We start from the raw sequence: 56,634 nt of genomic DNA on the forward strand, positions 1-56,634 counted from the left end.
TGCAGTGACAGCCGAAACCGTCTTTCAGAGTTCCTTCATGCGAAGGAACTGATTATTCGGTATTAGCCCCGGTTTCCCGGAGTTATCCCCATCTGCAGGGCAGGTTGCCCACGTGTTACTCACCCGTCCGCCGCTAATCAAAAGGAGCAAGCTCCAATTGATTCGCTCGACTTGCATGTATTAGGCATGCCGCCAGCGTTCGTCCTGAGCCAGGATCAAACTCTCCATAGTTCTGAGCGGCGATGCAAGGCACATCACGTCGTCAGCTTCACTCCCTCAGTCGGTCACGTACCTGAGTACGCTCCCTTCCTCGATCGTTCGCTTCCTAGCGCTGCACCTTACCTCACCACTCAGACAATCACTCATCAAATGAATGATTGTAGTAGAGAATTGATTGCTCAATTCGTACTGGCATCATTTAAGATGTCTATCAGATCGATTAAGATCTGTTGTGTTTGTTCCACCGGCAGAACCGGTTTCTCAAACGATAATTCGTTGACATTTTGCTGTTCAGTTTTCAAGGTTCATGTTGTCGTCCTCTCGAAGCGACTTGATTATCTTAACATGTCTGAGAAACTCAGTCAAGTTATTTTTGAAAAACTTTTTTCGTTCATCTCAGCGGTTTTTGTAGGCTAGTTAGTTACCTCCGCGGCGACAAGATTTATAATAACATCGAATGCAATTGTACGTCAACACTTTTTCGAAAAAAGTTTTAAAACCTCATAGCAACGGGGCTGAGTAATAGAAAAACAGCCGTCGAGTACGGCTGTCAGTCGAGTACACTATACATTCTATGATAAAGAAACTCATTTTTGGAGTCGACAGACTTAACTTGAATAATGTTTTTCTCTATTAAGAATTCTATAAGCATTTCAAGATCAACTGAGTACATCCTCAATTCATCATGTTCATGAAGTTCCTGTATCGTCCACGTCTCTTTTCGGGACATGACCTCCAGTATATGACGCGCACCATATTCGGTACGATTATGAATAAAGAATTCACTCGCTAAGAACATAAGCTCCAGCCGTTTCTCAATAGGCTCATCACTCATAATCAGTTCTTCGTAAAGTTTATATATAGAAGGATCGATTTTTTTAACTTGAGACCATACAGTTACTTCAGGAAGAATTCCTTTTTCAATCACTGACAATCTCGCTAAATGATGAAGGGATTGTACCGCATGATGGTAAGCGTCCATATAATGATGCTGTTCAAAAAACGTCTTTCCTTCCATATAACGGCGAACCAGTTTTGCAAGTTCGATTCCCATCTTTAAATCTCTTCCGAAGAAAGGGTATTCTTGCAGTTCCGTTTTCAAGTCTTCTATATATTCGTTGCGATCGAAGAAGACTTTTCCGTAGAAGAGCCAATCTACAACTTTCCGTTTTGTGCCAAGAAGCAGCCATTTCTTCAGCTGGTTCTCACTGATGATGTGCAGCGCTGCCTTCTCTTCACCGTCTGTATAGTGTTTTGTTTGAATGGGAATCGTATTTGATGAGGATATAATCAGCAGGATTTCATCAAAAGTATCAGTCAGGGGATCTCCTTCCCACCGTTTGCTTACGAGCAGTACACCGAGTGTGTCCGGAAAACTTGCCCGTTCTTGATAGATTGGTCTGAGTGTTTGTTCCATTGTAATTCCTCCCTAGATGATATATAAATTCGCCAGAGGTTCCGCAAATCCTCCTTCAAGAGACTCCTATGTTGCTCTACTAGAATATGTGCTATATTAAGGGAGCGAATCACAAGGAGGTAAAGCAATGAAACCTTATAAAAATAAAATCAATCGCATTCGGTCATTTGCTCTTTCACTCATCTTTATCGGAGTGATTGTTATGTATATCGGGCTGTTCTTCAGAAAGTATGAAATCATCATGTTGCTATTTATGGTTCTTGGTGTATTAGCTATTCTAGCAAGCGTCGTCGTTTATGCTTGGATTGGCACCCTTTCAACACGAGCCGTTCAGATTGTTTGCCCGAATTGCGGCAAGGAAACAAAGATGCTTGGACGTGTAGACATGTGCGGTCACTGCAGAGAGCCGCTGACAATGGATCCTGCACTAGAAGGAAAAGACTTTGATGAAATTTATAATAAACCGAATAAACGAAAAAGCTAATGCAAAAAACACGTACTCCTCTTTTATACCATAAGAGAAGTACGTGTTTTTAGTTAGCTTTAGAAACTTTTTCCTCACATGATGGACAAACTCCATATACTTCTAAACGGTGAGAATTCACTTTAAAGCCGGTCACATGGGAAGCCAAACGTTCCACCTCTTCAAGCCCCGGATGATGAAAATCGACAATACTTCCACATTGATCGCAAATAATGTGATAGTGGTCATGTGTTACAAAATCAAATCTGCTGGATGCGTCCCCGTACGTCAACTCCTTAACAAGCCCGGAATTTCTGAACACACGCAGATTATTGTAAACTGTCGCTACACTCATATTTGGAAAATCCTTTTCGAGTGCTTTGTAAATTTCATCCGCCGTTGGATGGGATTCAGAAGAAATGAGGAATTCTAAAATGGCATGTCGCTGCGGAGTGATCCGAACACCACTTTCCTTCAATGTGACTAGCGCATCTTTAAGCATGGCACCAGACATAACGAACACCTCTATTCCATAAGGATTACTTCTTTATAATCATTATAATTAGTTTACTGAATTCGTTGTCTGGTGTCAACCATTCTGGGTTTCCAAGAAAGTGTGCAGGCGGTCAATAGCCTCTTTCTGTCTCAATTACATTTTTAAATTCTTTATTATCCGATAGCCAAACCTGAAGATTCTCATTAAAGATTTCAAGAGCACGCTCCACATATTTCGCTGACAGCGCTGAAACATGCGGTGACACTGTACAGTTTTCCATTTCCCATAAAGGACTTTCTAACGGCAGCGGTTCCTGTTGAAATACATCTAGCACTGCATGAGCAATTTCGCCTTGTTGAAGTGCTTCTACTATAACTTGTTCTTTTACCAAGTCTCCCCGGCCAAAGTTCATAAACACCGCGCTCTTTTTCATGAGCTGGAAATGTGAGCGTTCTAAAATCCATCTTGTCTCCTGGGTACTGGGCAATACAGAGATGATATAATCCGCTTCTGGCAGGTATTCCTGAATATGAGCGAACGAAATGTCCTCGTCCATTCCGTTATGCACACCGCCAGATCGGCTGCAGCCAATTGTATATACCCCGAATGCCTGAAGCAGCCGGCCAATTTCTCCGCCTATTGCACCCGGACCAAGAATAAGCGCTTTAGATCCCCGCAGTTCACTGGACTTCATCTTTTCCCAAACCTTTTGTTTCTGCTGTGCCTGAATAATCGGAAGTGCTCGATTGAGGGATAGAATATGCGCAAGCACCGATTCTGCCATCGGAGTCTTGTGAATCCCGCTCACGTTCGTTACAAGAATTCCCCGCTCCCCCAGTTTTTCAAGCGGCATTTTATCCACTCCTGCTGATGCCACCATGACCCATTTCAAATCCGTGAGCTGATCCAAAATCTCTTCAGTCAAGTCACTGCCGTATGTTACAAGAATTGTAACTTCCTTGCCGCCAGCATCTTCGATGGTATTTGCAAAATCGAAGTGAATTTGCGGGAACTGTTCGCTCAAGCTTTGCCTAAATTGTTCTTTAATGGGAAATGTTACTAATGCATTCGTCATTGCGAATCACCATTCCCTTCATTAGATAACTGCAGTAATGTTTGATACACAGTATCTATATGACCATCCACTTTAACCTTGCGCCACTCTTTAATAACAGTGCCTGTCGGATCAATGAGGAATGTGGAACGCTCAATGCCCATATACTCTTTTCCAAATGTCTTTTTCAGTTTCCATACACCATACAGCTCAGATACTGTATGTTCTGTATCTGCAAGAAGAGAAAATGGAAGTCCATGTTTGTCACTGAATTTGAGATGGGAAGCTTCTCCGTCAGGACTCACACCTAAAATTACTGCATCGAGTGCGTTAAATTCTGCATGATTCTCTTTAAATGTTTGTGCTTCTAATGTACATCCTGGCGTTGCATCCTTAGGGTAGAAGTAAAGAATTACATACTTCTTCCCAGCATATTCAGAAAGTGTTATTGAATTTCCGTTTTCATTTTGTAAGGTAAAATCAGGTGCATGCAACCCTTCAAGCGTCGACATTTCTCATTCCCCCTATCAGATTCTTTCTTATTATAGTATCGGACTACTCCGTCTTTTTCAATTCCTTTGGTGTTTCGCTCATTATTAGGTAAAATAGAAAAGAAGTGATTTGAACGGAGGAATAACAATGGAACGAACTAATTCAGAAGCAATCTATGCAGAAGCGTGCGAACATATTGTAGGCGGGGTTAACAGCCCATCCCGAGGCTACAAAGCTGTAGGCGGAGGAGCACCGACTGTTATGGAACGCGCAGAAGGTCCTTATTTCTGGGACGTTGATGGAAATAAGTTTATTGACTACTTAGGTGCATATGGTCCAATCATTACCGGGCATGCCCATCCTCATATAACAGCAGCTGTCACAAAAGCTGCCGAAAACGGCCTGCTCTACGGAACACCTACTAAACATGAAGTGAAGTTCGCAAAAATGATTAAAGAAGCAATTCCTGGTTTGGATAAAGTCCGATTCGTCAATTCAGGAACTGAAGCTGTCATGACAACAATCCGGGTTTCAAGAGCCTTTACAGGACGCACAAAAATCATGAAATTCGCCGGTTGTTATCACGGACACTCGGATCTAGTTCTAGTGGCAGCTGGTTCAGGACCTGCTACTCTTGGAACTCCGGACTCAGCGGGTGTCCCAAAAACAATTGCAGAAGAAGTCATTACGATTCCATTTAACAATCCTGAAGCATTTAAAGCTGCTATGGACAAATGGGGAGATCAGATTGCTTGCATCTTAGTCGAACCAATCGTCGGGAACTTTGGAATCGTTGAACCTCAAGAAGGTTTCCTTCCACTTGTACACGAGATTGCAAAAGAAAAAGGTGCATTAATCGTATACGATGAAGTCATTACTGCATTCCGTTTCCATTACGGTTCAGCAGCTGAGCTCCTTGGACTACAGCCGGATTTAATGGCACTTGGGAAAATTATCGGCGGCGGACTGCCAATCGGTGCATATGGCGGTAAATCTGAAATCATGGATACAGTCGCACCGCTCGGACCTGCTTATCAGGCAGGAACAATGGCAGGCAATCCAGCATCTATGCTATCAGGGATTGCATGTCTGGAAGTGCTTCAAACTCCTGATCTTTACACAGAACTGGATCGTCTGGGTGCCATGCTGGAAGAAGGAATTCTGCAAGCAGCAAAGAAACACCATGTCCCGATTACCATCAATCGGAAATGCGGCGCCTTAACGGTTTTCTTTACAGAAGAAACAATTGTAAACTACGATCAGGCAGAAGCGACAGACGGAGAACGATTCGGTAAGTTCTTTAAACTGCTGCTAAAGAATGGTGTCAACTTGGCTCCTTCTAAATACGAAGCTTGGTTTATCACCTCTGCACATACAGAGAAAGACATCCAGGATACTTTGGTCGCTGTAGATCTCGCATTTGCAGAACTACTTTAATAATGGCCTGTTGACCAGCTCCGGAATTTATTGTAAAGTAGCGCAAAAGAGACCGTTAAAGAGAGGAATACATTCATGAAACTTGGTGCCCGAAGTTTGAAAACGGGTATTGCGATTGTCTTCGCTTTGTTCGTTGCGCAATTGCTCGATTTGCCCAATCCTGTGTTTGCAGGGATTGCTGCGATATTCGCAATTCAGCCCACCATTTACAGGTCATATTTGCAAGTTATTGAACGAATTCAAGGTAACTTAATCGGTGCTACAATAGGCGTATTCTTTATTCTTATTTTCGGCCATCAGTTGGTCATCATCGGATTGGGAGCCGTAATTGTTATTTTAGTCATGTTAAAACTCGGTCTGGAGAAATCCATTGGTCTTGCACTGGTCACGACGGTTGCTGTTATGGAAATTCAGGGTGACGACTTTCTTTTACTTGCATCCCTTCGTGTATTAACCATTACAATTGGAGTGTTGGCAGCATTTTTAGTTAATCTGCTATTCATACCTCCCAAGTACGAAGTGAAGCTTTTTCAATCCATTCACCAAGTACAAGACGAAATCATACGTTGGATCCGTCTCACTGGGCGGCAAGCATCAGACTTCATTGCAACGAAAAATGTAATTGTGAACTCTAAGGAACAACTGACAAATATTGATCAGCTCTATTTGCTGTATAAGGAAGAACGCTACTATTTAAAAAAGAACCAATATGCAAAAGCTCGAAAGCTCGTCATTTACCGGCAGATGATTGTTGCGTCGAACGCAAGTCTTCAAGTGCTGAAGAAACTTCACTTGTATGAAAGTGAGCTGGCCGTATTGCCTGATCACTTTAAGATGATGATTCAAGAACGACTGGATGCAATCCTCACATATCATGAACAATTGCATTTGAAGTTTGTCGGTAAGTTAAAAGCAGATCAGTTAAGCACAGGGCTTCATGATGAGTATATCCAGCGGCATGAGGTTATGGAAATCTTCGTGAAAGAGATTGTTCTTTCAAAAGAAGAGGATGAAGAGTTCTCCACTTACTATTTGCTTCACATTCTTTCTTCTATTCTTAACTATGAAGAACAGCTGGAACATTTGGATAGTCTCGTCGTCACCTACCAGCGCAGATATGACAGTGAAGCCAATACTAAATTTGATGATGAAATCTATTAAAAAAACCTAGAGGCTAGTAGCAGCCTCTAGGTTTTTCAGCTTTTCATTTTAGGATCGAGTGCATCCCGCAACCCGTCTCCCATTAAGTTAAATCCTAATACCGTCAACATAATCGCGAGTCCGGGGAATATCATCGTCCATGGTGCTGACTGCAAGTAATCTTTGGAATCCGCCAGCATTTTGCCCCATTCCGGCTGAGGTGCTTGGGCTCCCAATCCAAGGAATCCCAGTGCAGCTGCTTCAAGAATTGCAGTTGCAATGGCAAGAGTTCCTTGTACAATCACCGGCGCCATGGAATTCGGTAAAATATGTGAAAACAATATCCGAGCGTCTTTCATCCCGATTGCTTTCGCAGAAGTGATGTACTCATCTTCCTTAATACTAAGCACTTTCGAACGAATCAGCCTTCCGAAGTTCGGAACGTTAATGGTAGCAATGGCAATGAGTGCGTTGCGTAAACTCGGTCCGAGTACAGCTACAATCGCAATCGCAAGCAAAATAGATGGAAACGCAAGCATGATATCAAAGATACGTGAAATAATGATATCTACCCAACGGCCATAATATCCTGCAATAATTCCAAGAATACTCCCCACCACTACGGATCCGATTACTGAGAAGAAGCCGACCGCTAACGAAATACGAGCGCCGTGTATAATTCTTGAAAGAATATCCCGGCCAAAATCATCCGTTCCAAACCAATATTCGGCAGAAGGCGGATGGAGTCGGTCTGCCATATTCTGATCGTTAATTCCTTGGGATGCGATCCATGGTGCTAAAAGAGCGATAACGACAAAGAATACGACGACTGCCATCCCTACAACTGCCACTTTACTTTTCCTAAAGCCGTACCAGGCATCCCGCCAAGGTCCGGACTCTTTCTCAATTTGAGCTTCTGCAATCCCATCAATCTTTGGTGTCAGTTCAGACATGGTGCCAACCTCCTTCCTCAATCATATTTTATCCTCGGATCAATCACGCCATAGAGTAAGTCAACGATGAGATTGATCATTACAAAGAAGAATGCAACAATCAAAATCCCTGATTGGATTACTGGGTAATCTCTATAGTTAATAGCATCATAGATGTAGCGTCCGATACCTGGCCATGCGAAGATTGTTTCTGTAAGAATCGCACCGCCGAGGAGCATCCCCATTTGCAGACCGACAATCGTCAAAACCGGAATAATTGCATTTTTCAACGCGTGCTTATAAACAACCCAAAACATTTTTTGACCTTTTGCCCGTGCTGTTCGAATATAATCTGCACGCATAACTTCGAGCATACTGGATCTAGTCATTCTAGCGATAATCGCCATCGGAATTGTTGCTAGAGCAAGTCCCGGAAGTATTAAGTGCTTGAACACTTCCCACAGCTGATCAAATCTGCCGTTGATCATCGCGTCAATCATATACAAGTTCGTGACCGCCGAAACTGGATCTCGCACTTGCTCACGGCCTGTCGTTGGAAGCCATTGAAGTTCAATCGCAAATGCCCATTGGCCAAGCAAACCGAGCCAGAAGATCGGCATCGATACACCAACAAGAGCCAAAATCATTGCCGTATAGTCGAACCATGAATTTTGGAACCAAGCAGAAATGATACCTGCGTTGATGCCGATGACAACTGCGATAATCATCGCGAACAATGCTAGCTCAAGTGTCGCTGCAAGGTACGGCCAGATTTCGTCCGCAACTGGCAATCTCGTTCTCATTGACTCTCCAAGATCACCTGTAAAGAGTCCTTTTAAATAACTGAAGAATTGAATATACCATGGCTGGTCCAGCCCTAATTTCGCATTGAGCGCAGCAACCGCCTCAGGTGTTGCTTGCTGGCCTAATATGACTTGTGCAGGATTTCCAGGAATCGCGCGGATCATCATAAATACAACAAATGTCATTCCTAGTAAAACAGGAATTAGTTGAAATAATCGTTTTCCTATGTAACTGAGCATTCGGTTCACCTCTCATGGCTCTTTTTTCCTTTAGCGCAGAACAGTGCTTTTTAAAACATGAAAGGGGGTATGGCTTAGCGCCTCCCCCTCTTCATACAGTCATGTGGACTTCAGGCTTACTTAAAATCTACATTTGAAAGCAAGTCAGAACCTGTAGGATGCGGTACAAATCCAGTAAGATCCGCTGCTCCGCCAAGTAATGGCGTTGAGTGAGCAAGTGGTACCCATGGAGCTTCTTCATGAAGAATTTCTTGAGCTTTCATGTAAAGCTCGTTACGCTTATCTTCATCAACTTCAGTTTGTGCTTCAAGGAATAACTTGTGTGTTTCATCATTCTTGAAGTATGTGTAGTTGTTACTAGCAATATTGTCTTCATCAAGCAGCACGTATAGGAAGTTATCAGCGTCGCCGTTATCTCCTGTCCATCCAAGCATGAAGGCATCTGCTTCACCTTTACTAGCTTTGTCAAGATACGTTGCCCACTCATATGAAACGATTTTTGCTTTAATGCCTACGTCAGCCAAGTTGCTTTGAATAACTTCAGCAACTTTTGTGCCATCTGGCATGTATGGACGCGGAACTGGCATTGCCCATAGTTCCATTTCGAATCCATCTTCAAGTCCTGCTGCCTTTAGTAATTCTTTTGCTTTTTCAGGGTCGTATGCATATTCTTCAATCTCATCATTGTAACCGGAGATAGACGAAGGCATTGGGTTTTTCGCAGATTCTGCGCGGCCTTCAAAGAACGAATCAATGATTGTTTGCTTGTCGATCGCATAGTTCATCGCCTGACGTACTTCTTTCTTATCGAATGGAGGACGAGTTACTGTAAGACCTAAGTAACCAACGTTCATAGATGGGCGTTCGAACAATTGAAGTTTGCTGTCTCCTTCAATTTTCGCTCCATCTGCAGGGTTGATGCCATCTGCCAAATCGATTTCTCCTGAAGTCAATGCATTCAAACGTGCCGCATTATCAGGAATTGCACGGAATACTACTTTATCAAGCTTAGGAAGTCCTTCTTGCCAGTAATCTGCGTTCTTTTCAATTGTGATAGAATCATTTGGTTTCCATTCAACAAATTTGAACGGACCTGTTCCTACTGGGTTACGTTCGTATTCATCGTCACCTTTAGCAAATGCTTCAGGGCTTGAAATTGCAAACATGCTCATTGCCAGGTTTTTCAAGAATGGTGCTTGTGGACGCTTAAGTGTGAACACGACTGTGTTTTCATCTTCAGCCATTACAGACTCGATGACTGCATCTTCGTCTCCGTCGAATCCACCGAACATTGAGCTATAATATGGGAACATTTCAGCATCCCCAGCTGCCCAGCGCGCAAAGTTCGCAACAACTGCATCTGCGTTAAAATCTGTTCCATCATGGAACTTAACGCCTTCTTCAAGGTTGAATGTATACGTCAATCCGTCATCAGATGTCGTCCAGTCTTTTGCAAGACCCGGCTTAATCGTCGTATCTTGCTCACCGAAGTTCACAAGTGTTTCGAATAGATTGACTGTCACTTTAAATGTTTCTCCTTCAGTAACACGAGACGGATCGAGAGAAGTTGAATCGCCCCCGCGTCCAAATACTAACGTTTTTTCTTTCCCGCTAGCTTTCCCACCGTCTTTCTCTGCGCCTTCTTCTTTGTCGTCACTTCCACAAGCAGCAAGTGCTGTAGAAAGAACGAGAAGCATTACAAGCGCAAGTGACCATAATTTCCCTTTCCTCATAAAGACCCCTCCATCTCTTTTTCTTTCATTTCTATGTCAGTGTCTGCTTGTTCACTATAAAGGTGACAAGCGACAGATTGACCATTCTCATGTTCTGTCAGCTTTGGAGAGACTTTCGTACAGATATCCATTTTAAAAGGACAGCGTGTATGGAACGTGCACCCGGAAGGCGGATTCGCCGGACTCGGGATATCTCCATCAATCATCACTTGTTCTTTTACGAAGTCAGGATCCGGTACAGGTACCGCTGACAAAAGCGCTTTCGTATATGGATGAAGCGGATTTGCGTATAGCTGCTCGCTTGGAGCAAGTTCTACCATCTTTCCTAAATACATCACTCCGACTCGATCGCTGATGTGGCGTACCACTCCAAGATCATGGGCGATGAAGATGTAGGTTAAGTCAAACTCTTTCTGAAGATCCTGCATCAAGTTCAATACTTGGGCTTGTATCGATACATCAAGCGCAGACACAGGTTCATCTGCAATGATCAGTTTCGGATTAGTCATAAGTGCACGCGCAATTCCGATACGCTGCCGCTGTCCCCCGCTGAATTGGTGAGGATAGCGCTTCGCATGGAATGCACTCAAGCCCACAATCTCTAAAAATTTAATAACGGACTTTCTCCGTTCCTTAGCATCGGAAATCCCATGCACAAGAAGCGGCTCTTCTAGTATCTTTCCAATTGTATGCCGCGGATTAAGTGAAGCATACGGATCTTGGAACACCATTTGAATGTCGCGCCGCATCTTTCTCATTTCGTTCGTTGACAAAGACGTTAACTCTTTCCCGTCAAACTCGACAGTTCCTTCGGTCGGCTCCAAAAGTCTCATAAGCACGCGGCCAGTTGTCGACTTTCCGCAACCGCTTTCCCCTACGATGCCAAGCGTTTCACCTTTGTTTACATAAAACGATATATCATCTACTGCCTTCACATGGCCTACTGTTTTTCCTAGAAGACCTTTTTTAATAGGGAAGTACTTTTTAAGACCTTCAACTTTCAACAAAGGCTTTTGGTCCATCTTCCATCACTCCTTCCTCGCTATATAAGAAGCATCTCGTCTGATGACCTGTTTCTGTGTGAATCAGTGCTGGATCTTCAACTAAACATCTGTCAAATGCAAATTCACATCGAGCGGCAAACTTACATCCGCTTTTAATGGAACCTGGTTTCGGGACATTCCCCGGGATTGAGTAAAGCCGGTCTTTTTTGTAACGCATATCCGGCACCGATTGGATGAGTCCTTTGGTGTATGGATGCTGGGGATCTTCAAAAATTTTCTTAACGGGCGCCTCTTCGATTACTTGACCGGCATACATGACAATCACTCGCTCGCACGTCTCAGCCACTACACCGAGGTCGTGGGTGATTAACATAATCGCTGTATCGAGCCGCGTATTCAATTCTTTCATCAGCTTCAAAATTTGAGCTTGAATTGTTACATCCAGCGCGGTAGTGGGTTCATCTGCAATGAGAAGCTTCGGGTCACAAACGAGTGCCATCGCAATCATTACCCGCTGTCGCATTCCGCCAGATAACTGATGAGGATATTCGTCGATTAACTCATCCGCACGCGGCAAACCAACTAGCTTCAACATTTCAACAGCCCGGGCGCGTGCTCGTTTTTTAGACCACTTTTTTTCATGAATCAAAATCGCTTCGGACATCTGATTTCCAATTGTGAAAAGAGGATTCAACGAGGTCATTGGTTCTTGGAAAATCATCGCGATGTCGTTCCCGCGTATGTATCGCATTTCTTTCTCGCTTTTTTTCAGTAAGTCATTACCTTGAAATAGTATTTCGCCACCCGTAATTTTCCCTGGAGGTTTCGGCACTAGACCCATCACTGAAAGCGAGGTTACGCTTTTTCCACATCCTGATTCCCCCACTATACCAAGCACTTCCCCTTCTCTCACAAAGAAATCTACGTGATCGACTGCTGGAATTGCTCCTGAATCAGTAAAGAAAGTGGTCTGCAAGTCTTTAACTTCTAAGACCTTTTTTCGTTCGCTCATGGTACCGCCCTCTCTCAATACTATTTTTCTAAAAATAACTTCTATTCAGTATTATACGTTTTTTTAAACGTAAATCAAGACAATTTTCAATGCAATCAAAAAAAGCAGACAATTAAGGTTTACCCTTTTGATTGTCTGCTTTAGGTTATATAGTTTGAACTTGAAATAAATCGTAATAGATTCCTTGCTTCTCGATAAGTTCAGCATGAGTCCCTTGCTCTTTCAATTCCCCATGGTCAATCACCAGGATTTTGTCCGCATGCGTAATGGTCGACAGCCTATGTGCGACAATTACAGTTGTCCGATCATGAGCAAGCCGGCTCAAAGAATCTTGGATAAGTGCTTCACTCTCTAGATCCAGTGCTGAAGTGGCTTCATCCAAGATGAGCATTGGCGGATTCTTCAAAAATACACGCGCGATTGAGAGCCGCTGTTTCTGGCCGCCCGATAGTTTCACTCCGCGTTCCCCGACTTTTGTCTCATAGCCTTCCGGCAGCTCCATGATGAAGTCATGAGCATTGGCAGCTTTCGCAGCAGAAATAACCTCTTCTTCCGAAGCGTCTGGCTTACCCATCAGAATATTGCTGCGTACCGAATCGCTGAATAGGATACTATCCTGCAGCACCATACCGATCTGATCCCGCAGCGTTTTTGCCTGTATATCACGCAAGTCGTGACCATCGATAAGAATAGCCCCGCCTGTGACATCGTAGAAACGCGGAATCAGGCTGACGATCGTAGACTTTCCGCCGCCGCTCATCCCGACAAGCGCGACTGTTTCACCTGGTTTCACAGTGAAATTCATATCCTTTAAAACTGGAAACCCTTCCTTTTCATAAGCGAATTCTACGTGATCGAATTCAATTTCACCTTGAATGGCCGGCAATGCACCCGCATCTTTTTTATCCGTCACTTCATACGGTTCCTGCATCAATTCAAATACACGGTCCATCGATGCAAACGATTGAGTTAAAGAAGTTGACGCATTGACGAGTCTGCGCAGCGGACTGTATAACCGTTCAATATAGGCAATGAATGCGACCATCGTTCCGACAGACAAAGAACCATTGATAACTTGATACCCCGCATATGTAATGACCAGCAGCGGAGCAACATCAGTTATGGTGTTCACAACTGCAAATGCCTTCGCATTCCATTTCGTATGTTCAATCGCTTTGTCGAGAAACTTTCCATTCGTCTCATCAAAACGATCTTGTTCAATTGCTTCCAGCGAAAAACTCTTAATGACACTTACCCCTGCAACACGTTCATGCAAATAGCTTTGAACGTTTGCCAGTGCCTGCGATCGTTCACCTGTCAGCTGACGGAGCTTGCCAAAAAAGTGTTTCACGCTGAATGCATAGAACGGGAACGCCAGCAGTGTTACAAGTGTCAATGGCACGTCCATGGAGAGCATAATCCCAATCGCGATAAGAATTGTCGCAAGATCCAGCCAAACGTTCATTAAACCGATCATAACGAAGTTTTTCGTTTGCTCCACGTCATTGATAATCCGGGAAATCACTTCCCCGGCGCGCGTTTCCGTGTAAAAACGCAAGCTGAGCTTTTGCAAGTGTCCGTACAAATTTTGCCGTATATCATATAGTATTTTATTACTGACTAACTGAGCGTAATATTGGCGGTAGTATTCAACTGGCGGCCGGATGATAAAAAACACAAGGGCCGTTCCGCCAAGCCAGTAGAAAAGTTGTGCAGTTTTTTCATCTGCTGTCATCGTTGGTGATCCAATGACGTCATCAATTACAATTTTTATGAGAAACGGGATGAATAGCGGAATCGCAAACTTGATGATTCCAATGATTACAGTTAATACAATCTGCCAGGTATAGGGTTTAACAAATTTCAAATATCGTTTAGTACTTTCTCCCATTTCATACCTCCTATCTAAAAAAGCCTGCCGCAAAGATCGCAGCCCGGCTTATCATTCTTCACTTTTCATATTCTTATTAAACTCATAACGGGATGTCCAGACATTTATGAAATCTGGAGCAAACGGACCCTTGCGCTGCTTGATCCAGCTAAGAAGTGTCTCAAGATTACGACGTAAGATTTTATCAATCACTTCGGGATAGCCCATTTTCTTTTTATGATCTGCATATTCATCTTCATCCAAGATGAGGTAGCTCATATCAGGAAAAACCTTGACATCCAAATCGTAGTCAATGTATTTAATGGAGTTATTATCGAACACGAACGGTGAACTGATGTTGACATAGTAATATACACCATCTTCCCGAAGCATGCAGATGATGTTAAACCAGCGTTCCGCATGGAAATAGCAGATTGACGGTTCGCGTGTAATCCACGTTCTGCCATCCGATTCCGTGACGAGCGTTCGATCGTTTGCTCCGATAATAATATTGCGGGTACCTTTCAGAACCATTGTCTCTTGCCAAACTCTGTGGATATGGCCATCGTGCTTATAACTATGTACTTGTACTGTTTCCCCTTCTTTTGGAATATCCATCCTTAAAACCACCTTTTTATGACCGGGAAATTTACCGCTCCATTCTTATCACAACATTATACCAACCGTACCTGAAAATAGAAAATGTTTGACCCTGTTGTGAATTGAAAAACCGGCAAGGAGTCAATTGCTCCTGCCGGCCGGTGGTGTCCATCCAATTATTTTGTCTGGTCTTCGTAACTGTTTGCACGTGCTCCTGAAGCTTTTCGTTTGTTCGCTTCAGCTTTTTGGTTTTGTTGTTTCACGTGCTGTACATCAGTTTCGGCTCCAAACTCTTCGTTCATGAGCGGATTGTTTTGTTGGTTTTGTTGGTTGTATTGCTGTTGCTGGTTGTTTTTCTGATTCCGCTGGTTGTTTGTTGTCATGGATATTCACCTCCGTAACAACTAGCATATCCAGCCGTTCGTAAATTATCCTGTTCTTATCTATTTATTTTTTCAATTGCTCCAGAAGTTTGCTCATCGGTTTCGATTTTGGGAGAAGCTCCAATTCTTCCTCAGAGAAAAAACGGTATCCTTCAGGAATCGGTGAAGCATCAAGGAGCACTGCATGAACCCCTTCAACCAGCCAGGTGACATGCGAAAAGATATGCTTAAACTGCGTGTAGGCTTGTCTTTGTTCAATAAGCAGGCCCGTTTCGTTCTTCAACGACTCGGAGATTTCCAGTGCAGGACTGTCTTCAATTTGCGGGAACTCCCAAAAATCTCCGAGGAGCCCATTTGAGGGTCTTTTTCTTAATAACCACTTTCCTCCAGGTTCAGAAATTGCAAAGGATCGGATCGTCACGACTTTCTTCTTCATCTTTTTCGTTTTAACTGGAAGTTCATCTTGTTTTCCTTCTTCAAAGGCTGCACAAAATTCTCTAACCGGACAGAGCAGACAGCGCGGATTAGGTGTACAAATAGTTGCTCCCAGTTCCATAATAGCCTGATTGAAAGAGGACGGGTCTGTTTCATCAATCACTTCCATCACTCGCTGCTCAAATACCTTTTTCGTTTTTGGAATTGCAATATCTTCTTCAATTAAAAAAAGTCTTGAGAACACACGCATGACATTTCCATCCACTGCATGTTCAGGAACCCCGTAGGCTATACTTAAAACGGCCCCGGCAGTATAGGGTCCAATTCCTTTCAATTTCAAAATCTCATTGCGGGTTTGAGGAATTTTACTATCATAACTCTCTACAACTTCTTTAACGCCTGCCTGTAAATTCCGGACACGAGAATAGTATCCTAACCCTTCCCAATGTTTAAGAACATGTTCTTCCTCAGCTTCAGCCAGGGATTCCATTGTAGGAAAGGATTCAATGAATCGTTCATAATACGGGATGACCGTATCGACTCTCGTTTGCTGCAGCATGACTTCCGAAACCCATATATAGTAGGGATTCGATGTTCTCCTCCATGGCAAGTCTCTTTTTTCCTGATGATACCAAGAAAGAAGTCTTTCGTTAAACTCTTCCTTCTGCGAAATTTTCATGGACAAACCCCTTCTAACGGATAATACTTTTAGGTTATTCAAATTTGGGTATATAATTAAGTAACTGTTGAATTCGTTTCAATGGATACGTCAATTTAAAGGAGTGATGGAGTGGACACGGGAACACATATTGCAATGGGCATTGCTATAAGCGGACTTGCAATGGCAGATCCGATCGTTGCCTCACACTCAGCAACAATGGGTCCGGTTTTCGCGGGTATTATGCTAGGTTCGCTTGCACCGGATACGGATACCGTTCTAAAACTGCGTAATAATGCTGTTTATATACGGAATCATAGAGGAATCACGCACTCCATACCAGCTGTCCTTTTATGGCCGATTGTTATTTCCATCGTATTATCATTTTTTGTACCTGAAACAAATTACATTCATTTATGGGCGTGGACATTTCTCGCTGTTTTCATCCATGTGTTTGTTGACATCTTTAATTCATACGGGACGCAGGCACTCAGGCCTTTTTCACATAGATGGGTCGCTTTAAGCGTCATCAATACGTTTGATCCGATTATTTTCGCTTTACATGCAATCGCGATCGCAGCGTGGATATTCGGGGCACCGCCTGTTCTAACGATGAGTATATTGTATGGCGTCGTCTTCATCTATTATTTACTGCGATTCGCAGTACGCGGAGCAGTTAAAAGAGCTGTTAACAATACGATTCCAAATGCAACTGACATATACATCGCTCCGACGATGCGGTTCTTCCAATGGAGAATTGCTGCTTCAACTGAAAAAGATCATTACGTGGGACGTGCATACGGCCGGTCTGTAAACATTTACGATCACTTCGATCGAAAACCTTTACCGGAATCTCCGTATGTGAAAGCAGCTTTGACAGACAGAAACGTAAAGGCATTCGTCTCATTCTCTCCTATTTATCGCTGGGAAATCTCACAAGTCGATGTACTGACTGAAGTTCGCCTGATCGACTTGCGTTATCGAAGTAAAACGTTTTATCCCTTTGTCGCAGTTGCACATATTGACGAAGACTTCAACGTGGTGAACTCCTATACAGGATGGATCTTCTCGGAAGACAAATTGCGTAAGAAATTGAACTTCCTAGAAGAATCGTAACGTCTTTAAATCATTTTCCGGATTTGACGGATGTAAGCATGGCGAGCGGAAGCGCTTCTTCAGCGTATTCGCCGCCCATGCGGTATCCCCAGGCAAAATGTCCTTTTAAGTAATCCACTTTAAAGAAGTATCCTTCATCTCCTTGGATTTTATAGATTTCTCCAGGTACTATTGAAGCCGGATCGACTAGGAAAGATTGGGCCATTACTGCTTTACGCTGGTAAACTGCGTATTCGTTCAAAATCCCGAGCTGTTCGGCTTTTCTTGCTTTCTCCATAAGCCGTGCAATTTCTGTACGCAATTCTTGTTCAGTCATTTGACTGTATTTTTTTTCATTCAGCATCTTCTTCAAGCTCCTTTTTTTCAATGAACGCATCAATTCGATCAAACGGAATTCCTTTTTGATACATCGCTTGTTTTACACGTCTTTTTCGGTCGTACCCCTTGTACTTTATGCTGACACGACGCCAAGCTTTTTCTCCAGTTGTTTCGGTTATAGAAGTCCATTCATCTTCATCCGGTTCAAATTCAACTGCATTAATCGCTTCTTTAATGATGTCAAACGAAAATCCTTTGCGTTGAAGTGCGTTTTGAATCCGTTGTTTGAGTTGAGCGGGTGCAATTGTATGATGTTTGCGTGCTGCTTTTTCTGCTAGTTTAGTTGCAGTCTCTAACTGTTCTTTCGGATCATATTCTTCCAGTACAGACTCTTGTATGGACGGGTCAATTCCTTTATTCTTCATTTCCTGTTTGATAGCATTCGGTCCCTTCGAAGATGTATTTTTTTGAGTACTGAGCAGAGCTTTTGAAAAAGCCTGATCATCCAGGAAACCTAGCTTTTTCAACTTTATAATGGCTTCTTTAATGACCGATTCTCCGAACTCGGCCTGCAGAAGCTTTTGTTTCACTTCATGTTCACTTCGCATTCTGAAACCAAGAAAATGAAGGGCTCTGTTAAAGGCACGTTGAATCTCTTCTTCATAGACAAGGTCTTCTTTTTCCCAGTTATCCAGCTGCATTCCTTTTGTTAAGCCGAATTTAACGAGATTCGCTTCATGTACGCTGAACGCGTAAATTTCGTCTAAAAAGATATTGTAACGTTCTTTATCACGCGTTTGCTGCGTAATTTTTGTTATGACCGGCACGTCCATCACCTCCCGTTACTAATAGTATACCTGTTCTCATTATGCGGGTCAGCTGTTTCGTTTATCATTTTCGAAAGGAGCAATTTCATGAATATCTTAATTACTGGCGGGACTGGATTCATCGGTTCCAAACTCATTGAATTACTTAAAACTGACGGACATTCCATTACAGTACTATCAAGAAGTGAGTCGAAAATAGAAAATGGTGTTCATTTTGTGCAATGGATGCATAACGATAAAAAACCTGAGCAAGACCTGACTCCGCCAGATGCTGTCGTAAATTTAGCTGGAGTTTCCATCAATGAGGGGAACTGGTCGGAAGAACATCAAAAAAAGATTTATGACAGCCGAATGGAAGCAACAGATGAATTGCTGAGAATACTCAGTACGCTGCGTCAGAAACCAGACGTATTCGTAAACGCCAGCGCTGTCGGAATCTATCCGACTTCAGAAACTCACGTGTACACAGAAAGCTCACCTGAAATTGCTCATGATTTCCTTGGAAAGACAGTTCATGATTGGGAGCGGAAAGCATCCAAGATGAAAGAATATGGGACCCGGGTTGTTTACACCCGATTTGGTACGGTATTCGGGAAAGGCGGCGGTGCTTTGCCTCTTATTGCACTTCCGTACAAGTTATTTGCTGGCGGTCCAATAGGTTCCGGACAACAATGGATATCATGGGTTCACGTTGAAGATGTCGCACGTGCAATTTACTTTGCAATCACGACACCTTCTATAGAAGGTCCTGTTAATGTAACCGCCCCTGCGCCTGTAAGGATGTCTGATTTAGGAAAAGCAATCGGGTCCGTCATGCATCGTCCCCACTGGCTGCCCGTTCCGAGTATTGCCATGAAGCTCGCATTAGGCAAGAAGAGTAAATTGGTTCTAGAAGGACAGCATGTTTTACCTGAAAAACTTAACGAAAGCGAATTTAATTTTAAGCATCCCGCAATTCGTCCTGCACTTGCAACTATTCTGGAATAGGCGATGTATAGAACGACTGCAACAGCACACGCTATGTAAAAAGGAGTGTGCTCGATATGATGGAACACCATGGCCCTGGTATATTAATGGCGGCATTCGTGATAGTCGTAGGACTCGCTTTCAATCCATTTGCCGCTCATGCTGACGAATTTCATTGGGGTTTTAAGAAAGCGATGAACGGAGAACCTCCAAATGCTGGATCCGCTCTTGAATCGATGTTAAATGAGTACGGTGCAATTTATAAAGGCAAGCCCGATGAAAAGATTGTCTACTTAACCTTTGATAATGGGTATGAGAATGGTGAAACGGAAAGTATATTGGACACGCTGAAGAAAGAGGATGCTCCCGCCACCTTCTTCCTCACAGGGCATTACTTGAAAAGTGCTGAACCACTTGTAAAACGGATGGTCAAAGATGGACATGGAATCGGAAATCATTCTTTTGATCACCCCAATATGGCAAAACTAAGCCCTCACCAGATGGAAGAAGAGTGGAAAAAATTCGATACTCTTCTTGAAGAGATTACGGGTATCGATCGTACTGTGTATGCGAGACCGCCAGAAGGTATCTTTAATGAGGAATTACTCGCTGTTGGGAATTCGCTGGGATATCGACATATTTTCTGGTCAATCGCTTTTATCGACTGGTATGCGGATAAGCCGAAAGGAAAAGAATTCGCTTATAACGAGCTTATGAATCAGTTGCACCCTGGCGCGGTCATTCTAATGCACACCGTTTCTTCTGATAACTCGGGAGCACTCCCGGATTTCATCAGAGATGCCAAGAAAAAAGGGTACACGTTTGGTTCACTGGACGAACTTGTGATGGAATATGAGGATATCCAATTAGGAAGCCTGCAGTAAAATGATTTCAAAAAACAGAGACCCGATCTCCAATTTCGGCGTCTCTGTTTTTCTTTTCGTTATGTGAGTTCCCGCTTTACCGTTCTCTTTCCCATCAACGTTAGCAAAAATAAAGTTCCGAGGAAGGCACCAAACAAGTATAAGTAATTTTGCTGGGATACTTCCAGCACGTATCCACCAAGTATGGGACCCGTCAAGCTGCCAAAGCTGAAGAATATGCCGCAAAGTAAATTTCCTGTTGGCAGTAAATGCTTTGGGGTAAGATCTGACATATACGCAACACCCAGGGAAAAGAGAGATCCTGAAAATATGCCCCCGATGAAAAACATGACCATAATTCCGAATGCATAAGCACTGAACAGCGCTGCACCTGTAAACGCAAGTGTCCCACCGCCTAACGCGATCAGTAAAACCGGACGGCGGCCAATTCGGTCAGATATAATTCCAAGAGGCACTTGAGATAGAATGCCCCCAAAAGCAAAGGCAGGAATGATAATGGCTACCATACCTAAAGTAATTCCATTTCGAAGTGCAAATACAGGAAACATTGCATTCAATGAAGACTCCAGAAAGCCATAACCAAATGGTCCAAGGAATGCAATCCAAGCAACAATCACTGTCGCTTTTACACGGTTTCCAAAATGACCGGCAGTTGCCGTTCCTGCCATTACTTCCGGCAAGTCATTTCTTAACGTAAATACGAGTCCCCATGCACACATTGTGAGTAATGCGGAGACGATGAAAGGCAGCCCTTCATTTATTGAAACGAGCGGTACAAACATCGGACCAATTGCAAATCCCACTCCTACAGATAGCCCATAGATGGAAATACTTCTTCCTAAACGGTCAGGTGAAACAGTGCTCGTTATCCAAGTTTGTGTGGCAAAATGGAGAGCATGATCTCCGATTCCTATAAATAAACGGAGAACGAACCAAAACACGACACTTTTCCATAAAGGAAACGATAGAAGCGAAATCATAACGATTAAACCACCCGCAATAATGACTGGTTTATAACCGAACTTTCGCAACGGTGCCTCCATGAATGGAGAAACTAACAATGTTCCTATGTATAATCCAGTGGCATTCAATCCATTTAACGTGCCTGAAATGCCATCTTGCTCAAAAATAGCTGAAATTAGCGGGAGCAGCATCCCTTGAGAAAAACCAGAAATTGAAACGATCACGACTAGCACCCAAAACCGGTGCTGTTGCGAGTCTTTTATGATAGCCATTCGTCAAACACCCCTTATTCAACAAAAACCTATATAATGATAGCATACAAAGGAGGGAATTTTAATGAAATTCGAAATGACAGAATACGGCTTTGAAACTGAAACAGAATTTGGTAAGCTCGAAATCTCTTCTAATGAAGAAAAAGGATTCCGTCCTTACCAGTTAATGGTTTCTTCTATTGCTGCGTGTACGGGCGGAGTCATGCGGAAGATATTAGAAAAAAAAAGAATGCCTGCTCAATCCATTAACATCGAAGTGAAGGAAGTAGTCCGATCACAAGATGATGCCAGCCGTCTTGAAAAAATTCACTTCCACATTACGGTCCAAGCAGATGGTCTTACGGATGAAAAGATGCCTAAAATTCTTGAGTTAACAGATAAAAACTGTTCGATGTACCAATCTGTTGCCGATTGCATCGATATTAAAAAGACATACGAACTTGTGAACTGATTTTTTGCGCATTAAAAGACCCGGCCTCTTGTTTTTCACTAAGGGCCGGGCTTTATGTTGTAATTAAATTGTTCATAAATTTACTGCGAATTCGCCAATAGAATTTCCCTTTCCAGACGTCTTCGAATCGCCTCCTTCTCAATGGTTAAATTTTTGCATCTGCCCTCCTTTTTGTGATTAGAAGTATCATAACACATTAACTTTTAATTGTGAATAGTTAAAACAAAATTTATTTTCAGCTAATTGAACTGATCGCCCACTTCCGTTAAAATAAGTGTATAGAAAGAGGTGACCACTATGCAAAACTCACCATCTAATCAAGTTGATGATTTAAAAGTCCGGCTTAATCAGTTTTTGGAAACGCTTGATACGATTGAACCTGAAACCGCAGATATTGAAGAGATCGATCGTCTCATTAGCCTCGTTGACGATTTAGAAGTACGAATGGGCAAGATGAAATAACAATTTTAAATTTAATAATGCATTGAACAGCAGGGGTTTTTCACAGCCCTTGCTTTTTTTGTATATAAAAAATTCAGGTTCCCGCACAAAAAACATAGTGTGACACTTTTTTCTCAACTATGGTATACTACTATTAATAGTCATTATAAAGTAGTAACTGATATTATTTAAGTCGGATTCCCCTTACGAAATGCGACTTTGTGATTTTTATAAGGTAAATGAAAGTGAAATTCATTCTCAATTAGGAGTGGTGTTATGACAACCCATGTAAATACCGAGCCACCGAAATCGATCACCTGGAAAGAACATATTGAGCTGGTTTTAGCTATTCTATCAGGGGTACTCATTATAGCGGCTTGGTTAAGCGGAAAAAACGGAGCAGAACTTTTTTCCATAGCTCTTTATGTAACTGCTTTTTTGATCGGCGGTTATGCGAAAGCCAAAGAAGGAATTGAAGAAACGATCAAAAATAAGGAACTTAATGTTGAAATGTTAATGGTCCTGGCAGCAGTTGGTTCAGCGATCATTGGATATTGGGCCGAAGGTGCGGTTCTGATTTTCATCTTTGCGTTAAGCGGAGCGCTGGAAACTTACACGTTGAACAAAAGTCACAAGGAAATTTCTTCACTTATGGAATTACAGCCTGAAGAAGCTTGGCTTATACAAGATGATGGCACAGAAATAAGTGTTTCAACAGATTCCCTTGCGGTTGGCGCTAGACTGCTGGTCAAGGCTGGTGAGAGAATCCCTGCAGATGGCATCATTTTAACAGGCAGTACTTCTATTGATATGTCAGCGATTAATGGTGAATCCGTTCCAGCTGATAAGCGTTCCGGTGATGAATTATTTGCAGGAACAGTAAATATTAGCGGCGTAATTGAAATGGAAATGACTAAACCAAGCAGTGAATCCTTATTCCAAAAAATTATTACAATGGTACAGAATGCACAAAGTGAAAAATCTCCTTCTCAGCAGTTCATCGAACGGTTTGAAGGAAGTTATGTCAAAGTTGTGCTTCTCACAGTTGCTCTTATGCTGTTCTTACCGCATTTCTTGTTCGGATGGGATTGGACTACGACGTTCTATCGAGCGATTGTTCTTCTCGTGGTTGCCTCCCCATGTGCGCTAGTCGCTTCAATCATGCCTGCAACGCTTGCAGCTGTTTCTAACGGTGCAAAACGAGGTGTCTTATTTAAAGGCGGAATTCACCTCGAACATTTAAGCTCATTACGTGCAATTGTATTCGATAAAACAGGGACGCTTACGACTGGCAAGCCCGTTGTTACGGACTTCATCGTCCGTGAAGGTACTTCCGCTGAGGATGCGTTGTCACTCTTAGCTGGCATAGAATCCCGCTCGAATCACCCGCTCGCAACAGCTGTTACGGCTTACGCACTCACTAAAGAAGTACCAATGCGACGCAACTTTGACATTGAAGAAGTTCCTGGTAACGGCTTGCGTGCATTTCCTCCCGAAGGAGAAGTACTCGTTGGAAGCCCCCGTTTTGTTGGGATCGACAAAGCGAAAGCATTTCATAATGGAGATGCATTTGCACTTGCAGATGAGGGTAAAACTGTACTATTTATAAAAGATAAGGAAGGCATTCTAGCAGCTGCTGCACTGCAAGACGTGCTCCGGCCGGAAGCAATTGAAGCAATTCGTGAACTCAAGAAAGCTGGTTTGAAAACGATTATGCTGACGGGAGATAACGAAAAAACCGCAAAAGCCATTGCTTCACAAGCTGGGATTGACTCTTATACAGCAGACTGTCTTCCCGATATGAAAGTTAAAAAAGTCAAAGAATTAATGAATGAATACGGTGCAGTCGGAATGGTTGGGGATGGGATTAACGACGCTCCAGCACTGGCTACTGCAACTAGCGGAATTTCAATGGGAGAAGGCACTGACGTGGCATTGGAAACAGCAGACGTCGTTCTGATGAAAAATGATTTAACGAAACTGCCATACACGATAAAGCTTTCAAGGAAGATGCAGCGGATTGTCAAACAGAATGTATTCTTTTCTATTCTCGTCATCGTCATGCTAATCATTTCCAACTTTATGCAAGTTGTCGATCTGCCGCTTGGAGTAATTGGGCATGAAGGTAGTACGATTCTTGTCATTCTAAATGGTTTGCGAATGCTAAATACAACAAAGTAAAAAGCAATGCAGCGGTTTTACACCGCGGCATTGCTTTTTATTTCTTTTAGTCGTTCTGTCCGTTCTTTTGAAACTGCATTTATTTGTCCGCCAATCATAAGAATAATTGCGGAGAAATAGAGCCAGAGCATTAATATGATAATGGTACCGATACTGCCATACGTATTTGCATAGCTTCCAAAATTGGACACATAAAATGAGAATCCGAGAGTCGTAATAATCCAGCCGATTGTTGCAAACAAAGCTCCCGGGAGTACTGTTTTAAATGGAAGCTTCACATCAGGCACTAACCAATAGATAAGTGTGAAGACAACAGCGATCAGTACCGGCGGCAGTATGAATCTCAACTGATTCCATAATGTATTAAACCCACCTTCAAATCCTAAGTACGAAAAGATCACTGAGCCGATCTGTTCTCCAAAGACAGGTAAAGCGAGTGCCACTACGACTACAAGTACAAGCATAATTGTAAAGACAATCGACATTCCGCGCTGAACCACGAATGACCGTGAGTCCTCTTTGAAATAAGAGCGGTTCAGAGCTTTCGTAAGTGCATTCATCCCTTTGGATGCCGACCAAAGTGTCGCCAAAATACCAATAGACAGCAGTCCTCCGTTTTTGTTAGCCAGCACTTGCTCAAGAATATCGCTAATCATCGTTGCTACCTCTGGCGGTGCATAGTCCCTTATGAAAAGCATGACTTCTGACTGGTCCAGATTTAAATACGGCAGCAGTGTGAAAAGAAAAATAAGCATAGGAAACATTGAAAATAAGAAGAAGTAAGAGAGCTCGGCACCAAGTCCGGATACATCAACGGTTTTAATACGCAAGATTAACTCTTTCATGAACCCGTCTTTTGTCGTGACATCAAAAGTATGTAGTTCGCCTTCTTGGATATCGGAGACAAAACCGCCTATTTTCGAATCAGAAAATTTATGCCCCTCATCGTTAGAACGATGAGATACTTCGTTTATGTATGGTTTGTCCTGATGGGCCTTTTTAAGTGAAGGCGACCCATCGGACAACTTGTTGTTTTTATCTTCTTTCAAAGCGGTTCACTCCTTTCGCTTCGGAATTTAAGAGGTTGCTGCTGGTGAATCCTTCATAATTGTTTCGTATTCTTCTTTTGAATCGACAAATGTTTCCTTCGTATCTGTAACCAATTCTTTCACTTGAGGTGTCAATGCTTTAAGTTCTTCCACTTGTTCCTTAATATACGAAACATCTCCAGATAATTGTTCATAAGCCGCTTGGAATTTGTCTTTCTGATCTGCCAATTTCTGCTTCAAGGTATCAGGATTTTTAGCATAATACGAAATTTCATTTGCCGCTTTTTTCGAAGTGCCCATTACAGAATTACGTGTCGCACGATCGAGCAAAGCAGCTGCCCCGCCAAGTAATGCGCCTAATAAGATGAATTTGCCAAGTTTACTATTTCCCATAAGAATTACCTCCAAATAGATTACTTAATTGCTTACCGTATTATACCCCAGTCAGTAAAAAACAAACAAATCCGCTCAAGCTTTTAAAAAAGTACTTGACGTATGCACTGAAGTTTCGCAATATTAGTACTTAATAACAACAACTAATTATATTAGTTGGAATATTCGATTATTTATGGAGGTGTGTACTTCTTTCTTCGTATTTATAAACATATAGTTGGTCAAACAACAAGGGGGGAATTGGGATGGATCAAGCACAAGCATTTTTAGGAAAGTTAAGTGACATAATTTGGGGACCGCCACTGCTCATTTTACTTGTTGGAACGGGGATATTTTTAACGTTCCGGCTCACATTCATTCAGTTTCGATTATTACCGTACTCATTGAAACAAGTGTTTTCTAGAAATCACGACAAAAAAGCAGACGGCGATATCACTCAATTCCAAGCGTTGATGACTGCCATGGCTGCGACGGTCGGTGTAGGTAACATCGTAGGTGTTGCCAGTGCTGTTGCAACTGGAGGACCCGGAGCAATCTTTTGGATGTGGATCGCGGGACTATTCGGAATGGCAACTAAATATGGAGAAGCAGTACTCGCAGTTAAATATCGCGTGAAAGATGCAAATGGTCAAATGGCCGGAGGACCGATGTATTACTTAGAACATGGTCTTAAACAGAAATGGCTAGGTGTTTTATTTGCCATCTTCGGTGCATTTGCTGCATTTGGAATTGGTAACGGAACACAATCTAAAGCGGTTGCAGATGCGATGAATAATGCGTTTAACGTACCTTTCTGGGTAACTGGAATTGCACTCGTCATTTTCGGGGCACTTGTAATTTTAGGCGGCATCAAGTCAATCGGTAAAGTAACAGCATTCTTTGTTCCGATTATGGCACTTTTCTATTTCATTGCAGGAGCAATTATTATTATCTTAAATTTCGACTTGGTTCCAGCTGCATTCGGCTTGATTTTCAGCGATGCATTTTCTGGTCAAGCACTTGCCGGCGGAGCGATTGGTACAGTCATTCGTTTCGGAGTTGCTCGCGGACTCTTCTCAAACGAAGCTGGTCTCGGATCTGCTCCAATCGCTGCAGCAGCAGCAAAGACCGACATGCCTGGACGTCAGGCACTAATTTCAATGACACAAGTTTTGTTTGATACACTGATCATCTGTTCAATCACCGGCGTAACAATCGTTATGTCTGGGCAGTGGAAGAACGGTATCGATAAAGGAGCATTAACTGGTGCAGCATTCGGTGAGTTCCTTGGCGGAGCCGGACCCATGATTGTAACTATCGGACTTATCTTCTTTGCATCGTCTACGATTCTTGGATGGAGTTATTATGGTGAGAAGTGCTTCCAGTACTTGTTCCCGAATCCAAAAGCTGTTTTCGCTTATCGCATTGTCTTTGTCCTCTTCATCTTCGTAGGTGCTACAGCTACTCTAGATGTTGTATGGACACTCGCAGATGTTCTAAACGGTCTGATGGCGATTCCAAACCTTATCGGCCTTCTCGGCTTGTCTGGTGTCATTGTAATGGAGTCTAAACGTTTCCAAGCTAAAATCAAAGAAGAGAAAGAACAAAAAGAGAATATGCAGGTTGACAGTGACTTAAATTAATGGAATGATTAAGTCCATAGATAGCGAAAGGCGGAAAAAAACTATGGACTTAACTCAACCCACTCCTGAAAATGTCTCTTATATGATTACTGAAATTAAAGAAAAGCTTCGTATGGTCAATGTAGATGCAATGAAGGCAGAGAACTTCAGTACATCTAAATACGAAGATCTTCATTACATTTACAAAATGGTAATGAAACGCGAGACCATTACACCGAACGAGATGCAGGCAATTGTTGCCGAACTCGGTTCACTTCGCGGTTAATTTTCAATACGTTTTACAGCAAAAAGCAGCAGCTCCCATTCCGCGGAGCTGCTGCTTTTTATTTAGCGGTTATTCATATGCCGTCCCGTCTTTTAATACGAGCGGTTGAATTAAAACTTCAACCCGTCTGTTCTTTGCACGATTGGACTCTGTATCGTTTGCTGCAATAGGACGAAATTCTCCATAGCCTTTAGCACTGAATGCCATTGGATCCACTTGGTCATTTTCAGCAATAATTGACAAGAAATTAACTGCACGCATAACGCTGAGCTCCCAGTTCGATTTATACTGACCGCTAACCATCGGCACATTATCCGTATGACCAGCAATCACGATTTGACGGGGCTTTTCAAATACCAGTAATTTTGCAATGTCCGATGCAATCGAACGATATTGTGTGTCGATTTCGGCACTGCCAGTTTTGAACAACACACTGTCACGTATCGTGACCAGCAGCCCCTCTTCCGTAAGCTTTGTATCAAACTGTCCTTCTAACTCATTTTCAGCAATATAGTCTTCTAGATTTTCTTGGATTTCTCCAAGTGAACGCTGGTCCTCTAAATAGGAAGAATTATCGTTTTCAGCACCTAAGTCATCCTTCGGAACAGGTACTGTAGTTGGAGAAGAACTCTCCATAACCCCTTTACCCCCGTCAAAAATTTCATTAAACACCGATGAAATTTGACTGAACTTCGCTTCATCCACAGAACTGGATGCAAACAATACGATGAACAAAGCCAGGAGCAATGTTAACAAGTCTGAATAAGGCAGAAGCCAGGATTCATCAACGTGGCCATCATCTTTTTTGCGCTTACGCTTCTTCGGCAACTTCTCCCGCCTCCTTGCCTTTCGGGCTTTCGTTAGCAAGCTTACGACGTTCCTCCATAGATAGATATGAAGATAACTTTTGTTCAATTACGCGTGGAGCTTCTCCTTCTAAAACAGAAAGGATTCCTTCAATCATCATGTTCTTCTGACGCACTTCTTCTGCTGACTTCCGCTTTAGTTTGTTAGCAAATGGATGCCAGAGGACATACCCTGTAAAAATCCCCAGTAATGTCGCGATAAAAGCTGCGGAAATCGCATGACCGAGTGCTTCGGTATCGTTCATATTCCCAAGTGCAGAAATGAGTCCGATTACCGCACCGAGTACACCGAGCGTAGGCGCATATGTACCCGCCTGCGTGAAAATAAGAGAGCCGGCAGAATGTCTGTCTGACATTGCATCTACTTCTTCACCAAGTACATCTCGGATATAATCGGCGTTCTGTCCGTCTATGGCAAGTCCCAAACCATTTTTCAAAAAAGGATCCTCGATAGAATCGGTTTGCGCTTCAAGTGATAGAAGCCCCTCTCTTCTTGCTACATCTGCCCAAGATGAAAACATCCGGATAATATTTGCGTCTGAAGTAAGTTTCTGTTCTTTGAAAATCACACCGAACAATTTCGGTATCCTTTTAATCTCATTCATCGGAAATGCGATGACTATCGCAGCTATAGTACCAACTATGATAATCAGGAAAGCAGCAGGATTCACCAAGTTCACAAGTGGCGCACCTTTTAGTACCATTCCAACCAATACTGCTGCGAAACCCATAATTAACCCAAATACTGTTGATAAATCCATGTAAAGACCTCCATGTCTTTCATTCTTCTATTTATTTCGTCATAATCTGTGATTTCTTTAGACAATCCGATCGAGAAATCTCAGTAATCTTTTCTTTTCTCTGTGTAAGCGGATTCAAGTCTTTCTTTTTGCACTTTTCAAACCAGAATTGGTACTATTAAAGTACTTTCTGAAAGGGGTATGAATCTATTGAATACATTTGAACAGCAATTACAAAATTATGCAGAGCTGGCCGTCAAAGTCGGCGTGAATATCCAGCCCAATCAAAACCTCTTTATAAGTGCTTCTACAGACGTTCGGGAGTTTGTCCGAATCATCGTTGAAAAAGCGTATTCGGCGGGTGCACGGCAAGTCTTTGTTGACTGGAGCGATGATGTTATCTCCCGGATCCGCTACGAACAAGCACCTGCAGATTCTTTTACAGAATTTCCTTCTTGGAAAATTGCAGAACGCGAGGAACTTGCAAAAAAGGGAACTGCTTTTATGAGCATCGTTTCTCAAAGTCCCGACTTATTCAAAAATGTTGATCCGTCACGTATTCGTGATGCTCAAAAAGCGAGCGGACAAGCACTCGATGGATTCCGTCAAATGATGCAGGCAGATAAATTCAGCTGGACAGTGATTGCTGCTCCTTCAGCTGATTGGGCATCCCTTGTCTTCCCTGACTTACCGGAATCAGAACAAGTACCCGCACTATGGAACGCTATTTTTAAAGCAGCTCGTGCCAATACAGCTGACCCCGTTGCAGAGTGGGAATTGCATAATCAGAGACTGCATGAAAAAGTAGATTATCTAAATAACAAACATTATCACAAATTGCATTATACAGCTCCTGGGACTGATTTAACAATTGAATTACCGGAAAAACATACATGGTGCGGTGCTGGCAGTGTGAATGCTGATGGTGCGACATTCATGGCAAATATGCCAACTGAAGAAGTCTTTACTGCACCTTTAAAGTCGGGAGTTAACGGTGTTGTTTCAAGTACAAAACCACTAAGTTATGGCGGAACAATTATCGATGACTTTAAGATTACTTTCAAAGATGGCAAAATTACAGATATTGCTGCAGGTCAGGGGCAAGATGTATTGGAAAATATGATAGATGCAGATGAAGGGGCTAAATATTTAGGTGAGGTCGCCCTCGTCCCTCATGAGTCTCCAATTTCAGCGTCTGGACTATTGTTCTACAATACCCTTTTCGATGAGAACGCTTCAAATCATTTAGCGATTGGAAGTGCGTATGCATTCAATTTAGATGGCGGTAAAGAAATGAACCGCAATGAACTTGAGGAAAACGGATTGAACCAGAGCATCACCCATGTGGACTTCATGATTGGATCCGGGGAAATGGACATTGACGGTATTCTGGCAGATGGAACCGTTGAACCACTCTTCCGGAGAGGAACTTGGGCGTTCTAATAGTGAATTTCCTATAAAGTTCGTACAGGCTCTTAAACTTTTCATGAAAATGAGGTATAATGGAAGCAGTCACTGATTATCAATAGAGAGGAGACTAATTATGGCCTTACTAATCGTTACTATCCTCGGTTTTGCAGTTACATTTGGTGCAGCTGCGATGTTCATGATTCACTATATGAACGATTCTTTAGTGTCGCACGATTCCGAAGTAATTGATCCAAAACCAGATGTCACCTACTAATCATATTCCTATACTGGGTTCTTGAGAATACAAAAAGGGCTGCCATATGGCGCCCTTTTTCTCTATACACTTTTAAAAAACGGAGGATTTCAAATGACACTTCTATCAACTATTTTAGAGCATAATGACCAGTTCGTTTCTGAGCATCAATACGAAAAATTTTCCACAACAAAATTCCCTAACAAACGAGTTGTTATCTTAACTTGCATGGATACTCGTCTTACAGAACTTCTCCCAAGTGCCATGAACTTCAAAAATGGTGACGCTAAAATCGTTAAAAGTGCTGGCGCCCTTGTTGCACATCCATTCGGCAGTATCATGCGAAGTCTGCTCATCGCTGTTTATGAATTACAAGCGGATGAAGTATATATTGTCGGCCATTATGATTGCGGCATGAGCTCCATTAATACAGAGTCAATTATCGACAAAATGGTAGCTAGAGGGATTGATCGTGATCTATTTAAAACACTTGCGTATTCAGGTGTTGACCTTAAAGGCTGGCTGCACGGATTCAAAGATGTAACAGCTAGTGTTAAACAGAGTGTCGATGCAGTACGCAACCACCCGTTAATGGATACAACGGTTCCTGTACATGGATTGGTAATTGATCCGGAGACAGGTAAACTTGACGTGATTGAAGATGGCTATTCGAAAACAACTGTAAAAAACGACTAATTCCTTTTTATTTCCCGGGAAATAGACAATAAAAAACACATTCCCATTTCGCTTGCAGAAGCGTGTGGAAATGTGTTTTTTATTATTGGAACCATATCCGAAAGCGACTTTTTAAAAATCGCCATGCGGTCTTACCCTTTCAATAATCGTCCTCAAGCTGGGCATACATATAATGATCTTCCCAAACACCGTTAATATACAGCAGTTTGCGGTGCAGTCCTTCCCGGTCAAATTTCGTTTTTTCAAGGACACGAATCGATGCAACATTTCGCGGAGATACGTATGCTTCCACTCTATGCAGGCCAGCAGTTTCGAATCCGAATTTCGTCACCATTTCAAGTGCTTCCGTCCCCATTCCTTTACCAGCAGACTCATGGTCAATCGAGTATCCAACAAATCCGCTTGAAAAAGGCAGTCGCTTTATGCTGTAAAGTGAAATTTGTCCAACTAATTTGCTCGTTTCGCTGTCAAAAATTCCGAAATTATACTCTCTGCGATCTCTCATTTGATACAGTGACTCACGAATTTTTTCCCGTTGCATGGGCACCGTATAATAGCTGGCATCGTGGCGAGGTTCGAAAACTGTCCAGTATTCTTTGTTCCGCGAAACCAATTCTGTAAAAATCACAGCATCTTCTTCAGTTAATATGCGTAAATAGCATGTTGTTCCTTCGAGTAGTATCACGCTCAATTCCACCTTTGTACAGGTCGTTAGCCATTCCATTTTCTTATTTGCACATACATCTTTATGTAATCATTTTGCTTAGTATACCATGTTCTCCCCTGAAACAACTGTCCTATACATACAGATTCAGGAGAATTGTTGCGAAAACTTCATAATTACTTTTTCACAACTTCCTATTTACTAGTATACTGGTACGAGGAGGATATTTCATGAAAAAACTGATTTTAGCAATTGTTTTTCTTGTTTTAGCAACTGCACTGACGATTTCAAATTCCACTCTTCTTAACGGGATGACTACAATAGAGATAGCCCATAAACTTCCTATTCTTCTTATGCCTGCAGATTTCACTTTTCTAATCAGGCCGCTTATCATTCTATTTCTTGCATACTGGATTATTCAATTTGATTCCAGTGATTCAGTTTCAACAAAAAGGATTTTGCTCTTTATTACTGCATGTCTTGCAAATGCTGTGTGGTTTCCATTATGGAATTATGGCTATTTTGGCTGGGCGTTCCTGCTTACCGCTATTGGTCTGCTCTCCCTATATGTGCTCTACAGAACTTATCCCAGTAAGCAAAATGAGTGGGGGCAGCGAATTCCAATTTCCCTGCTATTTTCGTGGACCCTAATTGATTTTGTGATGAATGCGAACTACTTGCTTGTTTTGGATGAATGGAACCGTTTGGGCATTAGCTCAGTTTTATGGACGATTATTAACTTAACAATCCTAACAGCCATTGCACTGCACTTTAGTTACCATCATCGGGATCGAATTTTCACTGCAGTCTTCACTTGGGTATTTTTAGGAATCCTTGTGAATATTCGTTTCGAAGAACTTTTCGTCACCTTATCCACTCTTTTCTTAATAGTGATTATGATCATAGGATTGTACATGTTCGCTCCGTCAACACCTTATGACAAAACCGAAGAGACGTCGTTCTAGCAACTAATAGTTGCGGGAGCGACGTTATTTTTTTGAAAAGCTTTTTCATTGAAATTTAAACTTTTTGTGCATTTAGATGCGTTTTTGGCAATACTGCTTTTAATGGCTTTTACAGAAGGGAGAGAACCTATTTTGGACAACTCTAAATTACTATCCTCACTCAGTTATTTCAGTGTGTTTTTTGCACCTTTACTGCTTCCCTTTATCGTTTGGATAGTTGCTGACAATAAGGATGTCAAACATCACTCTAAACGTGCCCTTATCTCTCACCTCATTCCTACGATTTTACTGGTTGCGGCCAGCATCATTTCATTTTTTCAATTTTTTTCATTCCGGCAGACTTCAGCTGACTTTCTGAACTCCGGAAATATGATTTCAGCACCACATTCCATTGGTTTTTGGGGAGCAGCTCCCATTCTTTTTATGATGATGTACAGTTTTTTGTTTGTGATTGTCCTCATTTGGAATGTCGTGCAAGGTGTGAAAGTGTTTAAAACACAGTAAACCGTCTTCTCGGGTAGTTCCTTTCAAATGTGTTATAGTTAAAAGTGACAAAGAAAGTACAGAAAGAAGGATTTCACATGATTGCAAACACAGAAGAAGAAATTGCTGCCTTGCGCAAAATCGGAAGAATTGTAGCGGAAATTCGTGAAGAGATGAAAGCAGCAGCTGCCCCAGGTATGACGACGAAAGAGCTGGATGAACTCGGTGGAAAACTTTTCGCTGAAAAAGGTGCGGTTTCTGCACCAATCGATCAGTATGATTTCCCTGGCTATACGTGCATCAGTGTCAATCATGAAGTTGCCCACGGAATCCCAGGCAAGCGTGTTCTAAAAGACGGAGATCTTATTAATATCGATGTCTCGGGGTCTTGTGGAGGATACTTTGCAGATACAGGCATTTCTTTTGTTCTTGGAACAGCTGACGAAGCGAAGCAGAAGTTATGCGATACTGCAAAGAGTGCGTTTGACCGTGCGATGACAAAAGTGAAGGCGGGTTCACGACTTAACCAAATCGGGAAAGCCGTAGAACGCGAAGCGAAAGATAATGGATTAACAGTGATTAAGAACCTTACAGGTCACGGAATCGGAACGACACTTCATGAAGAGCCCCAGCATGTACTTAATTATTATGATGCATGGGAACCTACAATCATGAAAGAAGGTATGGTCATTGCTGTTGAGCCATTCATCTCTGAAAAGGCTGAGCACATTATTGAAGAAGGCGACGGCTGGACATTTATCACTCCTGATAAGTCCCTTGTTGCTCAAATCGAACATACGATTATCGTTACAAAAGACAAACCGATTATTTTGACTGAACTTTAAGCAAAAAGGTACGCTATGAGAAGCTCTCATAGCGTACCTTTTTTTACTTTTTCTTCTTTTTAGGTGATGAGGGTTTTGGACCGCTTACGGTTTTTGAATTTCCTTCGATCAGCTTACCGCTATGCCACACTTTTTGAACAGGCTTATATCCTTTGGCAAGTTTGCGGTAATCCCGCTCTTCTGGATAAGACAATAATGTCAGCACTTCCCCATCAGAACTCGCGCGTCCCGTTCTGCCAGACCGGTGCACATATTGCTCGACAGTGTGCGGAACGTTTACGTGGATAACATGAGTTAGTCCTTCGATATCTAATCCCCGGGCTGCTAAATCCGTCGCAATTAGAATCCGGATTTCCCCTTTCCGGAATTTGTCCAATGTATCTTGACGCTCAAATTTGTTCATATCTGAATAGAGAACTGCAACAGGAGCTCCTTCATACTGAAGCTTCATCTCTTTCATGCGCAGCTGATCTACATTGTTAATGAATGCTAATGCCCGGAGTCCCTGGATATGAGACAGCCCTCGTAATACATCTGTCTTATCGCGTGCTTCCGTTTTAACAAAAGAATGAACGACTTTTCCGGATGCAGGCATTTCCTCTGCAGTTACTTTTAAACGTACAGGTTCTTTCATAAATCGAACTGCAACGTCTTCAATGTCTTCTGTAATCGTTGCAGAAACAACTGCTACTTGACGTGAAGAATGAGCAGATTCAATCATGTTTTTCACAGCTACACGATTTTCGCGTGACAGAAGCTGGTCGCCTTCATCAAGAACAATATGACGGATCTCTCCCATTTTCAGTTTCTTGTTCTTGATCAACTCAGAGAGCCGTCCGGGTGTTCCGACAACAATCGTTGGTTTCTTTTTCAACTTTTCAATCTGGCGCTGCATATTTGCGCCGCCAATCAGCTGAGTAACCGTAATTTGGGTTCCAGCAGTCCATTCACGAATTACATTTACAATCTGCATGGATAATTCTTGAGATGGTGTCATGATGAGCACTTGTGTTTGCTGTTTCGTACCATCTGCCAGTTCCAGCAATGGCAGCACATAGGCAAGCGTTTTTCCTGAACCTGTTGGAGATTCAGCAACCACGTCATGCCCTGCCAGCATTTCGGGTATCATTTGTTCTTGTATCGGCATCGCATTTTCAAATTTCCATTTTTCTTTAATGTCTTGATTCATTCCTTCTAAAAAGGACATTTCCATCCCCACTTTCGCTCTCTTCCTACCAGTTTACCACAGTTTGTTATCAGCTTGCTTATTTCTTCTGCGCCGCTGTCAACTCGCTGCGTGCCTGCGTCTGTTGCTCAAAAGCATATGCGAAGCTCAGTAACGAAGGTTCAGAATAAGCTGGTCCTGCAAAGGTTAAGCCAAATGGTTCTCCTTCATCTGTCATGCCAGCCGGCACGGTGATCGAAGGAAAACCGGCAGCTGCTTCAAAACTGCAGCCATAATCTTGAGGAAACGCTAATATATCCACTCCGTTTTGCTCTAAAGCTTTTCCAAGTGCTACTTTTTTTGCCAAATGCTGATTACGCAATAAGGCTTCAATGTAAGGATGTTCTGATAAAGTTCCACTCCGATGATTTATTTTTTCAAGTAAGTTTTGTCCATATCGCAATGTCTCTTCGGAGTGATTGTTGTTAAACCTTATAATATCGTCAATCGATCGAATGGAATTGGCTTCTGCTGTTTTGCCTAAATAATGATTAAGTGCCGCTTTACACTCATGTAAGAGAACATTGTAGCCCAGATCATCTTCTGTTGTACCGAGATCAATATCCGACATGATTTTTGCGCCTAAGTCTTCTAAAACGTTAAGTGAATTCTTAAATAGCCGCATCTGTTCTTCAGGTACTTCGTTTCTAAATATAGAACTTGCGACTCCAATTCGAACCCCTTTTAGCGCGTCTTTTTTTAAGCAGCTAAGCCACTCCGTGGAACTGTAGTTTTGCGAAGTAATCGTTATTGGATCGTCTGGATCATGTCCAAGTAACGCTTGAAAGACAAGTGCGGCATCGGTTACTGTGCGTGTCATCGGACCTGCTGTATCTTGTGTCACGGATAAGGGGATGATTCCGCTTCGGCTAATTGCCCCAACCGTCGGCTTCAGACCGACAACTCCATTTTGCGCAGACGGATGAATGATGGAGCCGGTTGTTTCAGTGCCGATTGAAGCAGCCGCTAAATTAGTACTGACAGCAGCAGCCGATCCGGAACTGGATCCGCCCACTTCGAATTTCCCGAAAGGATTTAGCACTTGCCCCCCTCTAGAACTCCACCCATTTGGCATCTCATCTGACATGAAGTTCGCCCACTCGGTCATATTGGTTTTCCCAAGGATAACCGCTCCTGCTTTCCTGAGCTGTTTTACTAAGAAAGCATCATCGGACGCATAGTGCTTTTCCAGCGCCAAACTGCCAGCGCTTGTATGCATAGCGTCGCCTGTATCGATATTATCTTTTAGTAAAATCGGGATCCCATGCAACATAGAACGTTTCCCTGATTTCTTTCTTTCAAAGTCAAGTGCTTGCGCAATTTGTAAGGCATGTGGATTTATTTCTAAAACCGCATTGGTTAGTTGTCCTTTAATGGAGATGCGGTCCATATAAAACAATACTAATTCTTCTGAGGTAATCTCCCCTTCTTCCATAGCTTGCTGAATGGCAGGTATAGCGGCTTCGATCACCCATTTGAATCTAGTACGAATTGATTGACTATCTTCCATGTCCATTCCTCTCTTCACTTATATTGGTATAAACAAAACCGGCTAAGGGATTGTCTCCTCAACCGGTACTGATAATCATATATACTTATAGTATTCTTTCATTAATAGAAGTAATGGCAGTTCATAGAGCTGTTTTCCATCAATCTTGAAAATCCCCCGCCCCACTAGTCGCTGGATGACATCCTCACGCTTCATATCCATTTTGGTTTCTTCAATTTTCAACATGGTGCTTGTTCCTCCTTGAACCGGATCTATATTTCAGTATTCCTTTTATGTACTATTTATAAACCTGTTGAGGCGCACTCTCTCCTAGGCTATCTGTTGTATCCCAATGTGTTTTCCATGTAATATAGAAGGGAGAACAATTATGTACGACAATTCCATCGCATTTTAGGAGGATACCATGAACGCAAAAAAACTTCCGTTCTTGCCAATCATTATCGGTACGGACATGAACGCATACAATATGGCAATTTCTTTTCACGAAGCCTACCATATCCATCCAGTATTAATCGGAAAAGAGCCTTTATCATTTACGCAACTCAGCACAATTCCTCACAAAATCGAATTGAATAACGAGCTGTCTGATGAAAACAAATTTGCAGATATTCTTATTGAAATCAGTAAAAAATACAAAGAAGACGGCCGCGAGTTATTGCTTGTCGGTACGAATGATTTGTACGTGCGACTCATCATTGAACATGCAGAACGTTTAAGGGAATATTTCACATTTAACTATATCAATCGTGAACTTATGGATAATTTACAGATTAAGTCTCACTTTTATAAGCTGTGTAAAGAACACGGAATCGATACTCCCCTCACATTCTTTTACGATTGCGCAGCCGATGGTCCTTTCAGTGAGCATATGAATTATCCTGTGATTGTGAAGCCAAGTGATACAGTTGTCTACAACCAAAATAAGTTTGCTGGACAGCAAAAAGTGTACAAAGTGAATTCTCTTGGGGAATTGAATCAGGTTATTGAAACAGTGAAAAACAGCGGCTATAACGAAGAACTCATCATTCAGGATTTCATCCCCGGCGATGATACATATATGTGGGATTCTGTGATCTATGCAGATTCTGCTGGAAAAACTCAGCTCGTTACGTTTGCACAAGTTGTTTTACAGGAACATACAGTGACGGCAATCGGAAACTACACCGCTGTAATTACAAGATATAACGAAGAAATGATGTACAAGTTGAAAAACTTCTTAGAAGCCGTCGGGTATCAGGGCTTCGCAAACTTTGACTTGAAGTATGACCCGCGTGATAAAAAATTCAAAGTATTTGAAGTGAATATCCGACAAGGCCGTTCCAGTTATTATACGACTGCGCTTGGACATAATATGGCGAGCTATTTTGTAGATGATCTGATTTACCACAAGCAAAAGCCGCTTGTGTTACTAAATGAGCCGTTCCTGTTCACGGTAGTTCCAAAAATTGTTCTTAAGAAATTCGTAACGAACAAGGCGGTTAAACGGGATATTAAACGGTTGCTGAAGCAGAGAAAGTTTGTGAACCCATTGTTCTACAAAGGGGACAAGCATTTGAAGCGCAAGCTTTATTTGTTCTTGAGACAGGTCAATTATTATAAGAAGTATCGAAATAATAATTGGTGACAGCAAAAAAAGCGACAAGAGCTGAGAACTGCTCTTGTCGCTTTTTCGTATGTTTTATTCTCCAAGATCTACGTTGTGATAGACTTGCTGCACGTCTTCTAAATCTTCGATTGCATCGATCATTTTTTCGAACTGCTCAGCAGATGCTTCGTCCAGCTCGACATCGTTTTGGGCAAGCATTGTCAGTTCAGCGACTGTGAAATCAGTGATTCCTTCAGACTTAAATGCCTCTTGAACCTCGTGGAATGCAGTTGGGTCTGCGTATACTAATACGTGTCCGTCTTCTTCACTAATGTCATTGACATCTACATCGTGTTCCATCATAAGTTCGAGAACATCATCTGCAGACTTTCCTTCAATTCCGAAAACTGCAGTATGGTCAAACATGTAAGCGACAGATCCGCTTACGCCCATGTTACCCCCGTTTTTACCGAATGCTGCGCGTACTTCCGAAGCTGTTCTGTTCACGTTATTTGTTAACGCATCGACGATGACCATCGATCCGTTTGGTCCGAATCCTTCATAACGAAGCTCGTCATAGCTTTCTTCGCCGCCGCCTTTTGCCTTCTCAATAGCACGTTCAATGATTGTTTTTGGAACACTGTACGTTTTCGCACGTTCCAAGACGATTTTAAGAGCTTGGTTCGATTCCGGATCCGGCTCCCCTTGCTTTGCTGCTACATATATTTCGCGACCGAACTTTGCATAGATCCGGCTCGTGTTTGCATCTTTTGACGCTTTCTTTTCTTTAATATTGTTCCATTTACGGCCCATTTTGACCACTCGCTTTCTGTTTGGATGAATCAGAGGTTAATATCCTTTTCTTAGTATATCATGACTAAATTCATTGCGGAAAGTAAAAAACGTTGAATATGCGACACTTGCTAGTTTCAGATAAGTATGGCAAAATAATAAATGACTACAATACAACTTCATCACTGACAATATGTAGGGGTACCGGACACCGGTTGAGATGCAGGATACATGCAGACCCTTTGAACCTGATCTGGGTAACGCCAGCGGAGGGAACATATTCATTTCATAATGATTATGTGACGTGCGCTCCCGAAGATTGGGAGCGCACGTTTTTTGTTGCAGTGTGAAACTCCAGGAGGGGGATTTCATTGAAACGAATACTAACAGTCTTATTTGCCGCTTCGCTTATGACAGCATGCGGTGCAGAAAAAGAACCAGGCACGTCTGGCAACCCGGACAAAGAAACCGCACAAAAGGTCCATTTCGCACTCGATTGGACACCTAATACGAATCATACCGGTTTATATGTTGCGGAAGAAAAAGGATACTTTAAAGACGCGGGACTGGATGTGGACATCATGCTTCCGGGCGAAGCCGGTGCTGACCAGCTCGTTGCATCAGGAAAAGCGGACTTCGGTATCGGAGCACAAGAGGCTCTTACAGAAGCCCGTGCAGCTGGAATTCCCATCGTTTCGATTGCAGCAATCATCCAGCATAATACATCTGGATTTGCTTCGTTAAAAGAAGAAGGCATCGAATCGCCTAAAGACTTTGAAGGAAAAAATTATGGCGGCTGGGGTGCACCCGTCGAACAGGCTGTCGTTGAATCGCTGATGGAAAAAGATCATGGAGATAGCAGTAAAGTGAAATACATCAACATGGGTTCTTCCGATTTCTTCACAGCTATTCAGCGGGATATCGACCTGGCCTGGGTATACTACGGCTGGACAGGCATCGAAGCGGAACAGCGCGGGATGGAACTGAACATGCAATATTTAAAAGATTACTCCGAAAAACTGGATTACTATACACCTGTCATCACAACAAATGAAAAACTCATTGCAAAAGATCCTGAGAAGGTGAAAGCATTTGTTGCGGCTGCTGTAAAAGGGTATGAGTTTGCCATAGATCATCCTGAAGAAGCTGCGGATATCTTAATTAAAGCCGTTCCGGATTTAGATCCTGAGCTCGTCAAAAAAAGTCAGCAATGGCTCTCTCCCAAATATCAGGATGATGCACCTCGTTTTGGTGAACAGCAGCTGAAAACATGGGAAAATTACGCACAATGGATGGAAGAGAACGACTTGCTTGAAGGTGAATTCAACGCAAAAGATGCATTTACAAACGAGTTTTTACCCAACTAAGGAGGAACTAATCATGGCTAATGCCCTTGTCAGTATTCAAATAATCCCGAAAACACCGAATGGCGAAGACGTCATTCCATACGTGGATGCAGCAATTGAAGTTATCGAACAATCCGGTGTTCCCTACCGTGTTGCACCACTTGAAACGACTATGGAAGGTGAACTTGGAAACTTGCTTCACATTATTGAAAAGATGAACACGCGCATGACGGAATTAGGGGCGTCAAGTGTCATTTCTCAAGTGAAAATCTACAGCAACCCCAAAGGGGCATCTATGGATAAACTGACGGAGAAGTATAGATGAAATCGGCAGTGAACAAAGGATGGCGGCCACTCGTGGTCTTCATCCTTTTACTCGTTATTTGGGAAGGGGCTGCTCGAATTTTCGATGTCCCCGCTTGGCTCCTTCCCGTACCTACTCAAATTGCTGAAGAGGCTTTTACAGGCTATTCATTGTACGTCTCACATATTTTGTCCACAATCACTCTTTCAGCAACTGGCTATCTTGTCGGCATTACGGTAGGGATCGGGGTTGCGATTGTATTGTTCCGCATTCCATTTCTTCAGCAAGCATTTTATCCGCTTCTGATTTTATCGCAAAATATTCCCGTCATTGTACTCGCTCCGCTCCTCGTTATTTGGTTCGGGTTCGGGATGCTTCCTAAAGTGATTGTCATTGTTCTTGTCTGTTTTTTCCCTGTCACGATTGCGGCACTGGATGGATTCAGACAAACAGACCGGGATATGCTGTACTACTTGAAGATGATCGGTGCAAGCAACCGCCAGATTTTTTGGAAATTGCAGTGGCCGCACTCATTGCCTTCTCTGTTTTCCGGACTGAAAATCGCAGCGACATACAGTGTCATGGGGGCTGTCATTTCTGAATGGCTCGGTGCGAACAAAGGAATCGGTGTCTACATGACACTCGCTTCTTCGTCGTTCAAAACGGATCGCGTTTTCGTTGCTATTGTGCTGATTATGATTTTAAGCTTAACGTATTTCGGAATAATTTTAGCCATTGAAAAAAGCGTCTTGCGCTGGCGCAGTTCAGGAGGGAATGAATCGAATGGGTCAACTCGCTCTTAACAACCTATCGAAATCATACGGAGCTAATCATGTCCTTCAAGACATTTCACTGTCTGTGAAGGAAGGAGAATTCGTTTCCATAGTCGGACCTTCAGGCAGCGGAAAAAGCACGATCTTTCAGCTGATTGGCGGGCTGTATACACCTGACGCCGGGACGATTTCGCTGGATGGCAAAGTTCTGAATGATTCCCGCGGACACATTAGTTATATGCCGCAAAGTCCTGCGCTTTTTCCATGGCGGACTGTCCTTCAAAATGTTGAACTGAGTTCTGAAATTGCCGGTACTAAATTCGATCGCTCCAAAACAATGGAGCTTATTAAAAGTGCAGGATTGTCTGGATTTGAGGATGCCTATCCAAGTGAGCTTTCAGGCGGTATGAAGCAGCGTGTCTCGTTCATACGCAGTTTAAACGCACCGCAATCGATTATTTGCCTGGATGAACCCTTTTCTGCTTTAGATGAATTCACACGTCTGGAAATGCAGCAATGGCTTCTGTCTATTTGGGAAACGTACAAGAAATCGATCCTTTTCATTACACACGATATCGATGAAGCGCTCTTCCTTTCCGATCGAATTGTTGTACTGTCCGACAAGCCGGCAGTAGTAAAAGAAGAACTCATTGTTCCTTTTGGCCGTCCGCGGTCAGAAGAATTGCTGTTGAGTGATCCATTCCTTACGCTGAAACGTGAAATTTACAACTTATTGCGCGGATAGGCAAAGTTTCTGCAGACAGGTTTAACCACCCGTCCATTATGGGAAAAGAGGAATATAACTTCTATACTTAAGGAGCGGAAAATATGAAACTAACCAAAGTTGTTAAAACGGCTATTAAATGGGGGCCGATCATTTTACCCTTCGTCATGAAAATAGTGAATGATAAAAAACAAAGTGAATCGATTCCAAAACGAAGACGCTAAAAGAGGGCAGGCCATATAGCTGGCTGCCCTCTTTTTCATTATGAAACAGGTACAAGTTCTTTCCGGGCACCGCATACAATCTCATGCACTTCAGAGCCGTCCAATGTCTCTTTTGTGTACAACTCATTAACCAAGGTCTCAAACTGATTGGCGTGCCCGCGGATCAGTTCTTCTGTGCGCTCGACAGCCACTTTAAAGAGCTCTTGCATCTTAATGTCCTTTTCAGTCTTGCTAAACGTTAATGTAAACCCATCTTGAAGTAATCCAGTATCGACCATCCGCTCAATAATGTCTTTGGCCTGCTGAACATCACCGCTCACGCCAATGCTATGTTCACCAAGATAGATCCGTTCCGCAATACCGCCTCCAAGGATCATACTCACCTGGTCCAAAAGCTCACTCGCTGTTTGCAGATGGAGTTCTTTTTGAATAGGCGCAACATAGCCAAGTGCTTGACCTCTCGGAATTATTGTCGCTTTTCGCACGGAATGCGGTTTCGTAATTGCGGCAATTAATGCGTGCCCCGATTCGTGGATCGCAACGCGCCGTTTCGTCAGCGGATCATTCATGCTTCGGGATGTGTTGCCAAGAATGGTTCTGTCAATCGCAAAATCCATATCACTCATGTCGATTTCAGCGCGTCCTTCTCGGATTGCGCGTTTGCTTGCTGTGGTGAATAATGCACTGAGTTGTGCACCGGAAAAGCCTGTTGTACTTTCTGCCAGCATATCGAGGGAGGTCGCCACATTGGGAGCTAACGCTTTCCCTTTTGTATGGATGTCCATAATCTCACGGCGGCCTTGTGTATCTGGAAGAGGAACTTGGAATGAATAGTCGATTCGTCCAGGCCGTAAAAAGGCTTCATCCAACATGTCTTTACGGTTGGTTGCAGCAATGAATAAAACTCCTTCGTTATCTGCGCCCCCATCCAGTTGAACGAGAAGTTCAGTCAGCGTTTTTTCCGACTCTTCCCCGCCATGTGTTTTCCGTTTTCCAGCAAGTGCATCCACTTCGTCAATAAAAATGACGGCCATTTCCTGCTTGCGTGCATTTTGGAACATCGTACGAATTCGAGATGCCCCTACTCCGACAAAGAGTTCAGTGAAAGCTGCACCGCTTGATGAATAGAATGAAGCTCCGATTTCGTGAGCGATTGCTTGTGCCAGCAAGGTCTTCCCTGTTCCTGGAGGTCCCTCCAGCAAAATCCCTTTTGGCGCTTTCACACCAAGCGCTGCAGAACGTTTCGGATCTTTAATGATGTCCAAAGTTTGGTGAATCTCCTCTTTCATTTCTTGAGACAGCCCGCCAATATCATTCAGTGTAATATCAGGGAGCGGTGTTTCTTTTGAGGCGCTATGTTTCATAGACGCTGCCCCTACGCCAAGCTTTCCTTTTTGCTGTAAAAAGAAAAAGGTCAGAAGCGCTGCTAGTAATAATCCTGCAATTAGGTAGCCAGATGTACTTCCACCTGAATATGTGTACGAAACATTGTAGGTTTTCACGAGCTGTTCTGCCAGTTCGCTCTCAGGACGGACGTTTGTTACATATAGGTCGTTCCCTGTTTTCAAATAAAGTGCGCCAGACGCTGTTTCTTTCAGTGTCGCTCCATCTGTTGCTGCTAATTTCTGCTCTAAGGCTGCGTACGACAATGGCGCTGCGCGATGGGCATCACTTGTAATCCAAAACAAAAAAGATGCCGTTCCAATGACTAGGAGGGACAGGACGATAAATGCCTTTGAAGTAAATGTTTTGACAAACTTCAAATTTCCCAGCTCCTTAATTAAGATATCTCCATTATAGGGAGTCTCCCCTATAAAAGACAATAAGTTATCTCACAATTTAGTGTCCATCTAGTGAACTTATTTTTTCACTAAAAAAATGAGTAAGGAACCTTAATCATCCCCATACATAATCAACCGTTTTTAAACCATATTAAGAACGCAGTACTCATTGACAACCAAGGAGGTTTTACAGTGAAAGAGAACGTAAGGAAACAAGCAAACAGCAATATCAAGACATTATCACAAGCGGAAAAAAATGCCGACCAATCCATTAAGAATATGAAAGAAGAAATCTCTCTCGAATTGTCTGAAATGGGTAATCTCACCCCAAAACAAGAGCCCATGACTCCGAACCATCGCGATAACACTGAAAGGGAAAAACATTATTGAGATGAAGAAAAAAAGGAAGCCAGCGTCTGTATTTTTACAAACGCTGGCTTTTTTTATGAGTCATCAGCAAGTCCAAAGTTCACCACTTCCAATCAGGAAGTAAAATGAGTTTGACGAGTTCCCTCATATGCGGATCATCGTCTACAATTAACACGTTGGCCATCGCCTCATCCCTCCTCTGCAATCATCCGCTGCTGAACAAATCAATTTCCATCGGCTCCCTTGGTTTTATCATAATACACGTTTGTAAACTCAGTATAAACTTATTAAAACTTATCTTCCCTGTTCTCTTCTCCGTTTTCCGTGCACAAACATTTCCATTGCATTTCATCTAACGCAGCAGTAAGATAAGTACATAAGCTGCATTGTTCGTATTCCCATAAAGTTTTAACCTTTAAGCTGTAAAAGGGAGTTTTATATAGGCTGGGAATGACACGCCGATCATTTATGGTCGGACAGACAGGAACAGTTCTGCGAACACCCACTTTGAGGAGTGGTGGTTTAAAACTTTCTATGAACCGTAATACGGCAAAGGCGGCCATAATTAAAACGCACCCTCCCATGTGGAAGGTGCGTTTTTTTATTGTACTTTATTTTTTGAACCGTTTTTCTGAATCAATGAGATCTGCCCTGCATGCATTCCTGTATGATACATAAGACGTCCAAGCTCTAATAAGTTCCTTGAAGCGAGTACGAGGAGGATTATGTCGGGTACATATGAATCTGAGTAATCAAAAATAAAATATTGTTAGTTGAACGCAAAAAACCTGCTATTTTATCGAACAATAGCAGGCGGATTTTCAATTCAGTTTAATTTTCCCGATCGCATATGGATCAGGTTAATAATTGTTGTGTGAAGAAACGTCAGCCTCTTTTAACAACCCGCACGCAAGTAACCCTTTCAAAATACCATCATTTGAACAGGTGTCAGTTACAAGGTCCGCTTTTTCCTTCAGTTCTGGAATTGCATTCCCCATGGCGATTCCTGTGCCGACAAATTCAAGCATTTCAAAATCATTCGGGCCATCACCAAATGCATAACTATTCTCAACAGAAATATCGAGATGCTCCATCAATTTACGAATTCCGACTGCCTTGGATGCACCCTTTGGCAGCATGTCCACCGCGTTTTCATCCCAATGAATAAAGACATAATCCTTTTCATAACGGTCTTTATAAGACTGCATATCTTCCATATTGCCGTATAGCTGAATCTGATGAACCGGAGAATGAGCGAAAATTTCTGCATCCACTTCCGGATATTTCAATTTCAATCGGCCAAGACTCCCGCCCACTAAGGGATGATTCGCCTCATTGGCAGCAAACATTTCAGAATTGGAATACGTAATGCCATGCCCATTTTCTTTTGCCAGCGCACTTAACTCCGTCAGGATTTCTGTGTCCATGGGATTAGAGAATAATTCTTCGTTTTTATAGACAACATGCTGACCATTCATCGAAACATACGAATCGAATTCTAAGTCTGTCAACAGTTCTTTGAACATTCTTGGAGCGCGTCCTGTACAAATGACCGTGATAATTCCTTTTTCACGGAGTGCATGCAATGCTTCTTTGGTCGATGGCAAGATCGTTTTGTCATGACTCATCAACGTTCCATCCAAGTCGAAAAACACGATTTTTTGATTGTTCATTTCCATTCCTCCTAGCTGCGCATCAGGTCAGGTACTTTTCCTGGCTCATATAATTTTGCTTCAATCTACTTTTTTAACTACATATTTATCTTTTAAAGCTTGCTGTAATGAGCTATGTGTTTCAATTGTTGAGAAATCCAATCCTAACTGAATCGATGTCTGTGCAATTTCCGGCCGAATCCCAGTAATCGTTGACTTCACACCAAGCAAATCGAGCACTTGAATGACTTCATAAATTTGGTTTGCGACCATTGTGTCGATAATCGATACTCCTGATAAATCGATAAATAATTTTATTATATCTGTTTTGATACACTTGGCAGGCACCACTTCCAAAATAGCCTTTGCGCGTTCGGTATCAATGTCTCCAACCAGCGGTAAAATCCCGATATTTTCATTGATTTTAATAATAGGGGAACTCAGCTCATCGATTAGACTTTGCTGAGCGCTTAAACGCGTCGTCATGAGTGTGAAATACATGGCAGAGAAGGCTGTAAGCAATTCGTCGAAAGCTAAATGGACCGTTTCTCCCCACTGCAGGACTACTGTAACAGGAACTGCTTCCGTTTGCTGTCCAACGAATCGTTCAATTTGTCTCCAGAATACTTTGCGGACACGGCTGATGGCATCGACCACTTCTGATATCGGCGTATTCGATGCAATTCGGCTTTTCGCAATCACTTCTGCCCATTCTTTTTTTTGCTCGTCAAAGTTCCCTGAAGGTCCTAACAAACTGCTGGCAATCGTCAGGTTCGTTAAATTATTCTGCTCTCTTAACCTTTGCTCAGTAGCTGCGCTCGCATCACTTGAGTAAATCGACTCCTGACCTGAATCACGAAGTGCAAGCCATTCGTTAGTGATTGTAGTGATATTGTCCATTAAATAGATGTTTAATTCTTTATTCCAATCCATCATCACTTTGTATGCTCCTATCTCTTACTAATATGTACATGCTAACCCTCTACTCATCTTACATCAGAATCACATTTTTTGCAGAAAAAACCGGAGAGTCTCCTCTCCGGATAAGTACTTAGTTTAAGATTTTCACACGAACTTTCTTTACCCCCCAGGACAAGGCAGAATCTAATCCTGGTATGAACACATCAATTTTATGTCCTTTAATCGCACCGCCTGTATCCCCCGCAATTGCTTCACCATATCCTTCCACCCAAACGCGAGATCCGAGCGGGATGACAGAAGGGTCGACCGCAATTACTTTTTGGTTTGGATTCGCCCGCAAATTAATACCGATTTTCGTAGTACCCGAGCAGCCATTACAATATGCGGTATATGCCGTGGCAGTCATGGTAAGTTCTCGTCCCGTCTGCGTTGAAGCAGGAACAGTGGCAGGGGCGGAAGCAGTTTTGGATGAAACCGCTGTCTTAGCCGTCGTCGGGGTTGAAGTTTTCGCTTGCTGCTTGGTTACAGGTGCAGGTGCAGCTGCAATCACCTGTTTCATCTTTTTCATGTTTGTCGTGGAGCCCGGTGCTTCTAAAGAAACATTTAGCACTTCTCCCGGATGTATAAGTTCTCCTGCGAGCGCATTCCACTCAATTAATGATTGCAATGGGACGGAGTGCGCTAACGCTATTCTGTATAAGTTATCTCCAGGTTGTACCGTGTACGTAAGGGATGGTTTCTCTTCTAATAGCGGGTTATCGGCAATCAGTTCTGTGCCAACTGCAGGTTGAAACGGATAGACATCCCTTCCTTCCGCCGTTTCTGATTCATCTGTTGAAACAGATTCGCTCGACTCGGCAACAACGGGTGCTGCCGCCAATACAAATGCCAACAGGAAAACAATGGCTTGTACAATCTTTTTCAAATGAATTCCTCCTTCAATGATTAAAAATGCGCGTCACATATATGATTCGACTGACGCTGTTTGTAAGTATTACCACTCATATACTTTTTAATCATTCATTTGATAATTGAAGAGTTTCTAACGATACACATGAAAAAGTAGCAGACTCCCATTACTTGGGAAGCTGCTACTTTTTTAGTGAATGTTTGCTACCATTTCATATCTCGAAGTTTATCGATCAATACTTGCTGAGAATCCTCCGTAATTGGCCACATTTCGATTTCTGCAATCAGTTCTTGCCTGGAACCGAAGCCTTTTACAAACCCATTAAGCCGCGCTGCAAACGTGGAATTCACCAGCATTTCTAAGTTAGGAAAGAATGCTTGAATTTGCTCCAATGCCTGTGGATACCTCTTGAGATAGTATTTTTGATGGCGTGTTTCTGCCGGAGTAAACGATTCAAACGGAGCGATTTCCGTTTCGATGGCTTCTCCCAAAGTTGCTTCCATTTCCTTTTTGACACGTAAGATGTCTTGAAGCTGTTTTTCGTTCCGATAGCGGAGAATGGACAAATATTGCCGCCCTTTATATGCATCCCGATTCGGATAATGATGATTCCAGAATACATTCAGCAGCGTTTCATAAGAAATCAGGGTAGGATCAAAGTCTATTTCTATCGTTTCTGAATGATCTCCAAGTTTCCGATATGTCGGACTTTCAGTAGTGCCGCCCGCATATCCAACACGGGTTCTAAGTACACCGGGTATGCCGCCGAACCTGGCTTCAGGTCCCCAAAAGCACCCCATTCCAAACAATGCTGTTTCAAATGGCACTTCATGTAATCCTTGCTCTATTACTAAAATTGTAACTGGCTGCATGATATCACCTCGTCTATTTAACTGTACCCAATTTGATTCGGGGGGTAATCTTTTTGTGTGGATGGTTGGGGGGAATCGGCCAGATCAGGGACGGTATCGGCCAGTTGAGCTTATGTATCGGCCACTTGGAGCGTGGAATCGGCCAGGTGAAGCCTACAATCGGCCACGAGACACAATTCAGCCGCGGTAAGGGATTAATTGGAAGCACGTTGCCCCTCTAATCACACTTCTTCACACAAAAAAACTGCAAGCACACCAATCTCTATTGGCACACTTGCGGATTTTATCATTAGAACATTTTCGTCGTCCAGGTTTCGCCGTTCCACATTTTATTCACGACGCCTTCGTAAAAATCAGGCTCGTGGGAAATGAGCAGAACGCTTCCCTTGAATTCGGTCAGTGCACGCTTCAGTTCAGCTTTTGCATCGACATCCAAGTGATTCGTCGGCTCATCCAGCACAAGTAAATTAGTTTCCTGATTGACGAGCTTACACAAACGAACTTTTGCCCGCTCTCCCCCGCTCAATACTTTTACTTTACTCTCAATATGCTTCGTAGTCAGACCTACACGCGCAAGAGCTGCGCGCACTTCATACTGTGTAAAGTGAGGGAATTCACTCCAGATTTCTTCCAAGCACGTTTTGTCGCTGTCTGATTTCATCTCTTGTTCAAAATAACCGATAGCCAAATGTTCGCCACGCTCAACGGATCCAGACAATGCTGGAATCTCTCCAAGTAAACTCTTCAGCAGCGTCGTTTTACCGATACCGTTCGCCCCAGACAACGCGATTTTCTGACCGCGCTCCATTTCAAGATCAAGTGGACTTGATAACGGTTCATCATAACCGATTACAAGCTGGTTTGTTTGAAACAGATACTTACTCGGAGTCCGTGCCATCTTGAAATCAAAACGAGGCTTCGGCTTTTCAGAATCCAGTTCAATCATGTCCATCTTATCCAACTTTTTCTGACGTGATTGCGCCATTTTACTCGTCGCAGCATTCGCTTTGTTCCGAGCTACGAAATCTTTCAACCCCGCGATTTCCTTTTGCTGTTTCTTGTAGGCTGCTTCCACTTGCTGCTTTTTCATTTCATGGACACGTAAAAACTCATCGTAATCCCCTGGATACCGTGTGATTTCCTGATTCTCCATGTGATAAATCAAGTTTACGACACTGTTCAAAAACGGGATATCGTGGGAAATCAGTACAAATGCGCTTGGATAGTTTTGCAAATATGTGCGCAGCCATTCAATATGCTCCACATCTAAATAGTTCGTCGGCTCATCCAATAGCAAAATATCCGGCTTCTCTAACAGCAATTTGCCAAGTAATACTTTTGTCCGCTGACCGCCGCTTAAATCATTCACATCGCGGTCCAGACCGAATTCATCCAACCCAAGACCATTTGCGACTTCTTCTACTTTTGCATCCAAAATATAAAAATCCTGCTGCTCCAGATCATCCTGGATCTGACCCGTCTCTTCCAAAATCGCTTCCAGTTCATCCGGATCTACTTCAGCCATCTTCGCAAACAGCCCGTTCATTTCACTTTCCATATCGTACAAATATTGAAACGCTGTGCGCAATACATCGCGGATCGTACTTCCTTGTTTCAACGCAGCATGCTGATCTAAATAACCAACACGAACACGTTTCGCCCAAGATACTGTTCCCGCGTCTGGTTCAAGTTTGCGCGTGATTATATTCATAAACGTCGATTTTCCTTCTCCATTTGCACCGACAAGCCCAATATGCTCGCCAGCTAACAGCCGGAACGACACGTCTTCAAAAATTGCACGGTCTCCAAAACCATGACTCAAATTTGATACAGTTAATAAACTCATGTTGTACACCTATTCTTTCTTCCCAGATTCAAGTGAATTGGATTACCAATTTCACATCTACTCGCAATCATACTAAAAACAATGGGATACCGCCACCTTCTCCATAAAAAAACGCCTCTATAAAAGAGACGCTTTCCATTTACCCCAGATCATGGCCGGTCACAACAATATATCCGATTAGGAACACATTCAAAATAATAATGACCACCGTACTTGTCCATGCGAGAATTTTAATCGGCAATGAATTCACGAACTCGCCCATTTTCTTTTTATCACTCGTAAATTTCACAAGCGGAACGACCGCAAAAGGCAGCGCCAAACTCAAAATCACCTGACTCCATAACAGCAGTTCTCCAGTACCCTTTGACCCTGCAATCCAAGTGACGATAAAGGCAGGAATTACCGCCAGCAAACGCGTAATCAGTCTGCGCATCCATGGAGTAATCCGTAAGTTTATGAACCCTTCCATTACAATTTGGCCGCTAATCGTTCCTGTAATGGTGGAATTTTGACCCGAAGCAAGGAGTGCAACTGCAAACAGTGTACTCGCAATCCCGACTCCGAGCGTCGGGCTCAACAAATTATAAGCTGCCTCAATTTCAGTGACATCCAGTTTCGTCCCGTAAAACGCTGCAGCACCTAAAATAAGGATTGCCGAGTTAATTAGAAACGCTACTGTCAACGAGAAACCTGAATCGATCAATGAAAACTTAATCGCTTCCTTTTTCCCTTTCAGCGTCCGTTCATAATTACGTGTCTGCACGATGGAAGAGTGCAAGTAAAGATTATGCGGCATGACAGTAGCGCCTAAAATCCCAAGCGCAATGAACAGCATACTCGGATCTGTTATAATCTCTGTTCGAGGTACAAACCCTGCAAACAAAGCAGAAACTTCAGGTTTAGATGAAATCACTTCAAACACAAATACAATAAAAATAGTTGCCATCAACACAATGACGATGGATTCAATAATTCGGAACCCTTTTCTTTGTAAATAGAGAAGAAGCAGGACATCCAGCGTTGTGATGGCAATCCCGGCTAATAAGGGAATCCCGAATAATAGATTCAATGCAATCGCAGAACCGATTACTTCAGCTAAGTCGGTTGCGATAATGGCTAATTCTGTGATGATCCATAGAAATATGGACATCTTTTTCCCAACAGATGCACTCGTCGCCTGCGCTAAGTCCTTTCCTGTTACAATTCCAAGCTTTGCAGATAATGACTGCAGAAGCACAGCTATTAAATTTGAAATGAGAATGACACTCAGCAGCAAATATCCAAAACGCGCACCGCCGGCAATGGATGTCGCCCAGTTTCCTGGGTCCACATATCCTACTGCAACGAGTGAACCCGGTCCGGCAAATGCCAGCAGCTTGCGCCAGAATCCTTTTTTGTTCCGGACATCAATCGTACTATTGACTTCTTCCAGACTGACCCCTGAGCTTTCCCGAAGCCAGCCGTTTTTTTCATTACTCATGAGCAGCCTCCCAACATTCTTTCCCTTGTGCAACTTTTTAATTAAAACAAGGAACTTACATTTAATGTTTTATAGCATAGCACGATTTTTCAAGATGTAAATTACTTTGCTTGAATGTTCGAAATGCGCAATAAAAAAACCGTTCAGATTAGTCTGAGCGGTTTCAATAGCATCTATTCCTATTTTGCTTCCGGTTCAGATATCTCCAGTGTCTGCTTATGGATGACATGTTTAGTGCCCCACTCATGCATCGCTTCTAATATAGGACTCAGCGTTCTTCCATAGTCTGTCATCGAATACTCCACTTTAGGCGGAACTTGAGGGTACACAACGCGTTGAATGATGTCTTCGTCTTCTAACTCACGCAGCTGCTTCGTCAGCATCTTCTGCGTAATTCCCGGCATGCTTCGCTTTAGTTCGCTAAACCGTTTTGTTCCTTCATGCAGTAAATGCAAAATGATGACCGGCTTCCATTTTCCCACAACAATTCCGAGCGCTTCTTCCACTCGACATTGAGACACTTCACCTTCCACACTTACTCCCCCTGACGGTATCTTTTTAGATACTATACCACTTTAAAGTGCGTACTTCCAAGAAGAACGTTGGCTGACTATACTAATAGAGAAGTGAAGCCGGCCCTGAGAAAGCCCTTTACGCAAAAACTAAGGAGGAATTCATCTTGTCACAAACCTTTTTAAAGTCCGTTGAAAACCGCCGTTCCATTTATGCCATCAATAATGACCCGATTCTATCTGATGAAAAATTGGAGGAACTTATCCAGCATGCTGTCAAGCATACGCCATCTGCATTCAATTCGCAGACGGCACGTGTCGTTGTACTTTTAGGTGAACCAAGTAAACGGCTATGGGAAATCACGAGTGATACCTTAAAGAAAATTGTACCTGAAGAGAATTTTGAATCGACTGCACAGCGCATGACAATGTTCGGCAGCGGCTATGGAACGATTCTGTTCTTTGAAGATATGCAAGTTGTCGAGTCTTTACAAGAACAATTCCAGGAATATAAAGATAACTTCCCGACATGGTCACAGCAATCATCCGGCATGGTCCAGCACGTCATCTGGACTGCTTTATCTGATGAAGGATATGGTGCAAGTCTGCAGCACTACAATCCATTGATTGACGATGCAGTAAAAGCTGAATGGGACCTTCCAGCTTCTTGGAAGCTCATGTCTCAAATGCCTTTCGGAAAAGTTGTCGCACCTGCGGGTGAAAAGGAATTTCTTCCAATCGAAGAGCGGTTGCACGTATTCAAATAAACGCAACCTCAAAAAACAGAGAACGCATCGAACGGTGCATTCTCTGTTTTTGCGTGTTAGTTAACTTTCTGCTATGCGTTTGGCTGTCTCCCTGACAAAGTGTGTATAGGGTGTCTCCGGCAACTGCGCCATATTGGAATCTGCTATTTCAGCGAGCTCACGGGCGGACGCCAAATCCCCCAGTTGCTCCGCACACAGTGCAGCATAGGCATCTTTTTCATAATAGATGGAGAGGTCGAAGGGATGATGCACATTTTCACTGATGACAACTTTTTTCAGCATGTTCAATGCTTCCTCGAAGCGGCCCGCCCCGTAGAGCGCCTTCCCGCTTTCTAGCGCAAAAAGATTTTGGAAGAACTCATGCTCGGGAATAGGTCCCGTCAGCAATGTATGTTTAACGATGCTCTATTTTCAGTCCCGTCAGCATAAGCTCTCTAAAGCTTGATTGTCCTTGAATACCTTAAGAGAGCGAGGAGCCACCCTTGAAATGGAAACTGCTGCTAGCAGCTATTCTGGTTGTTACAGGCTTCATCGGTTATAAATTACTAGCTACTGATAAATCCTTACTCGATATATGCTTTCCTGCTGTTGTAGAAAAGACGGAAATCACCTTGCTGGATGCTTATTTTATCGCTATGGAAAAGGCGAAAGAATTCGATCCGAATCCTGAACTGATCTTTATGAATAGCGTAAATGATGGCGAAGTGAGCGGAGAAAATGGCAAGCGCGGGAATTGGCAAGGTGTCATAGCATTGGTGAATACCAATCAGCGGCTGTTATTCGTTATCGAGAAAGGAATATTAATCGATTTCAAAATGTTGGACGGAACTGAAGAGCCAACCATCAAACCTTCTTCCATTAAAATTGACAGCAGCTTGATAGTAAAATCGGCAATCAAAGAATTCCAGCTGAAACCCGGGCCAAAGAGTGACTCGTTCTCCAACGGTTTTCATTTCCGTCTTATTAGGGACGCTGAAAATATATTCATCTCCGTGGATGGGTTGATCGACGGCAAGCAAGCTGAAATTTACTATAATCCTGAAACCGGTGAATATATGGGGAGAGTAGAAAGTAACTCATAAAAAAAGCAGAGATCCACCAAACATGCGGATCTCTGCTTTTTCATCTGCTACTATACGATTGGACTATTATTCTTCGAAAGATACTTCTTCAACGCTGCTTCCATCGGGGTTCATGCGATATAAAGCATTATCCGGATTGTTTTCGCCAAATGCACGATCGACTATGAAATACACTTTCCCATCAGCCCCATGTATTGGATACTCTGCATACGCGTTCAGATGGGTGAGTTGTGTAATACGTTGTGTGTCCCAATTATACGAGAACAATTCGTATTCCAAAATCCCTTCATGATCCGTTCCTGCCACTGCTTGGTAAACGAGCTCAGAACGATCAGGAATAAGCACGAAATCGTAGAGATCCTGCGTATCTTCTGGAATACTGATGACCATTTTATGGCCAGGATTGGATAAAGGAATTTTGAAAACACGGCCTTTTGTTTCAAAGGCATCTTCCTCAGTTTCCATATCCGCATCATCATCCATTTGGATATAGACGGAGTCGTCTTCACTGGAAACTTGGAGAGAGGACATACTGTATTTATTCAACTCGGTGTGCTTCTGGTGCTTGCCGTTTTTCATCTGATAACTGTGTACATCATAGTCATGAGGATACAAAGTTGCTCCTGGTGAGTAATTAGAAAACTTATCAGCTTGTATGTAAAATAATCGATTTTCATCTTTCGGATCAATCACCAGTTCCATTACGATGGCATCTCTAGTAAAAATAATATTATCCTCACCTGATTCTATGTCAACTTGGTGGAGTGTACTTTTACTATCTTCGTCAAACTCTTTATCCGAATTCACATAAAGCACTGTTTTTCCACCGGGCATCACCGCGATATCTAAAATTGTCCGATCTGCTGGAAGCTGTACGACTTGTCTTAACTGATCGGATTTC

63 protein-coding genes, 1 rRNA gene, 1 other RNA gene and 1 riboswitch (2 of these 66 only partly in view) are annotated in these 56,634 nt (G+C 42.7%); of the genes, 28 read left to right on the forward strand and 37 right to left on the reverse strand.

The genetic code is table 11. The annotated features are described in order from the left end of the window. The 3 genes from PGH26_RS11680 to PGH26_RS11690 form a co-directional block, all read right to left on the reverse strand. Positions 1-231: ribosomal RNA gene (locus tag PGH26_RS11680) — 16S ribosomal RNA — on the reverse strand; it reaches 1,321 nt to the left of the window's first position. A gap of 167 nt (positions 232-398) precedes the next feature. Continuing rightward, positions 399-521 carry a hypothetical protein gene (locus tag PGH26_RS11685; protein WP_323691235.1) on the reverse strand — a complete coding sequence of 41 codons (123 nt, stop codon included), beginning with the start codon at positions 519-521 and terminating at the stop codon, positions 399-401. A 248-nt stretch (positions 522-769) separates the two neighbouring features. Further along, a complete protein-coding gene (locus PGH26_RS11690; protein WP_323691236.1) occupies positions 770-1,636 on the reverse strand; it encodes a nucleotidyltransferase-like protein in 867 nt (288 codons plus the stop codon). Positions 1,637-1,763: 127 nt separating this feature from the next. Between PGH26_RS11690 and PGH26_RS11695 the strand changes: the two genes are divergently transcribed. Beyond that, positions 1,764-2,120 carry a YgzB family protein gene (locus PGH26_RS11695; protein ID WP_323691237.1) on the forward strand — a complete coding sequence of 119 codons (357 nt, stop codon included), beginning with the start codon at positions 1,764-1,766 and terminating at the stop codon, positions 2,118-2,120. Positions 2,121-2,169: 49 nt separating this feature from the next. Here the strand turns inward: PGH26_RS11695 and perR are convergent, their stop codons facing one another. The 3 genes from perR to bcp form a co-directional block, all read right to left on the reverse strand. Further along, complete coding sequence (perR, locus tag PGH26_RS11700; protein WP_323691238.1) at positions 2,170-2,613, reverse strand: peroxide-responsive transcriptional repressor PerR; 444 nt, start codon at positions 2,611-2,613, stop codon at positions 2,170-2,172. Positions 2,614-2,725: 112 nt separating this feature from the next. Next, positions 2,726-3,670: a D-2-hydroxyacid dehydrogenase gene (locus PGH26_RS11705; RefSeq protein WP_323691239.1), complete on the reverse strand. Its 945-nt coding sequence runs from the start codon at positions 3,668-3,670 to the stop codon at positions 2,726-2,728. Beyond that, complete coding sequence (bcp, locus tag PGH26_RS11710; protein ID WP_323691240.1) at positions 3,667-4,161, reverse strand: thioredoxin-dependent thiol peroxidase; 495 nt, start codon at positions 4,159-4,161, stop codon at positions 3,667-3,669. Before bcp ends, PGH26_RS11705 begins: the two co-directional genes overlap by 4 nt. Positions 4,162-4,288: 127 nt before the next feature. On the opposite strand from bcp, the gene PGH26_RS11715 reads away from it, so the two are divergent. Both PGH26_RS11715 and PGH26_RS11720 read left to right on the forward strand, forming a co-directional pair. Next, on the forward strand, positions 4,289-5,578 hold the full coding sequence (locus tag PGH26_RS11715) for a glutamate-1-semialdehyde 2,1-aminomutase (RefSeq protein WP_323691241.1): 1,290 nt from the start codon (positions 4,289-4,291) through the stop codon (positions 5,576-5,578). 75 nt (positions 5,579-5,653) lie between these two features. Further along, positions 5,654-6,739, forward strand: coding sequence for an FUSC family protein (locus tag PGH26_RS11720; protein WP_323691242.1), 1,086 nt, complete (start codon positions 5,654-5,656; stop codon positions 6,737-6,739). Positions 6,740-6,774: 35 nt separating this feature from the next. Here PGH26_RS11720 and nikC read toward each other — a convergent pair whose 3' ends face one another. From nikC to mutY, 9 genes are all read right to left on the reverse strand, one after another. Then, positions 6,775-7,671, reverse strand: coding sequence for a nickel transporter permease (nikC, locus tag PGH26_RS11725; protein WP_323691243.1), 897 nt, complete (start codon positions 7,669-7,671; stop codon positions 6,775-6,777). 17 nt (positions 7,672-7,688) lie between these two features. Next, complete coding sequence (locus tag PGH26_RS11730; RefSeq protein WP_323691244.1) at positions 7,689-8,693, reverse strand: ABC transporter permease; 1,005 nt, start codon at positions 8,691-8,693, stop codon at positions 7,689-7,691. 116 nt (positions 8,694-8,809) lie between these two features. Then, positions 8,810-10,426, reverse strand: a complete 1,617-nt coding sequence (locus tag PGH26_RS11735) for an ABC transporter substrate-binding protein (RefSeq protein WP_323691245.1) — start codon at positions 10,424-10,426, stop codon at positions 8,810-8,812. Then, positions 10,423-11,448 carry an ABC transporter ATP-binding protein gene (locus PGH26_RS11740; RefSeq protein ID WP_323691246.1) on the reverse strand — a complete coding sequence of 342 codons (1,026 nt, stop codon included), beginning with the start codon at positions 11,446-11,448 and terminating at the stop codon, positions 10,423-10,425. Before PGH26_RS11740 ends, PGH26_RS11735 begins: the two co-directional genes overlap by 4 nt. After that, positions 11,420-12,442, reverse strand: a complete 1,023-nt coding sequence (locus PGH26_RS11745) for an ABC transporter ATP-binding protein (RefSeq protein WP_323691247.1) — start codon at positions 12,440-12,442, stop codon at positions 11,420-11,422. Before PGH26_RS11745 ends, PGH26_RS11740 begins: the two co-directional genes overlap by 29 nt. A 145-nt stretch (positions 12,443-12,587) precedes the next feature. Next, positions 12,588-14,333, reverse strand: coding sequence for an ABC transporter ATP-binding protein (locus PGH26_RS11750; RefSeq protein ID WP_323691248.1), 1,746 nt, complete (start codon positions 14,331-14,333; stop codon positions 12,588-12,590). 51 nt (positions 14,334-14,384) lie between these two features. Next, positions 14,385-14,930 carry a nucleoside tri-diphosphate phosphatase gene (ntdP, locus tag PGH26_RS11755; protein ID WP_323691249.1) on the reverse strand — a complete coding sequence of 182 codons (546 nt, stop codon included), beginning with the start codon at positions 14,928-14,930 and terminating at the stop codon, positions 14,385-14,387. Positions 14,931-15,088: 158 nt separating this feature from the next. Next, positions 15,089-15,295 carry a gamma-type small acid-soluble spore protein gene (locus tag PGH26_RS11760; protein ID WP_323691250.1) on the reverse strand — a complete coding sequence of 69 codons (207 nt, stop codon included), beginning with the start codon at positions 15,293-15,295 and terminating at the stop codon, positions 15,089-15,091. 64 nt (positions 15,296-15,359) lie between these two features. Next, positions 15,360-16,409, reverse strand: coding sequence for an A/G-specific adenine glycosylase (mutY, locus tag PGH26_RS11765; RefSeq protein ID WP_323691251.1), 1,050 nt, complete (start codon positions 16,407-16,409; stop codon positions 15,360-15,362). Positions 16,410-16,520: 111 nt separating this feature from the next. On the opposite strand from mutY, the gene PGH26_RS11770 reads away from it, so the two are divergent. Beyond that, positions 16,521-17,504: a metal-dependent hydrolase gene (locus tag PGH26_RS11770; protein WP_323691252.1), complete on the forward strand. Its 984-nt coding sequence runs from the start codon at positions 16,521-16,523 to the stop codon at positions 17,502-17,504. A 10-nt stretch (positions 17,505-17,514) separates the two neighbouring features. Here the strand turns inward: PGH26_RS11770 and PGH26_RS11775 are convergent, their stop codons facing one another. Both PGH26_RS11775 and recX read right to left on the reverse strand, forming a co-directional pair. Further along, complete coding sequence (locus tag PGH26_RS11775) at positions 17,515-17,847, reverse strand: YfhH family protein (protein WP_323691253.1); 333 nt, start codon at positions 17,845-17,847, stop codon at positions 17,515-17,517. Further along, on the reverse strand, positions 17,837-18,655 hold the full coding sequence (recX, locus tag PGH26_RS11780) for a recombination regulator RecX (protein ID WP_323691254.1): 819 nt from the start codon (positions 18,653-18,655) through the stop codon (positions 17,837-17,839). Before recX ends, PGH26_RS11775 begins: the two co-directional genes overlap by 11 nt. A gap of 81 nt (positions 18,656-18,736) precedes the next feature. On the opposite strand from recX, the gene PGH26_RS11785 reads away from it, so the two are divergent. Further along, positions 18,737-19,636: a TIGR01777 family oxidoreductase gene (locus PGH26_RS11785; RefSeq protein WP_323691255.1), complete on the forward strand. Its 900-nt coding sequence runs from the start codon at positions 18,737-18,739 to the stop codon at positions 19,634-19,636. 59 nt (positions 19,637-19,695) lie between these two features. Next, positions 19,696-20,499, forward strand: a complete 804-nt coding sequence (locus PGH26_RS11790; RefSeq protein WP_431312543.1) for a polysaccharide deacetylase family protein — start codon at positions 19,696-19,698, stop codon at positions 20,497-20,499. 59 nt (positions 20,500-20,558) lie between these two features. On the opposite strand, the gene PGH26_RS11795 is transcribed toward PGH26_RS11790, so the two are convergent. Beyond that, positions 20,559-21,734, reverse strand: a complete 1,176-nt coding sequence (locus PGH26_RS11795) for an MFS transporter (RefSeq protein WP_323691257.1) — start codon at positions 21,732-21,734, stop codon at positions 20,559-20,561. A gap of 64 nt (positions 21,735-21,798) precedes the next feature. Here PGH26_RS11795 and PGH26_RS11800 point away from each other — a divergent pair, with 64 nt between their 5' ends. The 3 genes from PGH26_RS11800 (at position 21,799) to PGH26_RS11810 (ending at position 24,807) form a co-directional block, all read left to right on the forward strand. Further along, positions 21,799-22,185, forward strand: a complete 387-nt coding sequence (locus tag PGH26_RS11800) for an OsmC family protein (protein WP_323691258.1) — start codon at positions 21,799-21,801, stop codon at positions 22,183-22,185. 297 nt (positions 22,186-22,482) lie between these two features. Further along, positions 22,483-22,647, forward strand: a complete 165-nt coding sequence (locus tag PGH26_RS11805; protein WP_323691259.1) for an SE1561 family protein — start codon at positions 22,483-22,485, stop codon at positions 22,645-22,647. A 255-nt stretch (positions 22,648-22,902) separates the two neighbouring features. After that, positions 22,903-24,807, forward strand: coding sequence for a heavy metal translocating P-type ATPase (locus tag PGH26_RS11810; protein WP_323691260.1), 1,905 nt, complete (start codon positions 22,903-22,905; stop codon positions 24,805-24,807). Between the two features lie 17 nt (positions 24,808-24,824). On the opposite strand, the gene PGH26_RS11815 is transcribed toward PGH26_RS11810, so the two are convergent. Next, the gene (locus PGH26_RS11815; protein ID WP_323691261.1) at positions 24,825-25,856 is read right to left on the reverse strand and encodes a YihY/virulence factor BrkB family protein; all 1,032 of its coding nucleotides are present in this window, start codon (positions 25,854-25,856) and stop codon (positions 24,825-24,827) included. Positions 25,857-25,883: 27 nt separating this feature from the next. Beyond that, positions 25,884-26,249 (reverse strand): YtxH domain-containing protein, encoded by a 366-nt coding sequence (locus tag PGH26_RS11820; RefSeq protein ID WP_323691262.1) that lies wholly within the window; start codon positions 26,247-26,249, stop codon positions 25,884-25,886. 245 nt (positions 26,250-26,494) lie between these two features. Between PGH26_RS11820 and PGH26_RS11825 the strand changes: the two genes are divergently transcribed. Then, entirely contained in the window at positions 26,495-27,871 is a 1,377-nt protein-coding gene (locus PGH26_RS11825; protein WP_323691263.1) for an alanine/glycine:cation symporter family protein, read from the forward strand. Between the two features lie 43 nt (positions 27,872-27,914). Continuing rightward, positions 27,915-28,136: a DUF1128 domain-containing protein gene (locus tag PGH26_RS11830; RefSeq protein ID WP_039042805.1), complete on the forward strand. Its 222-nt coding sequence runs from the start codon at positions 27,915-27,917 to the stop codon at positions 28,134-28,136. Between the two features lie 69 nt (positions 28,137-28,205). Here the strand turns inward: PGH26_RS11830 and motB are convergent, their stop codons facing one another. Beyond that, positions 28,206-28,964, reverse strand: coding sequence for a flagellar motor protein MotB (gene motB / locus PGH26_RS11835; RefSeq protein WP_323691264.1), 759 nt, complete (start codon positions 28,962-28,964; stop codon positions 28,206-28,208). Continuing rightward, on the reverse strand, positions 28,948-29,763 hold the full coding sequence (motA, locus tag PGH26_RS11840) for a flagellar motor stator protein MotA (RefSeq protein WP_323691265.1): 816 nt from the start codon (positions 29,761-29,763) through the stop codon (positions 28,948-28,950). Before motA ends, motB begins: the two co-directional genes overlap by 17 nt. A gap of 189 nt (positions 29,764-29,952) precedes the next feature. Between motA and PGH26_RS11845 the strand changes: the two genes are divergently transcribed. From PGH26_RS11845 to PGH26_RS11855, 3 genes are all read left to right on the forward strand, one after another. Then, the gene (locus tag PGH26_RS11845) at positions 29,953-31,185 is read left to right on the forward strand and encodes an aminopeptidase (protein ID WP_323691266.1); all 1,233 of its coding nucleotides are present in this window, start codon (positions 29,953-29,955) and stop codon (positions 31,183-31,185) included. A gap of 100 nt (positions 31,186-31,285) precedes the next feature. After that, the gene (locus tag PGH26_RS11850) at positions 31,286-31,426 is read left to right on the forward strand and encodes a hypothetical protein (RefSeq protein WP_191689938.1); all 141 of its coding nucleotides are present in this window, start codon (positions 31,286-31,288) and stop codon (positions 31,424-31,426) included. A 93-nt stretch (positions 31,427-31,519) separates the two neighbouring features. Next, positions 31,520-32,101 carry a beta-class carbonic anhydrase gene (locus PGH26_RS11855; protein WP_323691267.1) on the forward strand — a complete coding sequence of 194 codons (582 nt, stop codon included), beginning with the start codon at positions 31,520-31,522 and terminating at the stop codon, positions 32,099-32,101. Positions 32,102-32,240: 139 nt separating this feature from the next. Here PGH26_RS11855 and PGH26_RS11860 read toward each other — a convergent pair whose 3' ends face one another. Further along, complete coding sequence (locus tag PGH26_RS11860; protein ID WP_323691268.1) at positions 32,241-32,786, reverse strand: GNAT family N-acetyltransferase; 546 nt, start codon at positions 32,784-32,786, stop codon at positions 32,241-32,243. 209 nt (positions 32,787-32,995) lie between these two features. On the opposite strand from PGH26_RS11860, the gene PGH26_RS11865 reads away from it, so the two are divergent. The 3 genes from PGH26_RS11865 to map all read left to right on the forward strand — a co-directional run bounded on the left by PGH26_RS11865 (position 32,996) and on the right by map (position 35,058). After that, the gene (locus PGH26_RS11865) at positions 32,996-33,730 is read left to right on the forward strand and encodes a hypothetical protein (protein ID WP_323691269.1); all 735 of its coding nucleotides are present in this window, start codon (positions 32,996-32,998) and stop codon (positions 33,728-33,730) included. A gap of 132 nt (positions 33,731-33,862) precedes the next feature. Beyond that, positions 33,863-34,234, forward strand: a complete 372-nt coding sequence (locus PGH26_RS11870) for a magnetosome magnetite crystal formation protein family (protein ID WP_323691270.1) — start codon at positions 33,863-33,865, stop codon at positions 34,232-34,234. A gap of 77 nt (positions 34,235-34,311) precedes the next feature. Beyond that, positions 34,312-35,058, forward strand: coding sequence for a type I methionyl aminopeptidase (gene map / locus PGH26_RS11875; protein WP_323691271.1), 747 nt, complete (start codon positions 34,312-34,314; stop codon positions 35,056-35,058). Positions 35,059-35,101: 43 nt separating this feature from the next. Here map and PGH26_RS11880 read toward each other — a convergent pair whose 3' ends face one another. The 3 genes from PGH26_RS11880 to fbpA all read right to left on the reverse strand — a co-directional run bounded on the left by PGH26_RS11880 (position 35,102) and on the right by fbpA (position 38,018). After that, complete coding sequence (locus tag PGH26_RS11880; RefSeq protein ID WP_323691272.1) at positions 35,102-36,265, reverse strand: DEAD/DEAH box helicase; 1,164 nt, start codon at positions 36,263-36,265, stop codon at positions 35,102-35,104. Positions 36,266-36,323: 58 nt separating this feature from the next. Continuing rightward, on the reverse strand, positions 36,324-37,793 hold the full coding sequence (locus PGH26_RS11885) for an amidase family protein (protein ID WP_323691273.1): 1,470 nt from the start codon (positions 37,791-37,793) through the stop codon (positions 36,324-36,326). Positions 37,794-37,868: 75 nt separating this feature from the next. Further along, positions 37,869-38,018, reverse strand: coding sequence for a Fur-regulated basic protein FbpA (fbpA, locus tag PGH26_RS11890; RefSeq protein ID WP_323691274.1), 150 nt, complete (start codon positions 38,016-38,018; stop codon positions 37,869-37,871). Between the two features lie 178 nt (positions 38,019-38,196). On the opposite strand from fbpA, the gene PGH26_RS11895 reads away from it, so the two are divergent. Then, positions 38,197-39,417: a carboxylate--amine ligase gene (locus tag PGH26_RS11895; RefSeq protein WP_323691275.1), complete on the forward strand. Its 1,221-nt coding sequence runs from the start codon at positions 38,197-38,199 to the stop codon at positions 39,415-39,417. Between the two features lie 54 nt (positions 39,418-39,471). Here PGH26_RS11895 and PGH26_RS11900 read toward each other — a convergent pair whose 3' ends face one another. Continuing rightward, the gene (locus PGH26_RS11900; protein ID WP_323691276.1) at positions 39,472-40,191 is read right to left on the reverse strand and encodes a YebC/PmpR family DNA-binding transcriptional regulator; all 720 of its coding nucleotides are present in this window, start codon (positions 40,189-40,191) and stop codon (positions 39,472-39,474) included. A 166-nt stretch (positions 40,192-40,357) separates the two neighbouring features. Then, positions 40,358-40,462, forward strand: a riboswitch (TPP riboswitch). Between the two features lie 79 nt (positions 40,463-40,541). Between PGH26_RS11900 and PGH26_RS11905 the strand changes: the two genes are divergently transcribed. From PGH26_RS11905 to PGH26_RS16205, 5 genes are all read left to right on the forward strand, one after another. Further along, on the forward strand, positions 40,542-41,537 hold the full coding sequence (locus PGH26_RS11905) for an ABC transporter substrate-binding protein (protein WP_323691277.1): 996 nt from the start codon (positions 40,542-40,544) through the stop codon (positions 41,535-41,537). A gap of 13 nt (positions 41,538-41,550) precedes the next feature. Then, positions 41,551-41,841: a thiamine-binding protein gene (locus PGH26_RS11910; RefSeq protein WP_323691278.1), complete on the forward strand. Its 291-nt coding sequence runs from the start codon at positions 41,551-41,553 to the stop codon at positions 41,839-41,841. Continuing rightward, entirely contained in the window at positions 41,838-42,623 is a 786-nt protein-coding gene (locus PGH26_RS11915) for an ABC transporter permease (protein WP_323691279.1), read from the forward strand. Before PGH26_RS11910 ends, PGH26_RS11915 begins: the two co-directional genes overlap by 4 nt. Then, positions 42,604-43,338 carry an ABC transporter ATP-binding protein gene (locus PGH26_RS11920; RefSeq protein ID WP_323693521.1) on the forward strand — a complete coding sequence of 245 codons (735 nt, stop codon included), beginning with the start codon at positions 42,604-42,606 and terminating at the stop codon, positions 43,336-43,338. The genes PGH26_RS11915 and PGH26_RS11920 overlap by 20 nt, the downstream gene beginning before the upstream one ends. Before the next feature lie 83 nt (positions 43,339-43,421). Next, the gene (locus PGH26_RS16205) at positions 43,422-43,541 is read left to right on the forward strand and encodes a hypothetical protein (protein ID WP_323691280.1); all 120 of its coding nucleotides are present in this window, start codon (positions 43,422-43,424) and stop codon (positions 43,539-43,541) included. Between the two features lie 38 nt (positions 43,542-43,579). Here PGH26_RS16205 and PGH26_RS11930 read toward each other — a convergent pair whose 3' ends face one another. Then, a complete protein-coding gene (locus PGH26_RS11930; RefSeq protein WP_323691281.1) occupies positions 43,580-45,304 on the reverse strand; it encodes an AAA family ATPase in 1,725 nt (574 codons plus the stop codon). Positions 45,305-45,514: 210 nt separating this feature from the next. Here PGH26_RS11930 and PGH26_RS11935 point away from each other — a divergent pair, with 210 nt between their 5' ends. Then, the gene (locus PGH26_RS11935) at positions 45,515-45,712 is read left to right on the forward strand and encodes a hypothetical protein (protein WP_323691282.1); all 198 of its coding nucleotides are present in this window, start codon (positions 45,515-45,517) and stop codon (positions 45,710-45,712) included. Between the two features lie 354 nt (positions 45,713-46,066). Next, positions 46,067-46,257: non-coding RNA, 6S RNA (ssrS, locus tag PGH26_RS11940), on the forward strand. 294 nt (positions 46,258-46,551) lie between these two features. Here ssrS and PGH26_RS11945 read toward each other — a convergent pair. The 4 genes from PGH26_RS11945 to msrA all read right to left on the reverse strand — a co-directional run bounded on the left by PGH26_RS11945 (position 46,552) and on the right by msrA (position 50,046). After that, positions 46,552-47,364, reverse strand: coding sequence for a Cof-type HAD-IIB family hydrolase (locus PGH26_RS11945; protein ID WP_323691283.1), 813 nt, complete (start codon positions 47,362-47,364; stop codon positions 46,552-46,554). 60 nt (positions 47,365-47,424) lie between these two features. After that, entirely contained in the window at positions 47,425-48,279 is an 855-nt protein-coding gene (locus tag PGH26_RS11950; protein ID WP_323691284.1) for an STAS domain-containing protein, read from the reverse strand. Between the two features lie 115 nt (positions 48,280-48,394). Next, positions 48,395-49,189, reverse strand: coding sequence for a 3D domain-containing protein (locus tag PGH26_RS11955; RefSeq protein ID WP_323691285.1), 795 nt, complete (start codon positions 49,187-49,189; stop codon positions 48,395-48,397). A gap of 188 nt (positions 49,190-49,377) precedes the next feature. Next, complete coding sequence (gene msrA / locus PGH26_RS11960) at positions 49,378-50,046, reverse strand: peptide-methionine (S)-S-oxide reductase MsrA (protein WP_323691286.1); 669 nt, start codon at positions 50,044-50,046, stop codon at positions 49,378-49,380. Positions 50,047-50,099: 53 nt separating this feature from the next. On the opposite strand from msrA, the gene PGH26_RS11965 reads away from it, so the two are divergent. Continuing rightward, positions 50,100-50,267 (forward strand): hypothetical protein, encoded by a 168-nt coding sequence (locus PGH26_RS11965; protein WP_323691287.1) that lies wholly within the window; start codon positions 50,100-50,102, stop codon positions 50,265-50,267. A 68-nt stretch (positions 50,268-50,335) separates the two neighbouring features. Here the strand turns inward: PGH26_RS11965 and PGH26_RS11970 are convergent, their stop codons facing one another. The 3 genes from PGH26_RS11970 to PGH26_RS11980 all read right to left on the reverse strand — a co-directional run bounded on the left by PGH26_RS11970 (position 50,336) and on the right by PGH26_RS11980 (position 53,905). Continuing rightward, complete coding sequence (locus PGH26_RS11970; RefSeq protein WP_323691288.1) at positions 50,336-51,892, reverse strand: ABC-F family ATP-binding cassette domain-containing protein; 1,557 nt, start codon at positions 51,890-51,892, stop codon at positions 50,336-50,338. 139 nt (positions 51,893-52,031) lie between these two features. Further along, positions 52,032-53,372: an Nramp family divalent metal transporter gene (locus PGH26_RS11975; protein ID WP_323691289.1), complete on the reverse strand. Its 1,341-nt coding sequence runs from the start codon at positions 53,370-53,372 to the stop codon at positions 52,032-52,034. 179 nt (positions 53,373-53,551) lie between these two features. Continuing rightward, positions 53,552-53,905, reverse strand: a complete 354-nt coding sequence (locus PGH26_RS11980) for a winged helix-turn-helix transcriptional regulator (RefSeq protein ID WP_323691290.1) — start codon at positions 53,903-53,905, stop codon at positions 53,552-53,554. Between the two features lie 146 nt (positions 53,906-54,051). Between PGH26_RS11980 and PGH26_RS11985 the strand changes: the two genes are divergently transcribed. Continuing rightward, the gene (locus tag PGH26_RS11985; protein ID WP_431312494.1) at positions 54,052-54,651 is read left to right on the forward strand and encodes a nitroreductase family protein; all 600 of its coding nucleotides are present in this window, start codon (positions 54,052-54,054) and stop codon (positions 54,649-54,651) included. 60 nt (positions 54,652-54,711) lie between these two features. Here the strand turns inward: PGH26_RS11985 and PGH26_RS11990 are convergent, their stop codons facing one another. Then, on the reverse strand, positions 54,712-54,933 hold the full coding sequence (locus PGH26_RS11990) for a hypothetical protein (RefSeq protein ID WP_323691291.1): 222 nt from the start codon (positions 54,931-54,933) through the stop codon (positions 54,712-54,714). Positions 54,934-55,133: 200 nt separating this feature from the next. On the opposite strand from PGH26_RS11990, the gene PGH26_RS11995 reads away from it, so the two are divergent. Continuing rightward, positions 55,134-55,733 (forward strand): hypothetical protein, encoded by a 600-nt coding sequence (locus PGH26_RS11995; RefSeq protein ID WP_323691292.1) that lies wholly within the window; start codon positions 55,134-55,136, stop codon positions 55,731-55,733. Positions 55,734-55,799: 66 nt separating this feature from the next. Here the strand turns inward: PGH26_RS11995 and PGH26_RS12000 are convergent, their stop codons facing one another. After that, on the reverse strand, positions 55,800-56,634 hold the 3' portion of the coding sequence (locus PGH26_RS12000) for a TolB family protein (RefSeq protein WP_323691293.1). The gene runs 185 nt beyond the window's last position; the window shows 835 of its 1,020 coding nt (coding positions 186-1,020); its start codon lies off the right edge, out of view; its stop codon occupies positions 55,800-55,802.

Origin of the sequence: Sporosarcina jeotgali, assembly GCF_033304595.1 — a bacterium.
In the GTDB taxonomy this organism is placed as follows: Bacteria; Bacillota; Bacilli; order Bacillales_A; family Planococcaceae; genus Sporosarcina; species Sporosarcina jeotgali.

Excerpts from the sequence above, each read along its gene's own strand:
- PGH26_RS11975 (WP_323691289.1), bottom strand. The coding sequence starts at position 53,372 with ATGAGTAATGAAAAAAACGGCTGGCTTCGGGAAAGCTCAGGGGTCAGT.
- PGH26_RS11745 (WP_323691247.1), bottom strand. The coding sequence starts at position 12,442 with ATGAGCGAACGAAAAAAGGTCTTAGAAGTTAAAGACTTGCAGACCACT.
- PGH26_RS11705 (WP_323691239.1), bottom strand. The coding sequence starts at position 3,670 with ATGACGAATGCATTAGTAACATTTCCCATTAAAGAACAATTTAGGCAA.
- PGH26_RS11915 (WP_323691279.1), top strand. The coding sequence starts at position 41,838 with ATGAAATCGGCAGTGAACAAAGGATGGCGGCCACTCGTGGTCTTCATC.
- PGH26_RS11900 (WP_323691276.1), bottom strand. The coding sequence starts at position 40,191 with ATGGGCCGTAAATGGAACAATATTAAAGAAAAGAAAGCGTCAAAAGAT.
- PGH26_RS11885 (WP_323691273.1), bottom strand. The coding sequence starts at position 37,793 with ATGGAAGATAGTCAATCAATTCGTACTAGATTCAAATGGGTGATCGAA.
- PGH26_RS11970 (WP_323691288.1), bottom strand. The coding sequence starts at position 51,892 with ATGAGTTTATTAACTGTATCAAATTTGAGTCATGGTTTTGGAGACCGT.
- PGH26_RS11830 (WP_039042805.1), top strand. The coding sequence starts at position 27,915 with ATGGACTTAACTCAACCCACTCCTGAAAATGTCTCTTATATGATTACT.
- ntdP (WP_323691249.1), bottom strand. The coding sequence starts at position 14,930 with ATGGATATTCCAAAAGAAGGGGAAACAGTACAAGTACATAGTTATAAG.
- PGH26_RS11760 (WP_323691250.1), bottom strand. The coding sequence starts at position 15,295 with ATGACAACAAACAACCAGCGGAATCAGAAAAACAACCAGCAACAGCAA.
- PGH26_RS11820 (WP_323691262.1), bottom strand. The coding sequence starts at position 26,249 with ATGGGAAATAGTAAACTTGGCAAATTCATCTTATTAGGCGCATTACTT.
- PGH26_RS11865 (WP_323691269.1), top strand. The coding sequence starts at position 32,996 with ATGAAAAAACTGATTTTAGCAATTGTTTTTCTTGTTTTAGCAACTGCA.
- PGH26_RS11695 (WP_323691237.1), top strand. The coding sequence starts at position 1,764 with ATGAAACCTTATAAAAATAAAATCAATCGCATTCGGTCATTTGCTCTT.
- PGH26_RS11910 (WP_323691278.1), top strand. The coding sequence starts at position 41,551 with ATGGCTAATGCCCTTGTCAGTATTCAAATAATCCCGAAAACACCGAAT.
- motA (WP_323691265.1), bottom strand. The coding sequence starts at position 29,763 with ATGGATTTATCAACAGTATTTGGGTTAATTATGGGTTTCGCAGCAGTA.
- nikC (WP_323691243.1), bottom strand. The coding sequence starts at position 7,671 with ATGTCTGAACTGACACCAAAGATTGATGGGATTGCAGAAGCTCAAATT.
- PGH26_RS11950 (WP_323691284.1), bottom strand. The coding sequence starts at position 48,279 with ATGATGGATTGGAATAAAGAATTAAACATCTATTTAATGGACAATATC.
- perR (WP_323691238.1), bottom strand. The coding sequence starts at position 2,613 with ATGTCTGGTGCCATGCTTAAAGATGCGCTAGTCACATTGAAGGAAAGT.
- fbpA (WP_323691274.1), bottom strand. The coding sequence starts at position 38,018 with ATGTTGAAAATTGAAGAAACCAAAATGGATATGAAGCGTGAGGATGTC.
- PGH26_RS11945 (WP_323691283.1), bottom strand. The coding sequence starts at position 47,364 with ATGAACAATCAAAAAATCGTGTTTTTCGACTTGGATGGAACGTTGATG.
- PGH26_RS11790 (WP_431312543.1), top strand. The coding sequence starts at position 19,696 with ATGGAACACCATGGCCCTGGTATATTAATGGCGGCATTCGTGATAGTC.
- map (WP_323691271.1), top strand. The coding sequence starts at position 34,312 with ATGATTGCAAACACAGAAGAAGAAATTGCTGCCTTGCGCAAAATCGGA.
- PGH26_RS11740 (WP_323691246.1), bottom strand. The coding sequence starts at position 11,448 with ATGGACCAAAAGCCTTTGTTGAAAGTTGAAGGTCTTAAAAAGTACTTC.
- PGH26_RS11735 (WP_323691245.1), bottom strand. The coding sequence starts at position 10,426 with ATGAGGAAAGGGAAATTATGGTCACTTGCGCTTGTAATGCTTCTCGTT.
- PGH26_RS11805 (WP_323691259.1), top strand. The coding sequence starts at position 22,483 with ATGCAAAACTCACCATCTAATCAAGTTGATGATTTAAAAGTCCGGCTT.
- PGH26_RS16205 (WP_323691280.1), top strand. The coding sequence starts at position 43,422 with ATGAAACTAACCAAAGTTGTTAAAACGGCTATTAAATGGGGGCCGATC.
- PGH26_RS11690 (WP_323691236.1), bottom strand. The coding sequence starts at position 1,636 with ATGGAACAAACACTCAGACCAATCTATCAAGAACGGGCAAGTTTTCCG.
- PGH26_RS11825 (WP_323691263.1), top strand. The coding sequence starts at position 26,495 with ATGGATCAAGCACAAGCATTTTTAGGAAAGTTAAGTGACATAATTTGG.
- PGH26_RS11715 (WP_323691241.1), top strand. The coding sequence starts at position 4,289 with ATGGAACGAACTAATTCAGAAGCAATCTATGCAGAAGCGTGCGAACAT.
- bcp (WP_323691240.1), bottom strand. The coding sequence starts at position 4,161 with ATGTCGACGCTTGAAGGGTTGCATGCACCTGATTTTACCTTACAAAAT.
- PGH26_RS11730 (WP_323691244.1), bottom strand. The coding sequence starts at position 8,693 with ATGCTCAGTTACATAGGAAAACGATTATTTCAACTAATTCCTGTTTTA.
- PGH26_RS11990 (WP_323691291.1), bottom strand. The coding sequence starts at position 54,933 with ATGCTGAAAAAAGTTGTCATCAGTGAAAATGTGCATCATCCCTTCGAC.
- PGH26_RS11775 (WP_323691253.1), bottom strand. The coding sequence starts at position 17,847 with ATGCTGAATGAAAAAAAATACAGTCAAATGACTGAACAAGAATTGCGT.
- mutY (WP_323691251.1), bottom strand. The coding sequence starts at position 16,409 with ATGAAAATTTCGCAGAAGGAAGAGTTTAACGAAAGACTTCTTTCTTGG.
- PGH26_RS11855 (WP_323691267.1), top strand. The coding sequence starts at position 31,520 with ATGACACTTCTATCAACTATTTTAGAGCATAATGACCAGTTCGTTTCT.
- PGH26_RS11800 (WP_323691258.1), top strand. The coding sequence starts at position 21,799 with ATGAAATTCGAAATGACAGAATACGGCTTTGAAACTGAAACAGAATTT.
- PGH26_RS11920 (WP_323693521.1), top strand. The coding sequence starts at position 42,604 with ATGGGTCAACTCGCTCTTAACAACCTATCGAAATCATACGGAGCTAAT.
- PGH26_RS11880 (WP_323691272.1), bottom strand. The coding sequence starts at position 36,265 with ATGTCCTTTTTAGAAGGAATGAATCAAGACATTAAAGAAAAATGGAAA.
- PGH26_RS11895 (WP_323691275.1), top strand. The coding sequence starts at position 38,197 with ATGAACGCAAAAAAACTTCCGTTCTTGCCAATCATTATCGGTACGGAC.
- recX (WP_323691254.1), bottom strand. The coding sequence starts at position 18,655 with ATGGACGTGCCGGTCATAACAAAAATTACGCAGCAAACGCGTGATAAA.
- PGH26_RS11850 (WP_191689938.1), top strand. The coding sequence starts at position 31,286 with ATGGCCTTACTAATCGTTACTATCCTCGGTTTTGCAGTTACATTTGGT.
- PGH26_RS11785 (WP_323691255.1), top strand. The coding sequence starts at position 18,737 with ATGAATATCTTAATTACTGGCGGGACTGGATTCATCGGTTCCAAACTC.
- msrA (WP_323691286.1), bottom strand. The coding sequence starts at position 50,046 with ATGCAGCCAGTTACAATTTTAGTAATAGAGCAAGGATTACATGAAGTG.
- PGH26_RS11720 (WP_323691242.1), top strand. The coding sequence starts at position 5,654 with ATGAAACTTGGTGCCCGAAGTTTGAAAACGGGTATTGCGATTGTCTTC.
- PGH26_RS11750 (WP_323691248.1), bottom strand. The coding sequence starts at position 14,333 with ATGGGAGAAAGTACTAAACGATATTTGAAATTTGTTAAACCCTATACC.
- PGH26_RS11795 (WP_323691257.1), bottom strand. The coding sequence starts at position 21,734 with ATGGCTATCATAAAAGACTCGCAACAGCACCGGTTTTGGGTGCTAGTC.
- PGH26_RS11810 (WP_323691260.1), top strand. The coding sequence starts at position 22,903 with ATGACAACCCATGTAAATACCGAGCCACCGAAATCGATCACCTGGAAA.